We start from the raw sequence: 56,698 nt of genomic DNA, 5'->3' as shown, positions 1-56,698 counted from the left end.
CGGTTGCTGTCGCAGAGCCTCCTGTTGCCAGCATCGGGTCGAGAATCAGGCATACGGCAACCCGCGGCTCGATGGGCAGTTTGTTGTAATACTCCACCGGCTTGAGCGTCTTCTCGTCGCGGTACAGACCAATATGCCAGACCTCGGCGCTGGGCATCAACTCCCAAATGCCCTCCACCATTCCCAGTCCCGCCCGCAGGATGGGAACCAGTCCGATCTTTTCCCGAAGTTGTTGGGCGTTCATCTTCGCCAGCGGTGTTTCGATCTCGACCGGGGAGGTGGCAAGGTCGGCGGTGGCTTCATATGCGAGAAGTCCCGCGATCTCACGTACGAGTTCGCGGAACTTCTTTGGCTCCGTCTTCTTATCGCGCAGCCGGGCGAGTTTGTGTGCGACCAGCGGGTGTTTCGATTCGTAGACGTTGGACATGCGATGTCTCCTGAGGATGATTTACCTGATTATAGCGCGAAGTGATTTTCGACACGTGAATTCCGGGAGGGAATTTTGTAAACTGAATGGCGGAGAGGAGGAATGGGGCTGCATGGAACAAAGATCATTGCATTTGTCGAAATTCTGTTTGTATTCCCTGTCAGACAAGTGACAGGTATGCCTTGCGCCTGTCAGGCGGATCTTGAATCAAGAGTCTGATCGAACGTGGCTCTGTTTGACGAAAGAGAAAACCATGAATGCTCAAACCAAGCCGCACCCCGCGGTTTGTTCGCCAAGATTCTCGATCTAGTACTTACGGTTCTTTCGATCAAATAGATCGGATAAAAAGGCAGGTCGATCATGAAAAATAGATCCATTGTCGCTTATTTCGCAATTCTCATCATTCTCTGTGCGGGGTTTGTGATCGGCGCAAGGATGATGGGAGAGCAGGGCGTCTATCTGGCGGGCGGATACATGCTCACGCCAGCAATTACCGCGCTCGTCACGCGTCTGGCCTTCCATGCACCGCGCTTCAAGGACGCCCATCTGCGATTTGGCAGGTTCAGAGATTACGTCAAATTCTGGCTGTACTCGCTTGGCATCACCGCTTTTTCGTTCGCGCTGTTCACGCTATCAGGTTCCATCCGCTGGGTTTTTTCAGGAAAAGTTTTCCTCGACCTGCTTGCCCAGCAGTTCGCTGCAACGGGAGAGGATTTATCGACTGGACTTCCGCCCGGCTTCACGCCCCAAATGATGTTGTGGCTGTTTGTCATCGGCGGGTTGACCGTGTTCAACATCATGCCCGGCATCGTCTCTGGTTTCGGAGAGGAGTTCGGTCATCGAGGGTTCATGTTCCCGTTTCTATCCCCGGACAAGCCCTGGCTTGGATTACTCCTCGGCGGGCTGATCTGGTATCTGTGGCACCAGCCGCTGGCGTTGGTCTTTCCCGTCCCGGCCCCGATCCCCGTCTGGCAAACAATAACCAATCACCTTGCTGCGATCATCGGTGCGATCTGCACGCATACATATCTTTGTTATGTGTACGCCAGGAGCAAGAGCATCTTTGTTCCTTCCATTGCTCATATTGCAATGAATAACGCCACGCGTTCGCTGGCTTATTTTGTCGTCATAGAAAACCAGTTTACGGCAAACCTGATGCAATACATCGTGATGATATTCGTTATTGCACTTCTATACCAACAAAACGAATTGAAGGTCATCCTGGAATTCCTGTCTGAACCGAATGATCGGGCATGAAAAAAGAATTCACTCAAGGATGCAAGGAAATAGATAATGAAGGATGTGCAGAAGAAAAACACAAGCTGTCTTTCACGGATCCTCCGCACGCTATTATGGGTCATCCTCATCACCGCTCTTCTTCTCATGGGAGGTTGTACCTATCAACGTATCGCCCTTGCGCGGACCCGTGAACAATTCCCCGCGCCAGGTAAACTCGTGGACGTGAACGGTCATCTCATGCAAATTCATTGCGTCAGAAGCGGCTCGCCTACGGTAGTGATCGACGCGGGCAACGGCAGTTTCTCCGTCGAGTGGATGCCCATTCAAGATGAATTGAGTCGGTCGACGCGAGTCTGCGTCTACGACCGAGCAGGCTACGGGTGGAGCGAAGCGGCTCCAGGTCCGCGTGACGGGGCGCAGGCGGTGTCCGAATTGCATGATCTGCTTGAGGCGGCGGGAGAGGCGGGTCCGTATCTGCTGGTCGGTCATTCGTTGGGCGGAGTCCATGTGAGGCTGTTCGCGCTGACATATCCCGATGAGGTCGCGGGTTTGGTGCTGGTGGATACCGCCCATCCGTTGACCATCACAACAGAGTTCGAGATGCAGATGCAATCTTCGATTGGTTTTTATCAGGCGATGAACTTGATGACCAGCACAGGTCTGTTGCGGATTTTGGGACCTCTGGGCGGCGAAGACAGCATGCCTGCCACCGCGCGCAAACTGCCGATTGAGTTTCAAGAGACGTATTTGAACCTGCTTCTCGATCCGAATCAATACGTCACTGCCATCGCCGAGATGCAAGCGCTCCCGCAGACATTTCAGCAGACAAGCGAATTGATAGTTGGCGAGCATCCCTTCGGCAACCTGCCCTTGATCGTGCTGACCGCGGGACAGACCTCCGCGCCTGGCTCGACGCCATTCAACGAACAATATGTCCCCGTACCTGATTCGCAGATTGAATTTCAGTTGGAACTCGCGAGACAATCGTCGCGGGGCGAACAGCGAGTCGTCGCAGAGAGCAGTCACTCGGTCCACCTCGATGCGCCAGAGGAAATGCTCAGAGCAATCCGTGACATGCTCGAAGTCATCCGTTAATCCATCTCGCGGACTTGTATAAAGCAATACCGATATACACGCAAGTGAGAGTGGTTCAAGCCACAGAACCTGCTGGTGAAATTTCAAGATGGAATCAGGAGAATATGAATGATGCGAAAATTCTTCCACTACTTTTTGGGCATGATCGTTCGTCCCAAATTAACAATCGAAGAACTGGTGCAGGAAACTTCCATACGCTACGCAGTCACACTGGTTCTCTTCGGTCTGGCGCTCACGTTGTTCAACCTCTTGCTTTTCGCTATCTTTGGTTTCGACTGGCTCGGCACGCGGCGCGAACTTCCCAGTCCGACCTACATCGGTTTCTTCGGCAGGTTGAGCGTGGGGACGGACGATTACGTTACTCTCTTCAATTTCCTTATTAATCCACTGATGGCATTGGTCGGGTTGATCTTCATCCCTGGACTGGCGCAATTGCTCGCGAAGATTTGGAGAGGTTCGGGAACATTCGAGCAGATGTTGAATACGATCGTGTTTTCAACAGGTGTGCCCTCCATAGTAATTTCATCCGTGTTGAACGACATTCTGCTGGGTGGGGTTTTACCCAACCTGCTTACAGGTCATCCCTACGCCTTCACCGCCGCTCAGACAGGCGAGTTTGGCGCGTCGATCCAGACGTTATGGTGGATCTACATGATCGGGATCTATATTCTTGCAAAGGACGCGTGGACGATTGCTTTGGGCGCGCTGGCTATTCGGCGCATTCAAAAGATTCCAATCTGGACGGCGGCGCTGATCATGTTGTTCGGCTACGTCCTTTGGTTTTACGGCATGGCTGGTACGTTTGTGCGATGAAAAGGAAGTCATTATGAAATCCAAACTCCTCGCCTTCGTTGAAATCCTTCTGGTCTATGCTGTGATTCAAATCACGGGAATCCTTCGCCGTTCGACTGAAATCGTGGATTGGGAAATAAGAACTCTCGGCTGGTCTTATACGGGGATGTTCATCTTCGTCGGCATTCCCGCGCTCGTCATCTGGCTGACGCGGCGGGATTGGGCGGAGTACGGCGTCTCGCGCTCGGACTGGCGGACAAACCTCGACATCGGCATCAAAGCCTATCTCGTGCGCATTATCCCGTATGTGGTTGGCGTGGGCGGCGCGATGTGGTTGATGCTCGACAGGAATCAAATCAGCGGCGGCGCGTTCGTCGCGTTGATGGAAATCGTCGGGGTGGCTGTCATGCTCTGGGTGTTGAATCGGCAGAAGCCAGTCAAGTCGGGGCGGGGGAATGTGATCGTCACCATTCTGTTGCTACTCTTTCCAATTGGTGTTGCGCTTGCGATGAACAAGCTGAGCGCGATCGTCATTTCGACGGTTGTGTGGCAGTTCGTCTTTTCGGGGTTCGGGGAGGAATTCGTCTGGCGCGGCTACGTTCAATCGAGACTGAATCAGGCGTTCGGTCGTCCGATGCGCATGTTCGGAATCCAGTTTGGTTGGGGACTCATCATCGCCTCCCTCCTGTTCGGACTCCTGCACGCGTTCAACACATACGATCCTGCCTTCGGTTTCGCGTCGCTGTCATGGGGGTGGGCGCTCTCGTCGTCGGTGGCTGGCTTGTTCTTTGGATTGATCCGTGAAAAGACTGGCACGCTTCTAGCCCCAGGCATCGCGCACGGACTTCCCGACGCGGTCGGTGAAGCGCTGGTAAAAGTTTTCGGCTGGATGTGAGGAAAATGGATTGGGAAAAAGTGATTTTTGACCCGTGACTCTCGTTCTCGAAAGGCGTAAAGTAGGTATACGCAAGGAGTCCATCATGAAACTGAGCGGTTTGCACATCCTCTTGACCTATCAATGCCTGTACGAGTGCGATCATTGTTTTGTTTGGGGGAGTCCGCGTCAAAAAGGCGTATTGACCCTCGAACAGATCGAAGACGTTATGTATCAGGCAAAACAAGCGGGGGTCACGTCGATTTACTTCGAAGGCGGCGAGCCGTTCTTGTATTATGCCGTTCTCAAGAAGGCTGTCCACCTTGCAGCCGACATGGGTTTCGAGGTCGGCATCGTTTCGAACTCATTTTGGGCAACCTCGGTTCCAGACGCCGTCGAATATCTTCGCCCGTTTACGGGCAGGCTGAGCGATCTATCTGTCAGCAGCGACTTGTATCATTGTGAAGATATGCTGGGCGAAGGTTCGCAAAATGCCGTTGCAGCAGCAAAATGGCTTGGAATTCCAACCGGCGTGATCAGCGTCGCTCAACCCGAAGAAGAATCTCGAGAGTCGCACGGTCAACTTGCCGAGGAGGAAAGCGGCGTGATGTATCGCGGCCGCGCGGCGGTCAAACTTGCGGAAAAAGCGCCGGGACATGCATGGGAAGGATTCGATTCCTGCCCGCACGAAGATCTGCGCGAGCCGGGCCGCGTCCATCTTGACCCGTTTGGCAATATCCACATCTGTCAGGGGATCGTCATCGGCAACCTCTTCCAGAAACCGCTCAAGCAAATCTGTGAAGAATACGATCCGGATTCCCATCCCATCTGCGGACTCCTGCTCTCTGGGGGACCCTCTGCGCTGGTGACGGAATTCAATCTCGAGCACGCCTCGTCCTACGCCGACGCCTGTCACCTGTGCTATGAAGCGCGGACTACGCTGAGAGCCCGCTTCCCCGACCTGCTTGCGCCGGATCAAATGTATGGTGTTTTCGTATGAATGGCAATGACTTTATGAGTTGGGTTCTGCGTTCGCCGTTCCATAAATTGTTGAGCGGTGGAATGATGCTGATCACCGTGACAGGGCGAAAGACGGGAAGGATATTTACAACCCCGGTTGGGTTTTATGAAAAGGATGATCACCTCTGGGTGCTTACCACGCGAAACCGGACGTGGTGGAAGAACCTGCAAGACGGCGCAGAGGTCGAGTTATTTCTTAGGCATAATCAAGTTTTCGCTTATGCCGAGCCGGAATTGGGTCAGCGGTCTGTGGAGGTGCGCCTCGTTGAATATCTCGGTTATGTGCCGCGCGCTGCAAAGACTCTCGGTATCCGCATCCAGGACCGAACCCCAAATCCTGAAGATATTTCGAGAGTTGCAAGGGACAGGCTGTTTGTAAAATTCAAACTATCGAAATAAACGGGAGATCAGCGGGAATACCCCGAACAAACCGCAAACGAGAAACCCGGCGATGAGGATGGTCAGGCAGGTCGGGAATAACCAGCGAATCCATGTCCAGTAAGCGTAGGCATTCCAAGCTTTGATGACGGTAGGCTGCGCCTTGCGCAGCAAATCAGGCGCATCGCTATCGTGGGTAGGCACTGGTCCTTTTATCGGGGGCTTTCTCTCAAGTGATGGCTTTGCCTTCACCAGTAATTCCTGTGGAATTATTAAATTCACCCCGCAATAGGCGCATGCCATTCGGCTTTCGCCGGGGATGGATTCGTTCGGTCCGCCGCAGGTTGGGCAGGAAAATGATCGATCTATCATAAGTGCGGCAGCTAGAAAGAATTGAATACCGCCCAGAGCGTCCCGCCGACGATAAGCAGTATCACCACCATGATGAATCCTGTGATCAAACAACTGAAACCAAACGACCAGGCGGTGATCTTTTTTGCCGTGTCTGTATAACTTGCGATCATGGGGGCAACGCTTGCAGTATAAGCACTCACATCGTAAACCTGCGATGACGCCAATCCCTCCACAGTGCGGCGGGCGTCCGCTTCACTGACAGGCGAGAAACTCATATATTTCTGAACCGCTTCCTCTTTTCTGCCTTGTTGCGCCAGCTGGACGACTTGTGACCATTGCGCGCCATAACCGAGCATTGAGTTCATGTTCGTGCTGGTGAAAAGACTTCCAGATGACGGCTGGCTTCCCGATGAGACCGGCTTCCTCAAACTTTCCGGAATGATCACCGAACTCCCGCAATAAGGACATCTGGCGGTGCTTTCCCCGCCTGGCGGGTCGATGGGACCGCCGCAACTCGGGCATTTGATCAATTTTAAATTCATTGTGCTTTCAGGCATGGGACATCCTCCGGCTGGTAATTGTAGGATTATACGCCGATGCCCCTAAACGGGGAAAAGCCATTCGTACTATTGGTGAATTCTGCCCATTCATCGCGGTTGAGGTTAGAATCGGCTTCACCACTCAAGAGGAGTACACCCCATGACGGAACAATTCACTTTTAGCGGCGAGATCGTCTGGACACCTTCGCGGGATCACATCGAACGCGCCAACCTGACAAGGTTCATGCGCCTGCACGGCATTGCGGATTTCGATGAACTGATGAAACGCTCCACAAACGATGTGGACTGGTTCACCGATGCGGCCTTGAAATTTCTCGACATTCAATTCTACGAACCGTATTCGCAAGCCGTGGATTTGAGCGGCGGGATTCAATTCCCGAAGTGGTGCGTGGGCGGGAAACTGAATATTGTCCATAATTGTGTTGACAAATGGACGATGGACGGTGGACGGCAGACCGCTGTTGTCTTTGAGGGCGAAGAGGGGATTACAAAAGCGCTCACCTACGAAGAACTTAATAAAGAAGTGAATAAAGCCGTCAACGCCCTGCGATCGCTGGGGTTGGGGAAGGGCGACGCCATCGGTTTGTTCATGCCAATGACGCCGGAGATCGTGATCGCGCTGCTCGCGATTGCGAAGATAGGTGGAATTATCCTGCCGTTGTTCTCAGGCTACGGCGCGGGCGCCATCGTCTCGCGCATGACGGACGCCGATGCAAAAGCCCTCTTCGCGGCGGATGGTGCATTTCGGCGGGGCAGGGCAGTGGAGATGAAGTCCGTCGCAGACGAGGCGGCGGAGCAAATCCCAACCTTGAAACACATGATCGTTCTGAAAAGAACCGGGCAGAAAATTAATCTGAAGGAAGAAAGAGATCATTGGTGGCATGAGTTGGTGGATGGTCAAAGCGATGAGGCGCAGACCGAAAGGACCGACGCTGAAGACCCTTTGATGATTATCTATACATCAGGTACGACAGGCAAGCCGAAGGGAGCGCTCCATACTCATTGTGGATTTCCCGTCAAAGCTGCGCAGGATATGGCTTTTGGGACGGATGTGCATCGTGGAGATGTCATCTACTGGATGACAGATATGGGCTGGATGATGGGTCCGTGGCTGGTATTCGGAAGCCTGCTTCTGGGGGCGACGATGTTCCTGTACGACGGCGCGCCGGATTTCCCATCACCAGCGCGTTTGTGGCAACTGGCGGAAATGCACAAGATAAATCAGATGGGCGTCTCGCCGACGCTGATCCGTTCGTTGATTCCGCATGGTGACGAGCATTTTAAGAAACACGATTTGTCTTCGCTGAAATGCTTTGCCTCGACCGGCGAGCCGTGGAACCCCGACCCGTGGATGTGGTTGTTCGAGAAAGTGGGCGGCTCGAAGATTCCCATCATCAACTACTCCGGCGGGACAGAGATCAGCGGCGGCATCATTATGGGCAACCCGCTCCTGCCGCTCAAGCCATGCTCCTTTTCCGCGCCCTGCCCCGGCATGGACGCGGACGTGGTGGATGAAAACGGCAAATCTATCCGTAACGCTGTCGGAGAATTGGTAATCAAGTCACCGTGGATCGGAATGACAAGGGGTTTTTGGAAGGATAGGCAGAGGTATTTGGATACCTATTGGTCGCGTTGGGAAAATGTCTGGGTTCACGGGGATTTTGCGGCGATTGATGACGATGGGTTGTGGTACATCCTTGGACGCTCGGACGATACGATCAAGATCGCCGGAAAAAGATTGGGACCGGCCGAGGTGGAGTCGATTCTTGTCCGGCACAGTTCGATCACGGAGGCGGCGGCGATCGGTGTGCCGCATGAAGTCAAGGGAAGCGAACTGGTCCTTTTTGCAGTGACCGGTCCCGGCGTGGAGGGAAACGCGGTTCTTCGTCGTGAATTGCATGCGATGGTCGTTGCGGAAATGGGGAAACCACTCGCTCCGAAGGAAATCCTCTTTGTTTCGGACTTGCCGAAGACGCGCAATGCCAAGGTGATGCGGCGCATGATTCGCGCGGCGTACCTGGGTATGGACCCGGGAGATACTTCTTCGCTGGTCAATCCGTCTGCCGTCGATGAAATTAAGAACGCGAAATAAGACGAATGTCCTATTTGTGTTTCTCACGAATCGGTCCCAGACCCGACTTATATCCTATTGCCGGTGCTGGTTTTCGGCATGTATACTGATTCATAGAAAGGATTTATTGTCATGAACATTAAAATGAGTGCTTTGTTTATTGTTGCAATGGTTTCTCTTTCCGCATGCAATCTTGGGGCGAGTCAATCTGCAGAGGATGTGACGGGTACTGAAGCAACAGAGGCTCCTGCTCTCGAAACCCAGGTTGCCGAGCCAACCGTGGAAGCGACTGCGACCGTGGAACATAAGGACATCCCGGGAGAATTTCCCGAAACCCCAAGCGGCGTGGTCGGCGACCAGGATTCTTCGATCACTGCGGACGACAATCGCGCGCCGAGCGGCGACCGGTTCACGTTCACACGTTTCGAACGCCCATTCAATTCCGAGACCATGGATGAATACTATCCCTTTATCGACATCCAGGAAGGCGTCATATACATGGACGAAAATTGGATCTATGTAGCCATCGCTCTGAAAAGCGACGAAGCCAGCCGCGAATTGAAGGGCAGGTACGGCGTGGAGATCGACCTGGATCTGGACGGCGGCGGCGATTGGCTGATCCTTGCTTCCAACCCTGTTTCGACAGATTGGACCACGGATGGCGTGGAAGCATGGTTTGATGCGAATGACGATGTCGGCGGTGCCGTTGCCGCAGCTACGGATGAGAAACCTGAATTCGGCGATGGATATGAATCCTTCGAATTCGGTCCCGGTGTCGGCTCAGACCCGGACCTTGCCTGGGTGCGAATATCATCAGCGGACCCGAACATTGTCCACCTTGCCATGAAAACAGATATCTTGAACGGGAGTAAACGATTCCTTGCCGGGCTGTGGGCTGGGGAAGATGATTTGGACCCGTCCATGTTTGACCTGAGCGATCACTTCACACATGAGCAGGCTGGGGCTGCCCTGATCGAATTGAATGTTTTTTATCCAATCAAGGAGATTTCCGCCATCGATAACACATGCCGCATGGCGATCGGATTCCAGCCCACCGGCCGGGAACCGGGACTTTGCCCGCTGCCTGGCTCAGTGGCTGGCGAGGAGCAGATCGACGGAGGCTGTCCGCCAGAGAACATCGTATGTACGATACCGCTCACAGCGGCGTATTCCGAGCCCGTCTGTGTCTGTACCGGTCCTTGATGTGAGAAAACAAAACTGAAAATTTGATGAAAACAAGGTCGGCTTTTGCCGACCTTGTTTTTCCTTGCATTATAATAATTCGGTCTCGCAATTCGTGAGAAAAGGAGATTGAATGAAAAAGGTACGAAATCTGATCCTGGGATCGTTCCTCTCATTTGTGTTCGTCATCGCTTCGTGCGGCTCGCCGACACCGGAGGTGATCACTGTTGTTGTGACGGCGACGAACCCGCCTATTGAAGCGGCGACGGCAACCCCGGATCTGCCCCCTGCGCCGGTTGCGCTTGGCGGTCCACAAAATGGAGAGACGATCAAGTGGATCGACGGAAGTGTGTTGGTGTACATCCCTGCCGGGAACTTTACCATGGGGGATGGCGGATTCGATGCGCCCATGCACTCGGTAATGCTGGATGGATATTGGATTCAGCAAACCAAGGTCACGAACCGGATGTATGACCAATGCGTAAAGGCAGGCGTTTGCACTCCGCCGAACCAGGAGCTCGGAGGTCCTGTCTTTACCAATCCTGAATACGCCAGCCATCCGGTCGTCGGTGTGAGTTGGGACCAGAGTCAAGCCTATTGCTCATGGATTCAGGGAAACCTGCCCACCGAGGCGCAATGGGAAAAAGCGGCGCGCGGCGTGAATGGGAATACTTATCCCTGGGGAAATTCCGAACCGACCTGCGGCGTGTTGAACTTTGCCAATTGTTACGGACGCACGACAAATGTGGACACTTATGCCGATGGGAAGAGTCCGTTCGGCTTATATGATATGGCGGGGAACGTATTCGAATGGATCTTCGACCTTTATGACGCGAAATATTACAACCAATCGCCGGTCGAGAATCCAACCGGTCCGCAAGCCGGGACGTATCGTGTTGTGCGCGGCAGCTCCTTCGAAACCGATGATGAACAGATCGCAACCTCGATCCGGCGTTACAACGAACAGACCGACAGCGGCCGCGACATCGGTTTCCGTTGTGTGGTCCCCAATCCGCAACCGTTTGCGCCATATTGCCAGTTGACGGCTCACGTCCCTGCAAATCAAGTTGCCGCTGTAAATTCCTGCGCCTTGCCGGAGGGGGTTCAGGTCAATCAATTCTGCCAGCAGGGTGACGGGTTCGGCGTGGTGCAAATCTCGTTTGGTGCCACATGGGAGGAACGCGGCACACGCATTCAATGTACGGAGACATCGGAGGGCGGGCTTCGCACACTTACCTGCCGTGGTCCGCGCAGTATCGAATCAACAAACGAAATCGTGGTCTGTAACCCGGCTTGTACGAATCAGCCGGATGTTTCCAGTTTGAATGCTTTTTGTGATGCCGGATACACGCTCGATCCAGCCACTGGCGCTTGTTCCTACACCCCAATCCTCGCTCAACCTTCAGCCGGGGGATGTCCCATCGGGTATGTGACTGTCATGCGCGGCTCGCAGCAATCCTGCGCCGTCGGTCCAGGACCGGACGGTTCATGCCCCATCGGGTTGTACTTCGATGATCTGGCGGGAATGTGCGCGCCTCCGAACGGTGAGACAAATGCACCGTTTGGCATCGATAATGCGACTTTGGCATCCCAGACCTATGCCGGATGCGCCGCCGGATATTCCTATAACGAAAACTTCCAATGCTGCCAGCCGGGCGCCGGAGGCGTGACTCCCAGTTGCGCGCCGGGATTCATCTTCGACTCGAATTCAGCCGCATGTGTGCCCGTCAAGGAAGAATCGCTAGGCGGCACAGGTTGTATCACGGTGCGGGTGACCACAGTGAAATGCTCCGAATGGGTGGACAAAGTCTGCGCGCCCATTGCGACGGAAGCCCACTGTGTGGCGAATCTCAACTGCCGCTGGAACGAACCGCAAGACGCCTGTGAACTCCGAAGCATTCCGTTGAACAAATAATTTGAATTCGAGAAATTAGGTTCATGAAAACCGTCCTTTTGAAAGGGCGGTTTTTTCTTACGGCAAGGTATGAGTTGATGGATGGGTGACAGGCTCCGGCTTAGAACGAGGCGGGAAATTCCTCCTCTGGTGGGGTTGAAAAAATAGAAAAAATGTTCTATAATGGGAGCATTCGTATCCACTTTTCCCAGAGGAGATTGTCATGTCAAAAAGAAACGTTGTCCATGTTGAAATACCTGCCGCTAATCCGAATAAAGCCGCGGATTTCTACCGGGAATTATTCGGGTGGAAGATCATGCCGATGCCGGAGATGAATTATGTCATGTGGGAAGCGGAGGATGGCTCGGGGGGTGGTTTTCCCGAAGTGTCCGATGAAAATCCGGCCGGTCGCGTGACGGTTTACATCGACAGTGATGATGTCGATTCAGACCTCGAGAAGGTGAAAATGCTCGGCGGCAGGATCCTGCACGAAAAGACGGAGATTCCCGGCATGGGTTGGTATGGAGTCTTCCAAGACCCGGACGGAAATGTCCTTGCGGTATATCAGGGTACGAACCCGTAGGTGTACCATGACCGAAACGATCTTAACCCTGCATCCGGATGCCTCGAAAAAAGGTGTAAGGATCGAGAAGACGAAATACGAGGATATGCGGACTGCGATTCTCGAGACCTTGAAACGTGACGGCGCCATGACCTTTATGGAACTCGCCGCCCTGCTCGAAGACCGGATGCAGTCAAATTTCGGCGGGTCGGTGATGTGGTATTTCACCACAGTCAAATTGGACCTCGAAGCGCGCGGGGAGATCCGCCGTGTGCCAAAGACAAAGCCTCAAATGGTCGAACTCGGATCGGGTTGAGATGTATTCAAGATTTGGAAAGTTGACCGTCCAGCCTGGTAAACGAGACGCACTGGCGGAAATCCTTTTACGCGCCTCAGCCCTGACTTTGAGCTTGCGCGGTTGCCGGACCTATATCGTCCTCGAAGACCTCGCTGACGAAAATACAGTCGCGGTCTTCGAGATTTGGGACGATAAAGAAGCTCACGCCGACTCCCTGCGCAATGAGGACGTCCGCGCCTTGATTGCTGAGGCGTCACCTTTTATCGCAGGTGTGACGGGTGGTTCGGAAATGCGAGTCGTTGGCGGGTTTGGGATTGATACGGTACATCAATGATGAACTGAACCAGACGTGTTACGATTCCGTTTCCCTTAGCTTTATTGATTTGAATTACAAGGAGAGTAGCCATGAGTGGAGTAAGAGTTTTGGTCGGGACGCGCAAAGGCGCGTTCATTCTCACATCGGATGGAAAACGTAAAAAATGGAAGATCTCCGGTCCGCATTTTGCCGGATGGGAGATCTATCACATGAACGGCTCACCCGCAGACCCGAACCGGTTATATGCATCGCAATCTTCGGGTTGGTTTGGACAGATCGTCCAGCGCTCGAACGACGGCGGAGAAACCTGGGAGCCGGTTGGAAATAATTTTGCCTATGATGGAGTTCCAGGTACCCATTTGTGGTACGACGGGACGCAGCATCCCTGGGAATTCAAACGCGTCTGGCGGTTTGAGCCATCGCTTAGGGACCCCGACACTGTTTATGCCGGCGTGGAAGATGCGGCATTGTTCCGATCCTCTGATGGCGGCATGACCTGGCAGGAGTTGCCCGGTCTGCGCGAAACGAAGGGACATCTTTGGCAGCCCGGCGCGGGGGGCATGTGCCTGCACACGATCATCCTTGATCCGAATAATCAAAATCGAATATTCGTTGCAATCTCCGCCGCGGGGGCATTTCGATCCAATGATGGCGGCAAAACCTGGCAACCCATCAACAAGGGTTTGAAGTCCGGCGAGTTGCCCGATCCCGATGCCGAGGTCGGACATTGCGTTCATAACATCGCGATGCACCCTTCGAATTCGAACATCCTTTTTATGCAGAAGCATTGGGATGTTAATCGCAGCGACGACGGCGGCGATTCATGGCATGAAGTGAGCGGCAACCTGCCCAGCGATTTCGGTTTCCCGATCGCAGTCCATGCACATGAGCCGGATACCATCTATGTCGTTCCGATCAAGAGCGATTCGGAGCACTTCCCTCCCGACGGAAAACTCCGCGTCTATCGCAGCCGTTCCGGCGGGAACGAATGGGAAGCTTTGACGAAGGGTCTGCCCCAAAGCGATTGTTATGTCAACGTATTGAGAAGCGCATTGGCGGTGGATGCTCTCGATTCATGCGGCATCTATTTCGGCACAACCGGCGGACAGATTTACGCCTCTTCCGACTCTGGCGATAGTTGGACTGCCATCGCAAGGGATCTCCCCGCGGTTCTTTCCGTCGAAGTTCAAACCCTGAAATGATCCGAGTACAACTCCCATATCACTTGCAAAACCTGGCACGCACCGGCAGGGAGGTGGAGATTTCCATCGAGGCTGAACCAAGCATCGGGTCGATATTGGATGCGCTTGAGAATCGGTATCCCGTTCTGCGCGGGACGATTCGGGACCAGATCACCGGCGAACGCCGCCCCTTCATCCGCTTCTTTGCCTGCGGGAGGGATTGGTCTCTGGATGCCTATGATGTTATTCTCCCCGAATCGATTTTGGACGGAACGGAACCGTTTCGGATTGTCGGCGCAATGGCTGGCGGATAGCCATTCTGCAGTTTCTTGACGCAGTTAATCCGTGGTGGTATCCTTGCGCCCAATGTTCAGCCAGCATTACTGCGATACTAATACCAACCTTCATAATACTGTCACCGGATCGGTGATGGGATGTTGGCGGTTACCTGGTGAACAGCAACAAGTTCATACAAACTAAGTAATCCCAGCGCCCCGAGCCATTCGGGGCGTTTTTCTTGAGGAGAGAAATCATGTCCATTCCCAATACCACTCCCGTTTTCGCAGTCGACGAGAAGAATCTCATTCCCGTCAGCAGCCATCTCAAGCAGTTGACGGATATTCCGCCCTCGCGCATGTTCCTCATCAATAAATCGCTGAAGGTCTATAAAGATAAAAGTCCGGAGGCCAAGATCTTCGACGCCTCGCAGGGTGACGGAGGCGCGTCGTTACCCGGGACTCCCAGGCCGATTCTCGAACGCGCGCTTCAACTCCAGTTGGAGCATGGTACGGCTTACGATATGCCTTTCGGCACCGAAGCCTATCGCAAATCCGTGATCGAGCAATATTGGAAATTGGACTCTTCGTCAGGTTGGGGACCTGCCAACGTGCTTGGCACCGCGGGAGGACGTGACGCCCTCGTCAAAGCCTATCAAGCCATGCTCGCCCTCGGTCACGGACGTCAAGGCGACCTCATCATGGTTTCGCGCGTCCCGTGGATTTCCTACAACTGGGGACCGTACGGAGTCGGTGCCAATGTCCTCTGGGCGCCAGGCGACCCCGCGCAGGGCTGGGCATATTCAGAAGAAGCGATCCGTGAAAGCGTGAATTTCGCCGAAACCACGGGACGGAAAATCGCTGGTCTCGTCATCACCAACCCTGATAATCCTACAGGCTTGACCATCGCAGTCGAGAAGCAAGTCTCGCTCGCCAAAGCCGCTTTGGAAGCAGGAGTTGCATTCGTCCTCATCGATTGGATGTATCACTACGTGACCGACGAATCGCCCATGGATTTGAACTCCTTCCTCAAATATTTCACGCCTGAAGAACGCGAGCGCATTATGTTCCTCGATGGGATCACCAAATCGCTCGGCGGATCGAATATCCGCAACTGCCACTTGATTGCGGATGAATCCATAATCAAGTTCATTACGGCGCGTGCCTCGCATACGGTCATGCCTTCGTTCTTCTCACTGGCGGTCGCAATGGCTGCCTACGAAATGGGATTCGCCGAAGCCGCGAAATCCATCATCGAACCGACCAATGCCAGCCGCGTCATTTTGAAGAAGTTGCTGGCTGAGAGTGGTATGCAACACATCATCGGCAAAGGCTACTACGCCTTTATCAACGTGGGTGAGTTTATCAAAGCCAAAGGCTGGGCAGACACGGAACCCCTCGGTCAATACCTCGCCGAAAATCACGGCGTTGCCGTTGTCCCCGGCGCGTTCTTCTCACCCTTCGGCGCCGAATGGATTCGTTTCTCCTACGCCACCCCCGTCGACCGGACTGAAGGTGCGTTCAAGAGGTTGATGGAGGGGTTGGAGAGTTTGAAAAGATAGAACCCTTCAACTTCGCTCAAGGCAAGCGTGGAAAGTGGAAAGTGGACGAAAGAAGAAAGAGGAAAGAGGCGACGAGCGGAGGGTAGAATTATTCTTCCTGTCTCGTATATTGCAAATCGAACGCGCGTTTTGCGGCAAACCAATCGAAAAAACCTTGTGAGTCGCCCAACTCTCCAGATTCAAATTTGAGCAGAAATTCATCGGAAGTCATTCCGTATTTTTTCTCAAATCACTGGCAGGTCTTTTGGTAATCTGATAGGTCTTTACTCATGATCGTAATATTAACAGAAACTCAGACAATACTAGCCGCGAATGCCCATATACGATTGTTCTTATTCGTTTATTCGTGCAAATTCGTGGACGGACACCACAACCCGAAGCCGCTTTCGAGAGATTAATAGAATAACTTTTGATTTTTTCTTTATCAACGATGAACAAAGGGCATAGTTTTCGAATTGTCTTGACCTGCCACTTTCCACTTTCCATTCTCTTTCTTCCTTCCTCTTTCAAAGCCCTTCAATAACCTTTTTTATCAGGACTCACCCATGCCCCAAAAATTTGCCGACAAATACCTGCTCGCCCTCGAGCAAGCCACGAAGGAAAAACCCTTCAGCGGACTCAACGGCTTCGAACAAGAATGGAATCTCCTCGATGAAGACCTGCGTCCGTTGCTCACTGTGGGCGCGGGACCCAGCCAACATTCGTTTGTAGATTATCTCCGCGGCGAGTGCATACCGCCGTGGCAAAATCAGTTCAGTCAGCTTGAAGTCTTCCACTGGATGATCGAATGGGCGACGCGCCCGTATTACAGTCCGCGTGGAGCGATCTACGAAGCGCGCCTGCAAGAAGCCTCACTCATCAATGCGTTACATCGGGCGGGTATCAATTTCGGCGAACGACTCCATTATTGGCATGGCAACCTGCTCTTCCTCACCGACATAGGTCATCACTCCATTCCTGGGGAGTGGGGGATCGCCAAACGCCGCTATCTCGAAAAATGCGTGGATCTCTATGGCGATACGCTGGCGACCACCGGCATTCATACGAACATGTCCCTGCCCGATCCGCTCTTTGCATGGGATTTCATGCATCTCTCAACCACCGAGCGCGGCGATATGCATCTTGATGAATTCAAATCCGAATTTTACATAACCGCCACGCGGTTGCTGCGAGCCTTCGCCTCGCTTTTCGTGGCAACTTCCGCTTCGACGCCGATGCAGGCTGAGGTCCGCGGCGGACGCGCTGTGGTCGCCCTCACCGAGTTCGATTCGATTCGCAATCTCACCTTCCCTAATCCGCCCGCCATCGACCTCCCCGACCTCTATCGTTCGTACAACGATTATCTGCAAATCTCCTACGACCTTGTGCGCCGCGGCGTCCGCTTTGGGAACAACAACTGGACTCCCATCCGCGCCCGTAGTTTTGCTGAACCCGTCGAGCGGATCATCTCCACGACGAGCGACCAACTTGCCTCGCTCTACGCCCGCGGCTTGTTTGCCGCCGGTCAGCCGACTCCACCTGAGGAGATGGCTCTCCAAATCGAAAAACAAAACCTGATGGCGCGCATCAACCTGCCGATGGGCCGCGTCGAAATCCGCACCGATGAAGGCGGTCATTCGCTCGACCTGGATATCGCCAACCTGACATTCAAATATTTGCTTTTGCTGCGTATCTATTCCGATCCGACCTTTGCGCGTTCTTTCCGTTACGACCGCGAGGATGTTTCCCGCGCCCGTGCCAACGAAAAACTTGCCGCTCAATATGGTTTACGCGCCGAGATCGAGAACCCGCTCACTGGCAAACCCATGTCGGTGCGCGCCTTTCTCAAATGGGCTCTTAACGAAGTCAAGCCGCTCGCAAAAGCCTTGAACCTGGGGGATGATCTTTTGCCGTTGATTGAAATGGCTGAGGGCGGACGCAACGACTCCGAAAAAATCCGTGCGCGCCTGCAAATGGAGCTCGGTGAAAACGACGAGGTTCCGCTCACGATATTGAAGGAATTATTCTACGAACGCGAAGTGCAGGTGAAAGCCGATATCGAACGAATCGCTTCTGACCACCTCTCCCTCGGTAGCGATGCCTCCAAGATTGCTGAGTATATCAACCGGTCCCGTGATGTGATTCGCCAAATTCCCACTGCGCCCATCCGCTTCCGTCCGCGCGAGCAGGCGGTCATCGAAATTTCCTACCCCGATAAAACTTCCGAAATCCTTGATTTGGCCCAACAACTGATTCGCATCCCGTCTGTTACCGCCTCTCCCAACGAACGCCTCGACGAAGTCCATCGCGCCGCTTCCTTGATTGACGACTACCTCCGTGGCGCAGGTCTCGAAACCAATTTCTTTGACGGAAAGTATCCAGCGGTCTTCGCAAAATTCCCAGTTACTAATAACCATTTACCTAATCAACAATCCTCCAATCCTCCAATACTCTTAACAGGTCACTTTGACGTCGTCGAACCTGAACCAGACGACTCACAGTTCACCCCGCGTATCGAAGGCGATTATCTGCGGGGAAGGGGTGCCGCGGATATGAAGACCGTCGTTGCAACGTACCTGGTGTGGTTGAAGGATGCCTTGCGCGTAGCCAGATTGAAAAGTGATGCCGGATCGACACCAAATATTGCTTTACTACTAGTCGGCAATGAAGAGAACGGCGAAGCCGAAGCTTGGGGCACACCGCACGTCTTGAAGGAATTGGATTTAGCGCCATCCCTTTTCATTGCGGGTGAGAGAACGGGTGAAAAAGGAATCGAACTCTACGGAGAAATCTGCGTCGAAAATCGCGGCGTCATGCGTTTTGATGTCATCGCGCGCGGGGCGAAAGGACATACAGGAATAGCAGGTACTGGAGACTTGAGCGAAAAACTAATCGCCGCACGTTCTTACTTGAACGAAATCTTCGATAAACATCTCACACTCAAATCATCCGATGGGTGGCAATCGCAGGCAAAGTTCCCATTTATCAGTGTTGGCACGCCCGGTATTTACAACGTCACTGCCGGGGAGGGGATTCTTGGCGTAGAGATTCGCCCCATCCCCCAGGATGATGTCAATGGCCTGCGGTCTGCGGTCGAAGCCTATTGTGCCGAAATCGGTCTCGAAGCTCGGTTCTCCGTAATGGAAAACGGCGTCTCCTGCAACCCGAATAATCCGGCGTTGAAAGCGTTGATCGAAGCAGTCAAACAGGCTTCAGGTGGTGAAGAGCCGAGACTCGGGAAGAAGTTACCCGGCACCAGTGCACGATTCGCTCCCGGCGGGCAGGCAGTCGTATGGGGACAATCCGGCATCGGCCCACATGCAAAGGACGAGGCGCACTTCATTCCCAGCATCGAGCCGTATTACCGATCGTTGATTGAACTGGCGAAGTTGTGGAAGTAATTGCGGGGCCGGACACTTGCGCCCACCCCAGGTGCTGTGTTGGTAATCCGCCCTACTTCTTCTTTTGTAGAAAATCAAACGGCGGGCGTTGATTCAACTTAATTAGATTTGCCCCCATCTCATTTACATGCAGCGCCGTTAGCGAGCCCGTGTCGCAGCTCAAACGCTGAAAGTGGTCCAGCGGCATACCCAGAAAATGTGCCACCGTCAGTTTGATCGGATCGGCGTGAAAGACCACTGCCACCACATCCTGAGGCTTGTGATGTTTTTGGATGATGCGCTCGAGCGTCCCCACGTAACGCGTCTGCGCTTCGATGAACGACTCGCCCTCCGGGAATCGAAAACGTGACGGTGAGTTCTGTACGATCTTCCAGACCCTTGTCAACCGGAGCATCTTCAACGTCTTCCCCTGCCATTTACCGATGTCGGTATCCATCAGGGCAGGTTCCTTAATGATCGGCAATTTGTGGGATTCGGCGATAGGCTGAGCAGTTTCCATGGCACGTTCCAGCGGACTGGAATACACCGCTTTGAGAGGAACTACTTTCAACGCCTCGCCCAACGCCTGAGCCTGGTTCTGTCCCTTTTCATTGAGGTGAACGCCGGGAATTCGTCCGGCCATTTTCCCGGTCTTCACATATTCGTTTTCGCCGTGACGGATGAGCAACAGGAGAGGCATTATGTTCCTTTGTGAATTTCGATTCCCAGCCGCATCACGTCCAAAAACGGCGTGGACTCGTTGTAATACTCGCATAGCGAAATCCAGACCGGCTCGTGCGGCATGGATTCGGGATGGCGCTTCTTGACCTCTTTGAAGGCATCAAACAAACCTAGGCCATCTTCTTCTTTCAATGCTGCGGCGGAGAACGCGCTCGAACGGTTCACCCCTGCGCCACAAGCGACCAGCACACGATTGCCTTTTTGCTTATGCTCGCGGATGAAATCCACGCCCCGCCGGATATGTTCGTGAGAGATCGGAGCGACATCCTCGATAGGCAGATAAAGTGAAACGATACCCGGCTGTTCCACGTGTTCGGCAAGTTGCAACATCGCGCGGATGGAATTGAGGTCGAGATAACTCTTATTCATCGTATCGCGGTACGCGCCTATGAATAACCACGGACGGATCTCGTCCATGCTATTTGATCTTCCTCTTCATCTCCTGGATCTGCTCTTCGCTCATGGCAGGAATATTTTCCACCTTGGTGATGCCCAACGCCTTTCGTTGCGCCTCGCGCCACATCTCGAGTCGTGCAGTGACCTGTGATTCGTAACCTTCTTCTGAGGGGGAGTAAAAATAGGTGCCAAGCAAACGTTTTGGTAAATATTGTTGCGGCGTGAAATGACCCTCGAACTCGTGTGGATAAATATAATCCCTGCCGTGCCCCATCGCGGCGGCATCCCGGTTGCCATCCATCAAATGACGCGGCACTGAGATCTGTCCTTCGTCTTCGATCTTCTTCATCGCCTTGAAATATGCGCCCGCGGAGTTGGATTTTGGCGAGGTGGAAAGATAAAGCGTCGCTTCGACGATGGGATAGATCCCTTCGGGAAGCCCGATGTAATCGAAGGCTTGGGCAGCGGACGAGGCGACGACCAAACCCATCGGGTCTGCAAGGCCGATATCTTCACCAGCGAGGATGATGAGTCGACGCAGAATGAATTTCGGATCCTCTCCGGCGTAGATCATTTTTGCTAGCCAGTACAATGCCGCGTCGGGGTCCGAGCCGCGCACAGACTTGATAAAAGCTGAAATCGTGTCGTAGTGCGCGTCGCCATCCTTGTCATAGAGAACTGCACGGCGCTGGATCGATTCCTGTGCGACGTCAAGGGTAATGTGAATGAAGCCGTTTTTATCCGGTGCGGTTGATTCGACGGCCAGTTCGATGGCGTTCAAAGCATTACGGGCGTCGCCCGAGGCGACTTCGATGAGATGCGACCGGGCGTTATCGTCAATTGTGATGTTCCTGTTGCCATACCCGCGTTCTTTGTCGGAGAGGGCACGGTCGATCAAAATGCCCGTTTCATTTTGATTCAGATTCCGCAATTGGAATACGCGCGAACGCGAGATCAGCGCTTTGATCACCTCGAAATATGGATTCTCTGTCGTTGCGCCGATGAGCGTGACCACACCCGCCTCGACGTGAGGAAGAAGCGCATCCTGCTGTGCCTTGTTCCAGCGATGGACTTCATCCACGAACAGGAGTGTCCGCTCGTTGTGTAATCGCCGTCTTTCGAGCGCTTCATCGATAACGACACGCAGGTCGGCTTTCCCCGCCAGTATCGCGGATATGGTGACGAAATGGCTTTTGGTGGTGTTTGCGATGACTTGCGCCAGCGTGGTCTTGCCGGTGCCGGGTGGTCCCCACAAAATGATGGACGAAAAAAGCCTGTCCGCTTCGATGGCGCGGCGGAGTAATTTCCCTTCGCCGATGATGTGTTCCTGCCCGATGTACTCCTCGAGCGTTCGCGGACGCATCCGCGCCGCGAGGGGTGCTTCCTGCTTCATACGTTCCTGCATGGCGTGATCGAATAGGTCTGGCATTTTGGAAATTATAGCATTCTTGATTTTTACCGGGATTCAAAAGGACGCGCGGCACGTCTTTTTTGAGTAAGTCGATCGGCTTATTTGCGCGTCGATGCCTGCCGGTTCCCACGAAGCGATGACGGAAATAAAATCCGTGTGGGTGTCCGGGGGATGATCAACGCCAGTTGGAGTGAACAAGGCCCGAATACCTTTCGAAGGGATAACTCAATTTCAATGGCAGGAGTTGACCGCTTGCTCTTCATCCTGAAAGATTTCGATATAGATGTCGAAACCGCCCAGGCGGAAGACCTCCTCGACCGCGGCTGATAGGTTGACGACCTTGAGATAAGGCGATTTGTAAATCCCGGTGCTCATGCGTTTCCGAAGTTCATCGTCATCCACGTCTTTATGGAGCTCGCGAAGTTTATTGAACAGGTTATGGATGACGCGCAGACCGGCGCTGGAGATGCGGTTGACATTATTGAAGTTTAGAATGAAATGCCGTGAACCGTTTGCAACCTGATCGTCCAAAAAGGACTGAAAGGTTTGGAAATTCGATGAGTCGATGTCGCCGGCGATGTGAACGATGTTGACGGGGATTGATGCGACGCGAGTGGTGGATTTGATGTCCAGCATGGGGATTTTCCTTTATTCAGGCGTTGGGCGTTTCTTCGGTCTTTTGTTTGTGAGATTGATGCACGATATAGATACCCGCCAGGGCGATTCCGCCGCCGATCCATTGAATGAGAGCCGGGACCTCTCCCAGCAGGGGGATGGCGAGGACAGTGGTCAGAATGGGCTGCCCGACAAGGGTGGGCGCCACAATGGAAGCGGGCAGATAACCCAGGGCATAAGTGATGGAAAGATACCCTACAGTCTGGGAGACGATGGCTGTGGCGAGAAATATCAGCCAGGTCTGCGCGGAATATCCCGTGAACAGATTTCCCAAAAGAATATTGATGACGAAGATGAAAATAGTGGCACTGACGCATACCAGCCAGGTATAACGAAAGGGATCGATGTGAATGCGTCCGCGCTGGGTGGTGAGTTGATAGGAGGCATAGAAGATCGCGGCCGCGCTTGCCATCAAATCTCCGTAGCCAAGCGTGGGATGGGTTAGGAAATCGCTTCCCACCACCAATGCCGCGCCTGCCAGTGCGAAAAATAATCCGAGCCAGAATTTTGGGAGGAGTTTCTCGCGAAAGAAAAAATAAGCAAACAGCGCAACCCAAAGGGGGGCGGTGTTACCGAGCAGGGTTGCATTTGCCGCGGATGTATACTTGACCGATGTATTCCAGAGGGAAAAATCGAACGCGGTGAACATCCCGCCGAGGATTGGAAACATCAGGTAATTCCTCTGGATCTTTTCCGAATGCAGGTTTTGCCGGATGAAGAGCGGGGTCAGAATTGCGGTCGAAATAATGAGGCGATAGAATCCTGTGATCGTGCCGGGAGCATCAGCCCAGCGCACGAACATGGCAGATAAACTAAGTGATGTGATTCCGATCAAAAGTGCGGCGTAAGGAAGAAGGCGCTGACGGGGCATGGAGCAGTATTGTACCCCGAACTCATCGACGCGAGATGGCGATCCGCTCCAGGGTGGGTAATAGTTCAGAGAGTTTGCGCAGGCTGAAGTCGGGTTTGATGCGGCGGATGTCTTCATCCTTGAATTGGGCGCGGCGTGTGATCCAGATCGAGATCATTCCCGCTTGTTTCGCACCGACGATGTCCGCTTCGAGGCTGTCCCCGATCATCACAGCTTCAGCGGGGGTTGCATTCCATCGCGCAAGTGCGATCTCGAATGCGCGCAGATGAGGTTTGCGATAAAAGCATGCGGCCGAGGTCAGGACAAAATCGAAGTGATGCCGAATGCCGAAAGACTCTACCAGATCCTGAACATCCTTGTCATCGCCCGCGTTCGAGAAAATCCCCAATCGATAATTTTCAGCCTTCAACCGTTCAAGGGTTTCGATGGTGTCGGATTCCAATTCCCAATTTTTCTGGGTGATCAGATACAGCTCATCGAGCGCGGACCGGAGAACAGATTCCGGAATTTCATCATAACCAAACTCTTTGAGCAGTTCCCGCAGGACGAAGTGATAGGTGGTTTCCTGGAAATCCTTATCCCTCTGGTCATAATACTCGTGCAATCTGGTGCGGAAAACCTGCGCATCCAGTTTTATATTGTAATCAGAAAGTGTTCGGGCAAGCGCAGCATCCGCCCTGTCGTGGACGGGTTCCCAATCTCCCCGCGCATGCATGAGCGTGCCGCCGAGATCGAACAGCAGATAACGGATCGGAGTGTACACAGGAATGGAACGGGCAGTCATCTCACGTTTGTAACCCGACGACTGCCCGTTGAACATGGGAAAAAGGGTGGATTTCGTTACTGAACGTAAAACGTTCCGCTTTGGACAAGGATGTTATCCGCGTATAGTTCCACCAGGTATTCGCCCTCTCTCAGGATGAATGTCTGGGTGAATTCATACCCGAAGGTCTTGTACCAGGTGCTGCCGCCGCTGATATCGGTCTTATCCACAATTCGGAGGGACTGGTCTTCATAACCGTTGACATATACCTTCCACAGCATTTCCTTCGGCGCATTGCCGGAATAGGTGAATTCCACAGTGAAGGATTCTTCGCCGAACGGAATGATATTGTCCGCCGCCGGTTCGAACTCTGTGATGAAGCCCTGCTCGTCTTCTCCGGTGATCTGACCGAACACGAAAGGTTCCAGCCGGATCGAATCTCCCGCGGTTGGTAATTGTCCCGTGTACTCCAGGGCAACTGTTGATTCTTTCAGCCGTTTCATTTGTTCGAGCGCGAACTGGCGTACAGCGGCATGGTCGCCCCGTACCAAATCTGGTGAAGGAGCTTGAGTCCACGGTTTGATGTTGCCGTCCAGTGAATCGATCAGGTTTTGCAGGTCGAGCGCGCCGGCGTCCATGTAATACCACAGCGAAGCTGAAGGTTCAGCGTTTTGCGAACGCGCGACCTGGACCTGCCTGACCGCCTCGTCGATCAAAACGTCATATTGCGCCTGCGCGTTTTGAAAATCGCCATTGACGAGATAACTGATTGCCTGGTTCATCCTAACGCCGAGAACTTCGGGGCGCCCGCTGAGGACGCGTTCATTGGCTTCAAAGGCTTTATCATATTGCCCCGTGAGATAATACGTCCACCCCAGGTTCCAGTTGATACTTGTATCGTCCAAACCTTGTTCGCGGGCGGCTTCCATTTCGGACAGGGCGGTTTCCAGATCTCCCAGTGAATAATGGGAAAGACCGCGCTCATAATACGCCTTGGCGTAGTATGGGTTTTCCTGGATGGCGAGGGTGAATTTGTCGATGGCTTCGGCATCCCTTCCCTGGTACGCCAATCCCACACCATCGGCATATGCTTGAATGGCTTCCGGGTCCACTTCGGGACGGATGAACAACTCCAACAGTGACCAGCCCAGCCAAAGCATGCACAAACCGACAATGCCTGTTCCAACCACGATAAACAGCCAGCGCACCCTGCCCTTCAACGCCATTGAAAGACCGTATAATGAGAGCGAAACCGTCAAAAGGGTGATCTGCACAATGAGCGCGTCGGCAGTATTGTCGGTGAAATTTCCCAGTTCAGATTCGGCAAGATACGTTTCGGAAAGCCGTGTCGCTTCGACGAGATACGTATCCGCTTCGTATTTGCCCGAGTCGGGCCAACCAACATCGGGATCGAAGTATTCCGGCCCGAGCAATTTGCTGAGGGATATGATCCGATTTTGCAACTCCCTATATCGTTCCTCGGCTGCTGTGTCGCCGACCTGCTGGGCGGCGGTGATCTGCCAGCCTAATTCCTCCCATGTCTGGAATGCGCTTTGCCATTCGTAACTGAATTGGATGGCGCCATTCACCTCATGCTTGGTTGCCTCGATGGAATACTGCTGCGCGCGACGCCTTGCCTGGTCCGATATGTTCGAGGCGTAGTTCTGATAATAGGCGGTAATCGCAACCCAGATCGCGACGGAGGCGATCATGACCGTCACCATGTTTTCGAAGCGTTGTTCGTTGCGGGATTCGTTTTTCATATCATAAACCTCCCGATGATGATTCCTGCAAGCCCGGCCAGACCTGCAAGAGCACCGAGCGCTGCCCAAACGTATTTGATCTTCTTTTCGGTCGCTTGCGCGAGGGTCAGGAACCAGAACGAAAAGGCGAGCACGATCATATCCGCAGTGAGAAAGGAGGATTGCCTTCTCAGCCTGTCCGATTCGTCGAAATAGGGCTGGGCATCAAGGTCGGAATCCTGCGAATCTTGCGCATACGCTTCCTGCAATTCCTGTTCGATGTCATAGTGTCCGTCAGAATTGATGTACCGGGGGCTGAAGAACACCGAGCTGATCCCGCTTGCCAGCCCCCAGACCTCATCCTGGACATTTGCATTCCGGGCATCGGTCTCGGCATCTGCGTTCGGGTCGTACATCAGATAGCCGAGTTCGTTGTAACGAAAGTAATCTGTGAACGCCCGGTAATGTTCATACGCGTTCACATGGTTGATGATCTCGGCTTTTTGGGCTCGGATCGAAGCGTCCAACCCGGCGAAATCCGAATCGCCCGCGCTGGAAACTGCCACTGCCGCAAGGCACGCAGCGGTTGCGCCAAGGACGGTCACCAGCGCGGTGAGAACGGCAACCCACGATTTGAAGTTACTCTTTTTTTCCATACATTCTTCTCCTTTGGTCGGGATTTTACGCGGCGCTTTTGAGATAAATGCCGGTAGGATCCAGTTCCTCTCGAAGGATTTTCAACTCTTTCTTTGTAACCTCTTCAGTCGTTTTTAGTGATGACGCCACTTTAAGGTCCCAGCCTGTGTTGGCTTTCGCCTCATCCGCCGTTCGGCCTGTGTGCAAAGCCGTGAGCGTCATCTCCCCTGAATCATCCGGCTCCAAAATACCGATATCTGTGACAACCGCCAGCATCCCGCCCCCGCGAAGCCCTCGTTTTTCGCGCGCGTCTTTGCCGTCAATGAAACCCGCCGAGGTCATGAACTCCACTCTTTCGGGGAAACGGCGTTTCTGGTGCGGGGTCATGATGTAGCAGCGGTTTGCCCAGGCGGCGATCTCCTGCGAACCGCCGGAGCCGGGCAGGCGGACTTTTGGATGCGTATAATCCCCGATTGTAGTCGCATTTATGTTTCCGTATCTATCGATCTGCGCGCCGCCCATAAAGCCTACATCCACGTTGCCCCGTTGCAGGTAATTCGTAAATATGTCGTACATGCTCACCACCGAAAGGGATCCGCTGACGAGGGTCGGGTCGCCAATGGATAGCGGCAGGCGGGCGGGTTCCGCGCCGATCACGCCCGCTTCATAGATCATCACGAGGTTGGGCGCATGAGTCCGTTTGGCGAGATTGCAGGCCAGGTTGGGTTGACCGACGCCGACGAAAACCACGTCACCGTCCCGCAGGAGGCGCGATGCGTTGATGATCATCAATTCGGCGGAGGAATATTTAAGTTCGGGCATCTTTTCTCCTACAGACCTGACAGGATTTCAAATCCTGTCAGGTCTGACAAAATTATCTATGATTTGCGCCACCTCTTGCGGATGCTCGAGCGGCAGGAGGTGAGTTGCTTTTTCCATGGTGATTATCCGTACCCCAGGGTTTTCCTTTTTAACCAGTTTTTCTGCATCTTCCAAAAATGTATCCGTTTCTGCGCCGCGAATGATCAAGGTTGGCACTTCGAAGCGGGGGAGATTACGCCACAGATCGAAGTCGCGCAAGCCGGTCAGGTAGATGTGAACTTCCCACTCAGGCGAATAAACCAGTTCGTAACCACCGTCCGGTTTGGGCTTGGTAATGCCTTTGATGTAAGTTTTCAGGCTTTCGTCGTTCATGTAACGAAAAACATCCCGTTTGCGATATCTTTCGAAAACCAGGCCAAGGTCGTCGAACACGCGTCTCCGTTTTTTTGCGGCAGAGATCAATGGATGCGTTCGTTCGCCCAAGCCAATGGCGCGGACAAGATTCCACGCAGTCATGAATGGCGGAACGAACAATACCGGGTCGAGCAGGACGAGAGCTCGAAATTTTTCCGGTTCGCGCATTGCCGCCCTCAGGGTGACGACTCCGCCGATGGAATGACCAACGCCGATGACCCTGCCGCCCTGAGCGAAGCCCTGTGTGGACGAAGGGTAAACGGATAGGAATTTCAGCAAGTCGCCTGAGTAGGGACGCCAATCTTTCAATCCCTCCCGCGACGCTCCCTCCCACAGCGGACGGAGTTTCATCCCAAAGACGCGATAATTCTTTTGTAAATGTTCGAATAATGGATGATAACATTCGGGCGGGTAGCCGTTCGCGTGAAGGAAGTGAAGCGGCGCGCCATTCCCGCCGAGGTCGAAGTGATTCATCCGCTATTCCATGCTAGTACTTTCCGTAATTGATCCTGTCGCTGTATTGCGCCTTGACCTTTAAACGTTTATGGGTCTTTTCACCGAGTTTCTTCCAATACGCGTTACGATCTTTTACTCCGAAGACCCATTCATCGAGATACTTCTGTGTCAGTTCCTTCGACTCGCTGATCTTATCCCACGCAAGATAGAACTCGTTGTCGCGGTCGTAATACCCCTGCGAGTAGGAGGGATGGCTGGCGAACGGCACATGACAGACCGCGCTGACAACGATTCCCGGGATCATCGTCCGGTTCGGGTCGGAACGGATGACGGATTCGTCGACGATTTCTTCGGCGGTGAGGATGACTTTCTTTGAAGCGAAGGCGGCTTCCTTCTGCTCGCCGATGATTCCCCAGAGATGAGCGTTACCGTTTTTATCGGCGCGTTGAACGTGTACAATGGCGACATCCGGATTGAGAGCCGGGACGACGATCACATCTTTTCCGCCGTACGGGTCAGGGATGCGTTTGATGCGTGGGTTGACCTTCTCCAAATCCTCGGCTCCGGTCTGATTCATCGGCAAAAAGGGAAGTCCCGAGGCGCCCGCCTGTAAGCGGGTGATCATGCCAAAGTGGGAATATTCCTCCCATTCCAATTCGCCGCGTTCGATCGCTCCGCGCACGATGCGCAGGGAACCGACTCCGGGATTCCCCATGTAGGAAAAGATGACCTTTTTCGCGCATCCCGCCGCGACCATCTGGTCGTAGATCAAATCCGGGGTGGCGCGCGCGAGGGTGAGATTCTTCTTCCCCTGCCGGATGATCTCATGCCCGGCGGCGAAGGGGATCAAATGGGTGAACCCGGCGGCATAAACCACATCGCCGTCGGTGACGAAATCTGCGATCGCTTTTTTGATTGGAATCAATTTGCTCATATGAATGATCTTATTCTTCACTTTCCTGTTTACCTTTTCCGCCGCCTTTGCCTTTGGGTCTGCCAAAACCCCTAAACTTGCCCAAGGTGCCTTTGAACCAGGCAAACCGGTTTGCCGGGGGAGGTGGGGCTTTCTTTCTGCGGAAGTAATACCCGATTGCCAGCAGGACGACCGAGACGAAGAAGTAATCGAACTCGACCATGTCTGCCACGTCCGACACGACGAACAGCAGAAAGATCCCCATTCCCATCACTACGAAAAACGTGCCAACGCGCACCTCGATCGGGTCGTCGTTTTGCATGCTGATATTTTACCGCAAGGGCCAGGTGGACTTTAATATAAAATCTCCCTTTTCAGGGAGATATGATTCTTTTTGCAAGCTCGGTTAATGATTCTGCCCCGCAGGCGAACATTGTCACTTCGATCTGTCTCTTCGTCAGCTTCATCATTTCGACCGCTCTTTCCGATGAAACCGCTGAGGCTTTCAAGAACTGACCTGCCATGCCGCCGAGGGTTGCGCCGAGGGCGATGCACTTTGCGATGTCGAGTCCGTCTTTGAGACCGCCGCTGGCGAAGATGGTCATCTCAGGAACGACAGTCTTGACATTCAAGATTGAATCAGAAGTTGGAATTCCCCAGCCAACGAAAGTGGCAGCGAGTTGACGGGTGAACTCGTCTGGCGCGCGGTGCATTTCCACTTGCGACCACGATGTCCCGCCCGCGCCTGCGACATCTATCGCGGATACTCCGCAATCGGCGAGGAGTTTGGCGGTCTTCTCTGAAATACCCCAGCCAACTTCTTTGGCAATGACAGGGACTTCAAGTTTCTTGCAAACCTCTTCGATTTTTTTGGCAATACCAACCCAATTTGTATCGCCCGCGTCCTGCACGGCTTCTTGAAGCGGATTAAGATGCAGATAAAGCGCATCCGCTTGGATCATATCCACGGCTTTGCGGCATTCGTCGATGCCGTAGCCGTAATTGAATTGAACTGCCCCAAGATTGGCAAATAACAAAATGTCCGGGGCGGCGCGGCGTACCTGGAAAGTTCTTGCCTGCTCAGGATGTTCGATGGCGGCGCGCTGGCTGCCGACCCCCATCGCGATGTTCATTTCTTGCGCCGCTTCAGCGAGGCGCAGGTTGATGGTTTCGGCTTCGTCCGTGCCGCCGGTCATCGAACTCACAAGGATGGGAGAGCTCAGGGTCTTTCCGAACAGGTTCAGGCTTGTGTCGAGCCGGTCCAGGCCCACTTCGGGCAGGGCTTCATGGATGAAGCGATAATTCTCCAGTCCGGTCGTCAGCGCAGAGCGGACATCCTGCTCTAAGTTGATTTTAATGTGGTCGGCTTTCCGTTGGTCTATCGGCGCAACTTTTGTCATGAGGGGGTGTTCCTGTGATTGATTGACGGCTTGACAGTGCAAGCCATGAGATTACAATTTTCATCAAAATCCAACTGGAGGATGTCATGTCAGACACATACAATGAATTGAAAACGATCATCAAGGACCTGCTTAACGTGGACGAGGGAAAGATCACGATGGAAGCGCGCTTCCGCGAGGAACTCGAAGCGGATTCGCTCGATCTTGTCGAGTTGATCATGGCGTTCGAAGACAAGTTCGGCGCGGAGATCTCCGACGAAGACGCCCAGAAGATCACGACGGTCGGCGAAGCGGTCAAATACATCGACGCGAATCGCAAGTAATTGATTTTTGGGATTATAACCGTAGAGCCGCCCATGCCGGGCGGCTCTTTATGATTCTTGATGGGAATTGATTGATAAAAATTGCCGGGGTTACCGCGCCCCAACAAAATCATTGCAGGAGGGTGGGAATTTCTTCCGGGTGCTTCGCAACTTTCACGCCAGCCTTTTCAAGCGCTTTGATCTTGTCTGCGGCGGTTCCGGCTCCGCCCTCGATGATGGCTCCGGCGTGGCCCATGCGTTTTCCGGGAGGGGCGGTCTGACCGGCGATGAACGATGCGACGGGTTTTGTCATCTTGGTGCGGATGAACTCCGCGGCTTTCTCTTCCTCGTTCCCGCCGATCTCGCCGATCATGATGACCTTCTCGGTCTTGGGATCGTGCTCGAACATTTCGAGAACATCGGTAAAGTTCGTGCCGTTGACCGGGTCGCCTCCGATTCCGACGCAGGTGGTTGCGCCCATCCCGAGATTTTTCATCGCGTACAGTACTTCGTAGGTCAACGTGCCGGAGCGCGACACGACGCCGACGTTGCCGGGAATGGCAATATCGCCGGGGATGATTCCCACTTTGGCTTCACCGGGGGTGAGCAGGCCGGGGCAGTTCGGTCCGACAAGGCGGACGTTCTTCTGGTCGAGATAATTACGTACGCGCATCATGTCGTGAATCACAACACCTTCGGTGATGCAGACGATGAGCGGGATTCCCGCGTCCGCGGCTTCGAACATCGCATCCGGGGCGAAGCGTGCCGGGACGAATATGATGGACGTATTTGCATCCGTGGCTTCCTTCGCAGATTTAACCGAATCGAAAACGGGGATCTTTCCATCCAGAACCCATTCACCGCCTTTGCCGGGAGTCACGCCGCCTACAACGATATTCGAGTAGGCTGCCATTTGTGTGGTGTGGAATAAACCTTCGTTCCCGGTAATTCCCTGCACGAGAAGGCGGGTGTTTTTATCTACAAGAATGCTCATTTAATGTTCTCCAATGTCATTGCGAATGGCGCCTTGCGCCATGAAACAATCTGCCGGTTAAAAATGAGATTGCTTCGTCGCTTCGCTACTCGGAATGACATTTAATTCCTCGCCGCCGCAACTGCCTTCTTTGCCGCATCCGCCAGAGTTTCGGCGGTGATCATGTTCGCCTTTTCCAGGAGGCGCCGCCCTTCTTCCGCGTTCGTCCCGACGAGCCGTACGACCATCGGCACCTTCGGTTTGACTTCGTCCATCGCAGCCAAAATTCCGCGCGCCACTTCGTCACAGCGGGTGATGCCGCCGAAGATATTGAAGAGGACCGCCTTAACATTCGGGTCGGTGAGGATGATGCGCATGGCGGCGGCGACTTTCTCAGACCCGGCTCCGCCTCCCACATCGAGGAAGTTGGCGGGTTCGCCCCCGAAGAGTTTGATCACGTCCATGCTGGTCATCGCCAGACCCGCCCCGTTGACCATGCAGCCGATATCCCCGTCCAGTTTGATGAACGAGAGCCCATACTTTCGCGCCTCGATCTCGGCCGGGGCGTCTTCATCCGTGTCACGCATTTCGGCGAGTTCCGGCTGGCGGAAGAGCGCGTTATCGTCGATCATCATTTTGCCGTCGAGTGCGATCATCTTCTTATCTTTGGTGATGACCAGCGGATTGATCTCCGCAAGTGACGCATCGGTGCTTTGATACACCTGCCACAATCCCATAGCGATCTTGGTGAAATCCTTCCAGTAATCGCGCGGCAGATCGATCGAGACCGCCACATCGCGCGCCTGGTATTCGCGCAATCCCAAAAGCGGATCGATATTCACCTTGATGATCTTCTCCGGCGTTTTGACAGCGACTTCTTCGATATCGATACCGCCGGCCGCCGAAGCGATCAGGACCGGCTTCTTTGCCGCGCGGTCGTCGGTGATCGCAAAATAAATTTCCTGGTCGATTGCCGAGGCTTCATCCACGAGTACTTTTCGGACGGGAAGCCCTTTGATATCCATGCCGAGGATCTGGGTCGCCAGTTGCTCCGCTTCTGCAGAATCCTTGGCGAGTTTGACACCACCGGCTTTGCCCCGCCCGCCCACCAGCACCTGGGATTTAATAACAACGCGACCACCGAGCTCTTCTGCGATCTGTTTCGCTTCCTGAGCGGTAGCCGCAACGCGTCCCTTGGGAATTGGGATGCCGAACTTTGAAAAAATGTTCTTGGATTGGTATTCGTGAAGTTTCATTATTCTCCCTCGAGGGGATTTTTTTGCCGTAAAGCACGGGCATTATACACCAGAAAAAAATGGACAAAATAAAAAGACCTGACAGGTTTCTGAAACCTGTCAGGTCTGTATGCTTACGGGAGAGTGAATCTCATGATTCGGTTGAAGGCTCCGTCCGTCACCCAAACCTTTCCCTCCGGATCGATGGCGATACCGGAAGCAAGCCCGAAGCCGGTATACGTATTTCCGTAATCGCCCCACACGCGGACGATCGTCCCCCTCGGATCGAATTCCATCACGCGATAACCTTCTGGATCGGTGATGAAAACGTGCAGGTCGTCATTGACGGCGATGAAGGGTTTATTGTCGAGCGATTGCCCGAACCAGCCGAAGACATCCCATTGTTGATCGGGGACGAACGAAAGCGAGTCCGTGGAATCAACCCTCTTGAAGGTCTGGATGCGCTGGTTCCACGTATCGGCGACATAAACTGTTCCGTTCCGGTCGATGGCAATGCTGGTCGGTTCGTCGAATTGCCCGGGGTCGAAACCCGCCGAGCCGAATTCAGTGATGTAGTTGCCATCCTTGTCGAAGATGACGATACGCTTGTTGCCTGTATCAGTGACGTAGACCCTTCCTTCGGAATCCACTGCCAGTCCCCGCGGACCGTAAAACAGGGTCGCCTCGTTTCCCTGACCGAAGCTGCCCCAGGCTTTCAGGAACCTTCCCTCCGCCGTGAATTTTTCGATGCGGTGATTCCAAGTGTCGGCGACATACACCGAACCGTCTGGTCCGACTGCAATGCCCCAGGGTTCGTTGAAGGTCCCATCACCGACGGGAACGCTTACCCCGTCTGCATAGGTGCCCCATTGATGCAATATTTTTCCCTGCTGGTCGATGTGCAGGATGCGGTGATTGCGTGAGTCAGCGACGTAAAAAGTTCCATTTGGGGCGAACGCAAGCGCGCGGGGCGCATTAAGGACGATGGGTTCCGCCTGGGTTCCGTCGAATATCAGGTCTGAAGAAATAACAGTGTACTTCCCTTCCGTGGGATCTTCGACTGCCGTATCACCGCTCGGCGCCACCCCGTAATTCCAGATCTGCTGCGCCACATCCTTGCGGATGTATAGCCGCATTTGATCCGCCGGCTGCCAGGTGGCGAGAGTCAGATCAGAACGGCCTTTGGCTTGCGCATACAGGGTGTAATCCCGGTTCATCCAGATCTGAAGTATCCCAGCGCGAATTTGTGGATTGGTAAAGCCTTCGCAGAATCGGGAATAGTCCTTGAATCGGTTAAGTTTAAGGATGCTGAATATGCCGGTGCAGGCATAGCCTTCGGGAAAGTCTTCGTAATAATAAACACCAAGATTTTGCTCCTCTTTTCGAACATAGTATTTCTTTGCGCCGTCGGTGATCTCCCAACGCAAGCCGGTGCGTTTTTTCGTTACGGCTGCGTTTTCCGAGAGAGGAGCGCCTATTAAATTGAACTGCTCGCGCACTTCAACAGGGATTTGACCGGCATTCAATTCGTCTGAAAAATTCGGATCTATGCCGAGGAGGTAGATTCCGCGGTCGCTGACCAGGCCGAAGTAATCCTGCATGGGCCACCACATACGGATGTAATCCACGCGGAAGTAGCCGGGTCCAATGGCGGGATCGATCTTGTCGAAATTCTTTTCATCGACGACGATCACCACCGATTCCCGAAGCGAACGCGTGGGCTGATCGAAGGAACGCTGGTTTGTAAAATCGCGCAGATACCAGACGAAGGGCCATGAAACGCCAGTATCCGGTGCGGAGGCGTCGTAGGCGATGGGCATGCTCAGATCGCCGGTGGTACGCAGGGAGATCTCCTCCGCCTGTTGCATGATTTCCTTGATCCCGGTCGCGCCGTGGGCGTAAACGAGAAACTCAGTCGCCTGGTCGTAGGTGATATAGGCTGCCCGGAACGAAGCGCGGACAGTAAACACGGCAAGGAAGCCGAACAAAACAAGGGTGAAAATGTGACGAACTTCCCGCATTGCCCACTCACGCATGAAATAGACGGCGGCGGCCGCGCTGAGGATCAAGACCAGCAGCGGCAGCAGGAATAGATTGGTTGCCTGCAATTGTTCCAGCGAAGTTCCCTGGAAGGGGCGCATCGGGGAATTCCAGGCGTAGATCACGTTGGCTCCGGAAATAATGAAAACCGCCACGGCAGCCAACCCTGAGAGGAATTTTTTCTGCTTCAAGGATTCCCAGTCCGTGATTTCGATCAACCGGCCGAGCGCCCAGCCGGTGATGAGGATCATGGGCCAGGTCATATGAAAGGTAAGCCAGGGCATTCTCTCGCCCGCGATCGAAAAAGAGGCGATGCTCATGATACTCCACCAGATCAGGAGGCTGAACATATTGACGAAGTTCATTTCGCGGGTGTAGGTTTCCTGCTCCACCGGTGACGGGGACTTGTTCGCTTCCCAGTTCCCGTCGAGTGTGCCGTCGATCATGTCTTCCTCCCATGCCTTGGGCAGGGTAACTCTTCGCCGGATGCCGAGAATGATGGCGAGGATCAACCCAAGCGCCGGGAGGAATTCGTAAACGGGAATCTGCACCAACACGTAATAATACGGCGGCTGGCTTCCGCGCTCCACACCGTGTTGGACGAGCCAATACCCAAGCGAGCCGATTGCCCCGGTAAAGAAACCGTTGGGGTTGGTGAAGAATGTAGTGTATAGGATCGTGAAAGGAATCCAGAAGATCAGTGTAGCCTTCCACCATTTCGAGCGATTCCAGATCAAGCCTGCGGCAATGGCCAGGGCAAAAGAAAGCAACAGGCAGGCAGCGATGATCAGGATGGATCGCCAATTGCCGGCAAGCGCGTTGATTTCCGGTGCGGTGGTGGGGATCACAATGCCCGTCAGGTCGATCAGGAATGGGGATAATTGCGGCAGGACGATGGTGCCGAACACCATCAAGAGTTCGAAGGATCGATTGTTTCGCAAACGCTCCCATGTATAACCGCGGATCAGAAAAAACGCCGTGACAATGAAAGAAATCACTGCGATTGCGGCGAAGAGAAAGGTCAGGGTAATGTCGACAGGCTCGGACGGAGTGGGAGGCGCGGCTTCGGGGTTGGCGGGCAGCGCGGTTTCGGTTCCGGTGATCGTTTCGGTTCCCCGCGTGTACAGGCCGTAGCCGACCGCCCATCCGGTGAGAAGGATCGTTATGCTAAGAGCGATGATAAAAGCCCGGTAGTCTCCTTTCGCGCCCTTCCACGGGGTGCGGGAGACCTGGACGATAAAGTAGATGGCGAGGTAAAGCAGTGCCTGGGCTGTGTAGATAAAGGAGGTTTCCTTTGCCGTGAAGTGAATCAGCAGGGCGAGTGTGACAAAGTAGAGATATTTTCTGCCGCCAACCTCGAGATGGCGAAGAATGGCGTATAGCATGAGGATGCCGGAGAAGCCGACGAAGGATTCGTTGCGCACATAACGCCCGTAATACAGCATGTAGGGCGATATGGCGAGCAGGAGACCTGCGATTAGCACACCCCATTTACCGAGATACCTGCGCCAGTACCAGACCATCCACACGGTGGCGATGTTGAACAGCACAGCCGGGATGCGGGCGGTGAAATCGCTTGCGCCGAACAGGAAATAAGACAGGGCGATCAGATGGAATTGCAGGGGACCGTGCATCATGGGCGAGTGTTCGTAGCCCTGCCCGCGGTATAAAAGCCAGGAGAAATAGGTATGCAGGCTTTCGTCGTGACTCATCACGCGTGAGCCGAGATCATAAAAACGGGTGGCGATGGCAAGCAGGATCACCAGCCCGAAGATCAGGATCTCGTTCGTGACGGCGGGGAGCGCAGGGTGAATGGGACGGTCGAGCCAGTTGCGTTTCGATTCCATTTAGAAGCACCTTGTTTGGCGTGGGATTTGTGAGATGATAATCTTTGAATGATATTCCCGAATGTTTAATCCGGCGTGAGAGGAAATTATAACAGGGCGCGATAGTGCTGCTTGACTTTTCCTTTATTACTTGGTAACATCGGCGGGCTTCAAATTACGATGCGGGGTGGAGCAGTGGCAGCTCGTCGGGCTCAATCCGCAGGAGCGATTAACAAATGAATACGAAACACAAAGGAAATATTGCAGAGCAGGCTGCAATCCTTGAAGCATTAAAACGTGGCTGGGGTGTTCTTCACCCGGTAGGTGATAGCATGCCTTACGACCTTGTTTTTGATATTTCAGGGACCTTGGTGAAAGTGCAGGTCAAATGCGCCTGGTTTGACGAATCGTCTGAGAATTATGTCATCGATAATCGTCGAACAAAAACGAATCGCCGTCAAATGGTCCGGGACGATTATGATGAAGACGATTTCGATTTTGCGCTTGCCTACTTGCCAGACTGCAGTTTGTTTTATATATTTCCAGTGGACGTATTCATCAGCTACGGCAGTGAAATCCACATGGTCGAAGCTGACAAGCGCCAACGCAAACCAAGATCTTTCGAGTATCGAGACGCTTGGGAGTTAATCCTGCAATGGGCTGCGAATGAGGAAACTTGTTCGTGAACTCCTGTCAAATTCGGGGAAGCCTCCCAAGGTGGTAATCCCGAGCCAAGTTCCGTCTTTGGCGGAAAAGGTGTAGAGACTTAATGGCAGGCACCCTATCAGGTCGTGCTGAGGGTGAAGAGAAAGTCCAGACCACAAACTGTTTGTTCAGGCGGCGAAAGCCGAAGTGGTATGCATAACCCGAAGGTCGCAGGTTCAAGTCCTGCCCCCGCTACTACAAAGACCATGCGAAAGCATGGTCTTTGTGTTTTTATGACGACGCGCAGGATGATGTAATGGAAAATCCAGATCGAGGCGTGTTTTGCGGGTATTTTCCGTCCTTTGGCATATAATAAAACACAAGGTCGAGCAACAAGGAGGCCGCCATGCCGCAAACTCTGTATGAACATCCGGTTGAGATCTTGCAGCGGTTGATTCGCTTTAACACCACGAATCCGCCGGGGAATGAAGCGGCGTGCATCGGCTACATCCGGGAGTTGCTTGATGAGGCGGGAATTGAATCCACATTGATCGCCAAAGACCCGAACCGTCCCAACCTCATCGCCCGGTTGCCGGGTGAAGGCAGGGCACCGCCGTTGTTGATATACGGGCACGTCGATGTTGTGACGACGGAAAAACAGCCCTGGCAGCAGCCGCCCTTCGATGGAAAACTTATCGACGGTTATGTTTGGGGTCGCGGCGCCTTGGATATGAAGGGCGGGGTCGCCATGATGCTGGCGGCATTTTTGCGCGCAAGCGCCGAGGGCTTGCGTCCGCCCGGGGACGTTGTGCTTGCCATCGTCAGCGATGAAGAGGCGGGCGGCAATTTCGGCGCAAAATTTTTGGTCGAGGAGCATCCCGGGTTATTCAAGGACATCCGGTACGCGCTCGGCGAATTCGGCGGCTTTTCGATGACCATCGGTGGGAAGCGTTTCTATCCGGTCATGATCTCTGAAAAACAAATATGCTGGATGAAAGCCACCGTGCATGGCGCGGGCGGGCATGGATCGCTCCCTGTGAGGGGCGGTGCGATGGCGAAGTTATCCAGACTCCTCAAGGCTTTGGACGAAAAAAATCTGCCGGTGCATGTGACTCCTCCCGCGCGGATGATGGTCGAAGCAATGGCTGCGGCTCTGGGCGGACCTCAAGGCTTGGTCCTCGGCCGTTTGGCAAACCCTGCGCTGACGGATTTCATTTTGAGGATTCTCGGCGAACGCGGGCGGACGTTCAAGCCCCTGTTTCGCAATACGGTAAGCCCGACGATTTTGCACGGCAGTGACAAGGTCAACGTCATTCCCGGCGAAGTATCGGTCGAATTGGACGGGCGTCTTCTTCCGGGATTCAAACCGGAGGATATGATGGACGAACTCAGGCCGATCCTCGAGAAGGACGTCCAACTCGAAGTGCTTCGTTATGATGCGGGACCCGCCGAACCGGATATGTCGCTCTTCAACAAACTGGCTGGTGTGCTGCGCGAAGCCGACCCGCAGGGGGTGCCGGTTCCTTTATTGTTGAGCGGTGTGACCGACGGTCGCTTCTTATCGAAACTGGGGATTCAAACCTACGGCTTCCTGCCCATGACCCTGCCCGAGGATTTCAACTTCTCGCAGATCATTCATGCCGCAGACGAGCGCGTCCCCGCCGCGGCGATCGAATTCGGCGCGCGGGCGATATACAGGACATTGAGTCGATTCGGGTAGGCATTGGGTTGATCGTAAAAGAATCGCTATAATGATTGTTGGTTTGTTCTGGTCGTTCTCATAAAACAAAGGAGGAACCCATGGCGAAGGCGTTTTCAGTTGCATCCTGGAATGTGGAGCATTTCAAGGAGGACCGTTCGCGGGTCGAGCGCGTTGTGACCTTCCTAAAGAAACAAAAGCCGGATATTTTTGCCCTTTACGAAGTGGAAGGTTCGGTCGTCTTCAAGGAATTGGTCCAGACCATGAAGGATTACACCTTCCACATTACGGAAGGTCCGCAGGTGCAGGAGATTCTCCTTGGCGTCCGGCAGGGATTGACGGCGTTCTTCACGCAAAAGATCGAATTCAAATCCGGAGCGACCGCCATGAGACCGGGAGCCTTACTGACCGTTACGGTGGCTGGCAAGCATTACCCGCTTCTCTTCCTGCACACAGCCAGTGGAAACGATCCGCGCGGGCTCGGCTTGCGCGACGACATGATGCTGCGCGCGGTCGATTTCCGCAAACCTTTGGATGGCGCCGCGAAGAAAGCCGGGGGTGAATCTGCCAATTACATTTTCCTCGGCGATCTCAACACGATGGGAATGGAATATAAATTCGTCAAAGGCCGGGATATTTCGCCGGATGATGAGTTGACCAAACTATCGAAGCAGGCAAAAAAACGCGGGATGCGTCTGCTGACAAAAACCGCTCCCGCCACATGGTCGAACGGGAGCAAATCCAGCATCCCGAATTCCAACCTCGATCATGTCGTCGCGGCGGACCATCTTGTGTTCACCCAATTCAATGGAAGCGACGTATCTGTGCGAGGCTGGGCGGAAAAGAAAACGACACAGGAACAGGACGAATGGATCAAACAGTTTTCAGATCATTCACTCCTATATTTTGAAGTTCATAAGGTGTAAATCGGAGTCGGCTTGAAGAAGAGCATATCAAGATTATTGATTGTTGCCGCGTTGAGCGCCTGTCAGACCGTTTCGCCTCCGCCGCCGGTCACTGGCGGGCTGGATAATGAATTCGTGCTTGCGCCGGGGCAGACGGCAGAAATTAATGGGACTGACCTATCCATCACATTAATAAGCGTGCCGGGAGATGGGCGTTGTCCATTGGATATTGAATGTACTGAAAGCGGACCTGTGACAATAACGATGGAGGTCCGGGTGGGATCCGGCGTCTCACAAGAATTCGTCCTGCAAGCTTTTACGGATACGAACGGGCGAGTCCCGGAGGGTCCCTTCGAGGGAATGCAAGACCGGGTGGAGCACGATGGGTATTTGATCCGCGTGAGAGGCGTTCTCCCGTTCCCGCAGACATCGGCATCCGGGATGGAAGAAGGGGAATACCGCGTGTCATTTTTAGTAACGAAATAAACACCGGGCATCGATATGGACGATCATTATGCTGGAAATGTCCGCGAGCACGTTCTTGACCGCGATTCTTTTGTAAGGGCTGTGTTCACAGGCCGGCAAAAGGGGACGGATCTGCAATGGGTCAAGGTCATGATCCGCCCTGTGGAGATCAAGGGGATGTATCATTTGCAGTTTTCGTATTTCGATGACAAGAAAGATGTATCGAAAAATTTCACCCTCGATGAATCCGCTGCAAAGCTGGATGAAGTTCTGGCTCTGCCGTTTCGAAACATCCTGGTCGAGAACACCTCAGGCGCTCTGCAGGTCAATTTTTCGAAAAAAGGCAAGGCGCTCGTTAGCGAGCACAAAACCAAAGAACCCGCTTCGGCGCCGGACCTCTCTCATAACCGCGAGAAGAATCGGATTCTGACCCCTGAGAACTCAAAACAATTCCTTGAAGCGGTTGGCATCCTGTCCCGCGACGGCAGGATCAAGGCGGATATGCAGAGAAAGTACACACAGATCAACGAATTCCTTCGGCTCGTGGAGGAGACGAACGCTCTTCAAGGATTCGATGGAAAACCGCTTCACGTCGTGGATTTCGGCTGTGGCAGCGCCCATTTGACCTTTGCCCTCCATTATTACCTTCGCCGCATCTTGAACTTTGACGCTTATGTCGTCGGTGTGGACCTCAAAGCGGATCTGATCGCACGACATCGCGAAACTGCTAATAAATTCGGCTGGGATTCATTGTCATTTGAAACAGGCCGCATCGAAGAATATCAAACGCAGACAGCTCCCGACATCGTCGTCGCTCTGCATGCCTGTGACACCGCCACGGATGACGCCATTGCAAAAGGAATCCGTTGGGGGAGCAGGGTCATCATCTGCGCGCCGTGCTGCCAGCATGAACTGCAGGTGCAAATGGCTCATGCCTCCCTGCCGGAATCGATGGCGTCGGTGCTGGGTCACGGAATTCTTTTCGAGCGGATGGGCGACATCCTCACAGATACGTTCCGCGCCGCCATCCTGCGCATCATGGGGTATCGAACGGACGTGACCCAATTCGTTCCCATCGAGCATACTGCAAAGAATTTGATGATCCGTTCCGTCAGGACATCCGCGCCGGGAAAGAATGCACGCTGGTCGGAGGAATACAGGAAGTTAAAGGATTTCTGGCAGGTCACGCCTTATCTGGAAAGGACGCTGGGGGATGAATTTGAAAAGTATCTTTAGGGTCTTAATAAAAACTGAAAGGAGAAAAAATGTTGAAACGAGTCCTGGGAAAGAGCAAGGTGGAGGTTAGCGCTTTGGGCATGGGGTGCTGGGCGATCGGCGGTCCGTGGACGTGGGATCAGCCGGGGGAGGAACCCTACCCGGCTGGATGGGGCAGCACAGACGATGAGGAGTCGATCCGGGCGGTGCATGCCGCCATCGACCTGGGCGTTAACTTATACGACACCGCCGCCAACTATGGAGCGGGACACAGCGAAGTGGTGTTGGGACGCGCGCTCAAAGGAAAACGCGATAAGGTCGTGATCGCGACCAAGTTCGGTCACATCGTCAACGAAGAAAAGAAAACCGTATACGGCGATTCGGCTCAGATCATGAAGAACGTGCGAAGCGACGTGGAGAACAGCCTGCGCCGGTTGCAAACCGACTACATCGACATCTACCAATTGCATGACGGCGGCTACGACCCAAAATTGGCGGTGGAGCTGAGGGGCATTCTGGAGGAACTGGTTTCTTCCGGCAGGATTCGCTGGTATGGCTGGAGCACGGATCTCGTCGACAACGCCCGGGTGTTCGCAGTCGGTGAGCATTGCACGTCGATCCAGTTCCGTTTGAACGCCATCTACGATAATACGGATATGCGGAAATTATGCGCCGACTTCGACCTGGCTGGCATCAACAAGGATCCGCTCAATCGCGGGGTATTGACGGGAAAGTTCAATACCGGCTCCAAATTCCCGGATAACGATATCCGTTCGCGCGCCGATTTTTCCAGCCCCGAATTCGCAAAACGATTGCAGCTCGTGGATGAACTTCGAGACATCCTTACATCGAACGGGCGGACGATGGCGCAGGGAGCGCTGGCTTATATTTGGGCATTGGACGACCGTATGGTTCCGATCCCCGGATTCAAATCGGTGAAACAGGTGGAGGATAATGCCAGGGCGATGGAGTTCGGTCCGCTCACGGAGGCGCAGGTTAAAGAAGTTCGATCGATCGTCGGGAAGTACCAAATAAAATAATGGGTGTATCGCATAAGCGCTCCCGCTGCTGAAGACCAAGGCGGGAGCGCCGTCTTGGGCGGGGTGGACGTTGCAGCTATTACAAGAAGCCTGATTGAAAGGGAGGGCTTCATGGATGATGACGGGATCATCATCGGCTGGGGCGCGGGTGGAAGCTGCTGTGGAATCAGGAATTTATTCCCGCACCGAGGCATATCTGCAATAAACGGCAGGTGTCGAAGAGGAACCAATTGAACCGGGTATATTTCATCAGGCACGGGGAAGGGATGGACAATGCGGCGCGGCAGTTTTCCTACAGGAAGGTCGACCGTCCGTTGACGGAACGCGGGCGCATGCAGGCGCGAGAGACGGGCGAATATCTGGCGCGCAGACGGGTCGATGGCATCTATTGTTCGGGAATGAAAAGAGCGCATGAGACCGCGCAGATCATCGCGGCGGCGTTGACCCTGGAGCCGATCGTGCTGGACGAATTCCGCGAGGTGGATGTGGGCGAACTGGATGGAGGGGACTACAGCGCGGAAGCGTGGGCGGTCTATCACCGGGTTGTGAATGAATGGTTTGCCGGAAACGCGCAGGCGGCGGTACCAGGCGGTGAGAATTATGTCACGGCTCGCGAGCGGACAAGACGCGGTTTCATTAAGATGCTGGAAGGCAAAGCGGATCGGACCCTGGTCCTGGTGGGACATGCCGGGATCTTCACCGCCACATTGCGTGAACTGTGCCCCGATCTGGACGCGTCCTGGCTGCAAAATGCCGAGTATTACAACTGCGCCATCACCGAACTGGAGATCGAAGATGCAAATGGGAACTTGCGGGGCAGACTCATCGATTGGGCGAATTACAGCCATCTGAGTGAAGAGGCGCTTACACGCGTGCCCGGCATCCCGCCAAATCAAAAATAGCGCATAATGGAGTTCGCCATGACAGACTTCGATGTAATTGTGATCGGTTCAGGCGCGGGAGGGTTGACTGCCGCCGTTGCATTGGCACGCGCTGGCAAGAAAGTTCTCGTTCTCGAACAGCACGACCGACCTGGCGGGTGGACACATTCGTTCACGTTGAACGGGTATCGGTTCAGCCCTGGGGTGCATTACATCGGCGATTTGCAGGAGGGCGGGGGCTTGCGTCGGATTTACGATGGGCTGGATGTGTCGCAAGATATGGCGTTTATCGAACTCAACCCCGATGGGTACGATCACATCGTCGTTGGTGATAAACAGGTGGATTTCCCCAAAGGAAAAGAAAATTTAATCGAGCGGTTGAAGAGTCGTTTTCCGCAGGAGGCGCAGGGGATTGACGGTTACTTCGACGACCTGACGAACATGATCGAGGGGCTTCGCAACATCGGCAGGATGGATAAACCGTTGGCGGCGGCGAAGGGGATGGGCAACGTCGTCAAGTGGATGCGTGCGACGGGCGCGGACTTGATCAACGCGCACGTCAGCGACCCCGTGCTGCGCGGCGTGCTGGCGGGTCAATCGGGCGACCACGGACTGCCGCCGTCGCGGGTGAGCGCGTTCATGCACGCGGGCATCACCCATCACTATCTCAATGGCGGATACTACCCGATGGGCGGCGCGTTCACGATTCCGCGCGCGTTCGTTCGGGGGCTGAAACGCTCGGGCGGGCAGATCAGGCTCAAGTCACGCGTGAAGCGGATAATAATGGAGGGGAGAAAAGCCATCGGCGTCGAATTGGAATCGGGGGAGGAGATCCGCGCGGGCGTGGTCATCTCCAATGCGGATCCTGAAGTGACGTTCGGCAAGTTGATCGGGAGGGAGAACCTCTCGGCTCGGCTCAAACGGAAAGTGGATTCTGTCCGATATTCGACGTCGTGCCTCAGCCTGTTCTTCGCAACGGACATGGATTTGCATGGCGCGGGACTCGACTCGGGCAACATGTGGTACTACGACCACGCGGACGTGGACAAGATTTACACGGACGGACTCACGGATGCTTTGCTGAGAGAGGAGATGCCGCCTGGAATGTTTTTGACTGCCACGACGTTGAAAGACCCATCCAAGATGCACTCTGGACATCATACCTGCGAGTCGTTCGCGTTCGTGGGCTATGAGGCGTTCGAGAAGTGGGCGCACACCCGCTATGGCGCGCGTCCCGCCGACTACGACGCGATGAAAGAGGATCTGGCGTGGCGCATGGTGCGCGGGTTGGAGAAGCGCATCCCTGGGTTGAGCAAGCGGATCGTGTATTACAGTCTCGGCACGCCGCTGACGAATGAACATTATCTCAACGCGACGCGCGGCAATTTATACGGGATCGAGAAGTCGCCATCGCAGGTGGGTCCGCTCGGCTTCACGGCGCGGACGGAGTTCGAGGGTCTGTTCCTGTGCGGGCAAAGCACAATGAGTCACGGCGTGGCAGGGGTCACGGCTTCGGGAGTCGACGCGGCGAAGGCGGTGTTGAATGCGCGTGCGAGGGATTTGTTGACGGGGAGGGGAAGCGGTCCGCTGTTCTTGCAGGCGGAGGACACGTCCGAGTGGCCTGAGGTTTTGAAGAGGAAGATGGAACGAGGCGAAGTGGCGAGGGAAGAGGAGGAGATGGAGGTGTGAGGAAGTTGGAGCGGTATAATTAACCTATGGAAATCGGTGATATTCACTTTTACAGGGAGCGCTGGAAAGCCGTCGAGGAGTTCGAACGGCAGGAGTTGCGCGCCATGACATTGGAAGATCACTGGCGAAAACTGAATGCCATTGTCCGTTTTGCCATTGAAGCGGGGATCGAACGGGAGGAAGATGATGGCGAAATGGAAGTGATTTTGCGTTGGGCAAAAATTAAGGCGCACTATGAAAATGGATAAAAGCCTGGAGCCATTCCGCGCCTCCCTTGAAGCGCTTCAACGGCTTCTGCATAAATTCGACGATCGGGGTGTAATTATCGGCGGGATCGCTGTTGGCTTTTTGGGCAAGCCGCGCTTATGGTGGAAAGAAGCGATATTAGATCCTTCGCTAATCTTTCCGTCCGCCTGCCAACCCCCGAAGATTTGATAATTATGAAAGCAATTGCTTATCGTCCCAAGGATTTGGAGGATATTCGGACGATTGCGGATAAATATCCAAACTTGGATATGGAGCGCATCGAAAAATGGGTGAGGGATTTTGGGGATGCCCTGGAATCACCCGACCTTTGGGATTTGATCAAATCTCTTTTGAAATAAGCGAGCAGTTCTTGCGGGCGGAGGTCACATCCGCGCGCCGTCGTATTTGAAGTGAAAAATGAAGCGTGGAGAGGGGGCGAGGGAAGAGGAGGTGATGGATATCAAATAAATTGGGGATGAAAAATTATGTGTGATAAACTTAGTTTATAAGACGGGTATTAAGACAAAGGAAAAATTAATGGAAATACTAAAACAAATACAGACTGACTTAATTAGTGAAAAAACGCCTTTGTCAACCATTCTTCGTAAAGCGTTGATTCTTGCATCGCAACTTAAGAGTGAAAAACTAAAGGAATGGATCAATGGGGAGTTAAATGGATATAAATCACCTGATAATTTGCCCGATTATCGAGTAATTCAAACTTCATGTGTAGGGCTTTGGACGAATGGTTACTGGCGAGTAAATAATCATCAAGTTCCGACATGGCAAATTGACGATAAAAAATTAAAGGAATATATTACAGTTTACAGAGTATATAATGGATTAAAAACTGTTGAGGAATATTCCTTGAATCCTGATCTAAATTTTTTTATACCCCCAGAAATAACAGCGATGGTAAATGATATCGTTGGGGACCAAGGATATGTCTATGCTCAAATTCGATACACTATTCGTTCCCAGCATTTTCAACAGATATTAGATACTGTAAAAAACAGACTGCTCGAATTCGTTTTAACCCTTGATGAGAAGTGGGACTTTCAGGTGGAGATGCCCTCTAACTCTCAGCTTGGTGATCTTCTTTCGGTCGTTATTTACAATGTTCAAGATGGAGGCGCTATGTCTGTATTCGATCAGCGAGGTCAAAAAGTGAATTATCAATACAACGCCGTAGGGGATATAAACATAAACTCTTCGCAAAATATTGATGATTTCATAAAGCAACTTGAGAAACTTCAAGCAGAACTAAAAACAGCGAGAGATGCTAAAGCAATTGAACAAGAAAAAGCTGTAGAAGCAGAATATCATCTATTGCAAGCGACAAAAGAAACAAAAAAAGAAAAACCCAATCCCAAGGCGGTCATCGATCATCTAAACGAGGCTAAGGCATTTATTGAAGGGGTAACATCTGCCGCTGGACTTGTTACAGCCTTGACGCAGGCCGCCGAATTGGTAGGCAAGCTCTTCAAATGAGTATACACAAATAGCGCTATCAAGGCGATCAGGAGACTTTGCCAATGACAGACTTCAACCAACGAAACCAACAAGTCAATCAACAAACAAACATTGGTCGTGACCAAGTAATCCAGAACATTGTTTTGGTCGGTCAATTCTTGGATTTTGCGCAAGTTGAAGGGTTGATACCTAAGCCAAGAATCCCAACCGACTTCTCTAGTATCAGTGATGCATTCGAAAAGACTTTTGCACAGCGACTGGAGGGAGATTTGGTTCGCGGGATTGTATTTGCAAGTGAAATCCTAAAAGCAGGATTTAAAGAATGGAATCCCAGATCACCGTTTTCAGCGTTAAACCGTCGCAAAATAATCGATCAGATTCCCAAAGTCGTTGTTAGTGGTCTTGTGAAACTCGATTATTGGGATTCTTTTGCAGAATCGGAATCGGAAATCCTTTATTTGTATTCGCTACAATTGCTTTGGGTAAAACATTTCAAAACAGAAAAAAAAGAGAGCCTTTTTGGTTTATCCGCTGATTATGAAATAGTACAGGGGGTTACAAGGAATTACAGTCTTACTTACACTGATCCCGAGATTGATTTTTCCAGGCCGGAAGAATTCCGAGTCTTCTTGGTTGGTCTTGTAATTGACTTAATTCGATTATATTCGCTAGCATCAGACGATAAATTGTTCTGGGAAGGATTTGTAAATCTCGTCACGTCAAAATCTGCAAGATAAACGAAATGGTTCTTTGATACAGACGCGCGGGTTACTAACGGATATTCAAAGGATGAACAGAAAGGAGACACATTAGTGAATACTCTCACCCCTATACCCTCTCCCCACGTGCGAGGGGGATGGACATGAAATAAGATAGGCTCATGTCCAATGAGGGATGGAGGAGAAATGGTGCGCTCAGGAATCGAATGGACAGAATCCACTTGGAATCCGCTTACTGGTTGTACGAAAATCAGCCCTGGCTGTAAACATTGCTACGCCGAGCGGATGGCGAAGCGTCTGCAAGCGATGGGACAGCCGAATTACGTCAACGGATTCAAGTTGTCCATGCACGAGCAGGCGCTTGAAAAGCCGTTGGAATGGAAAACCCCGCAGGTCATCTTTGTCAATTCCATGAGTGACTTGTTCCACAAGGATGTGCCTTTGGACTTTATTCAGCGCGTCTTCGATGTGATGAAACGCGCCCACTGGCATCAGTTCCAGGTGTTGACCAAACGCTCCGAACGGCTGGCGGAACTCAGTCCGCTTTTGGAATGGGCGGATAATATTTGGATGGGCGTCAGCGTGGAGAACAAGGATTACGTCTATCGAATTGACGATTTGCGAAAGACGGGCGCGAAGATCAAGTTTTTGTCCGTTGAGCCGCTGTTGGGTCCGCTGCCGAAACTGAATCTCAAAGGAATCAACTGGGTCATCGTGGGCGGCGAGTCGGGTCCTGGCGCGCGTCCGCTGGAGAGGGAGTGGGTGGTGGGAGTCCGCGATCAGTGCAAGAAAGCGAAAGTCCCTTTCTTCTTCAAGCAATGGGGCGGATTCCAAAAGAAGAAAGCAGGCAGAATGCTCGATGGCAGAACATATGATGAGATGCCGCGCGATATGAGTTTCGCGAAGGCATGATAAGAGGCGGCGTAACAGCCGTCTTTTTGTTAGGCGAGCGAAATGAATGTCTCCGTCCCGCCTACCAATTCTCAACAATCAATCGCTTGAATTCCGATACCTTGATGACAGTGGTCACACCCGCTTTGTGGGCTTCTTCAAAGTCTTTGTCCCCCGTGATCAAGTAATCCGCTTTGACGGATAACGCGCACGCCAGAAATATCGCATCCTTCTGGTCGCGTGGGAAATCCACTTCGAGCGTCGCTTCTTCAACTTTGACGCGTCGTTCGAAAATGCTTCGCCATTTTTGAACGGTCTCTTCGGAGAGTTTGAACTTTCCCCGTTTGATGACAGACATGTACTCGTTGACGATTTCTGTGGAGGCTATCCAGGTGAAATCGGGATTACCAAGAACGAATAAGATCACTTCTTCAGGAACACGGTCTTTCAGCACAGCCGAAATGACCACGCTCGTGTCGAAGATGACCTTCATTCGCCTCTCCGATAGGCTTCGATCTCCGCCAGAATCTCTTCTTCGGTGAGGGCTTGCACCTGTGGCAGGGACTGAGTTTCTTTGAACAATGCTTTGAATTCTTCCACTGCCGCTTTTCGATCTTCATCTGGCACAGAGACAACGATCTCCACGACCTGACCAGAACGAAAAGGCAGATTGGATAAAATCACCTGTTTGGGGTCTTTGATTTTGATTTTTGTTCGATAGGCTTCCATAAAGTTACTCCTGATTACGCAGATATTATAAATCACTTCACGAACACGGGAGAAGGGAACGCGTCCAGGAATCGAGTGGTGGGATTCCGCGATCAGTGCAGGAAGGCGAATGTCCCATTATTTTTCAAGCAATGGGGCGGATTCCAAAAGAAGAAAGCAGGCAGAATGCTCGATGGCAGAACGTATGATGAGATGCCGCGCGATATGAGTTTTGCGAAGGCATAGAGAAAATAGGCGGCATAACAGCCGCCTTTTTGTTTGGGGCTCAGTCGCGGAATCGCGGATCAAAACGGACGGGGAAGAACCTCACCCTGATTGGCTTGAGTAATCGGCGTGTCCGTTTGTCCCTCTCCTAAAAGGAGAGGGTATGGGTTTGTCTCATTTCCTGGTTGATGGGGGTGTTGGAATATTATGATCAGAGTTCATTTTGAGGAGTTACCGCGTGTTTTCCAGGCGGGAAGAGCGCCTTGTCAGTAATTGGCGGATTCGTCGATTTTTCAGGTCAAATTTTTATTTCAGAAGAAGCTGGCTTTCTCCCAACAGGGAGGCGGCACCGGTCTTGATATCGTACCTTGCCATCGGTGCGGGGGTTTCAAATCCACAAAGGAGAGCGCCGAATGAAAACCGTAATCGCAAGATCGCCCCTGATTTCTTTCTTTGTAATGGCTTTCCTGTTTTCGTGGATCGCCGTCCTGCCGCTCATCCTTAACCCCCAATTCCCCGTCGAGCCATTCCAGGTACTGGGAGCGCTGGCCGGACCGACGCTTTCAGCGGTAATCGTCATTGCCGTGGTGGATGGACGAAGTGGACTGCGTGAGTTCTTCAAACGTTATATCCAATGGCGGGCGGGATGGGTCTGGTGGTTGATCGTCCTATTCGGTGCCCTCCTCGCACTTAATACCGTCGCTTCGATCATCCTTGGCGCCTCCGTTTGGTCCGAATTTCTTGGCAACATCGGCCTTGTTCTCGTCACTTATCTGGTGAATTTGGTCGCAGGGATCATTCTCGGTCCGCTTTGGGAGGAGCCAGGCTGGCGCGGGTTTGCGCTTCCGCGTTTACAAAGACAGTACGGTCCGCTGATCGGCACCATCATCCTTGGCGTATTGTGGGCTTTGTGGCATCTTCCGGGGTTTCTGGGCGGCTGGATGACAGGCGGACTCCTGCCCTTGATCGTTTCCGGTATCGCTTTTTCGATCCTTGCAACGTGGATTTACAACAATACCCGCGGCAGCATATTGTTGATGATCCTGTTCCATTCATCGAGCAATGCGTCCATCTCGGTCGGCGCAAGGGTCTTGCCAACGGATCTATCTCCAACCATGCAGGCATTCGTCTTCAGCGGTTGGATCCCGGCGCTGACATTCGCGGCGATTGCATTGATAGTGGTCATTGCCACACGCGGACAACTATCCTACAACCGGGAATGAACATCGAGGTGGTGTAACAATCACTTTTTATTGGAAGAGAAGAGCCCGTACCTTACTGAGTACAGTAAAATTAACCAGAATACCAGATTCGCCAAATAGAACCATCCCGCCCAAGGAAGGAGCAGACCACCATGAGCAGCCCAAAAGGCATCAACTGGATCTTTCGAGTCTACAAGTTATTCACATTGAGCGAGAACTATGTGTGGGATACGGGAATCGCGTTCGACAAGAACTACGAGTTTCGCGACACGAAAAAAGAGAATAAGATCAGGATGACCATCGATACTTCGGGGAGGATCACCGTCAACAGGGGCTACGCCTGGGACGGATGCACCCCGAAATTCTCCTTCTTCGACTTTTTCGTGGTCGGCACGCCGGATGGGATTCTCTCGGACCGGACCGGGAAGCCCAAAGCCTATCACGCCTCGCTCGTGCATGACGCGCTCTACCAATTCCTGCCCGATCTTCCTCCCGAAGAACCGGTCTACACCCGCAAAATGGCGGACGATATCTTCTTTAATATTCTGGAGGATGCCAGGTTCGCCCCGCGCAGACTCTATTGGCTGGCTGTCCGTCTGTTCGGCGGGATCTTCATGAACACGCGCAAATATATTACGCGTAAAACGGAAGGCGCGGTCACTGTGATGCAGGAGCCCGGGTCAAAGGCGCCGGAAGAAAATCAATAGGGTTATCGATCAATGGTTTGTATTGCAGCGTTATGAAGCCGTTTACCTTCATCAGTTATTCCCGTCACTGCATCGGGTTCGTGGACGACCTTGCCCACCAGTTGGAACGGCGCGGGTTCAAAACCTGGCTGGATTATCGCAGTCTGATTCCGGGGCGTCCGTGGCTCGACCAGATCCACAAAGGCCTGGATGAGTCGGAACTGCTTCTACTGGTCGTTTCGCCCGAATCAATCGCCTCGAAAAGCGTCGAGATCGAGTGGCGTTATTATCTCGAACGCGGGAAGCGCATCATCCTTTTGATCTTCCAGGCGGTCGACCTCCCTCCCGAATTGGAACCGCTCGAGTGGGTGGACTTTCGCGGCGGTTATCGCTCTGCATTGAAGCGATTATTTCAACGGATCGATTCACCGTCCGCGCCGCCTCGACCCGCGCCGCAAACCGGTTTCAAAGCCCCGGCAGTGATCTGGCTGGCGGCGGTCCTGAGCGTCTTTACTGCGATCTATTCGATATTTGCGGTCTGGACCATTTTGATCCCCTGGGTGCTGGTCCCTTTGCCCGTTCAAATTTTCAAACGCAACTTCAATATCGGCCGGGTCCAAACCGCGTTGTGGACTCTGTCTTTAGCGCTGTTCTTCAGCATCGCACTGGGTCTTGAATTCGGTTTCGTCGATCCGAACCCTGAATACGACCCGAATGCGCCGTTGCTTTACAATCTGGGTTTGATATTTCTTTATCTGCACTTCTTCATTATTCCGTTTGTGTCCGTCCTTTTGCTTCTGATCCTGCGCCTGCCCGCCATGCAGCGTTGGGGCAAACCCGAAGCAACCCTGCCGAAGTTTGCGAACATTCTTCACCCAAATATTTCCAATCCGGAGCCGGTCCGCTTCTTCATTGACCACGCCCCCGAAGACGGAAGAATTGCCGAGGAGATCGCCGCTGAATTAAGGAGATACGGTCACAGCGCGGCGGAGGGAATCGAATCGGCGCAGGAAGTGCTCGTGCTTGCCTCACGCTTCAAGTCCGACACAGAGGCGGATCCCGAAAAACAGGTGGTGTATCCCATCGTTGTCCAAAGGACGAGGATCTCGGAGAAACTTTCGCGCATGCAGTGGATCGATTTCCGCAAGGGGGTCCGCAACCTGGATGCCCTCGCGCAATTACTGCCCCAGCCCGCGCGGATGCTTGCGGCGATCGGCGTCCGCCCCACGAGCGGGAACGAAGGCGCCATGCCGAATATCGTCCTCGCCCTGGTGGATTTTCTCATCATTGCGGCGATCCTGCACTTCGGTTCGTTCCTGTCCTATCTCCTCGAGATGACGAACGCGAGGTTGTGGGTGTATTTTAAAAGCGAGTCTTTCGAAATAACCGGCCTTCTGGTTGTCCATGTCCTGTCCCTGGCGCTCACCGTCTGGCTGATCTATGCCATGGTCAACTCGCTCTCGGAACGCCGCGGCTGGTTTGCATCGGGTCCGCGCCTGGCTCTTGGGTTCATCGTTTTGTTCGCTCTCAGTTACGGGGATGGCTGGCTGGGGGATATGATGGGAACCCTTCTTGCGGGTTACGGCATCGATACGTCGGTGATCATCTTTGCGGGAATCCCCTTCCTGTACCTTCTCCTCGGTTATGTCATCATGGGAGGCGCCGCTTTGATCTTCCGCAAAGACCTGCGGTGCTGGTTCCCGGCAAAGTCAGGAAACCGATGATCCAAACCGTCATTGTTGTATTGCCATAAATGTGATTAAATCAAGCCGGTCTGTTTCGAATCTTATCGGTATATAAAGGATGTGCGCGATGGCTATGAATAAAGAGAACGCTGGCGAAGTTTGGCGCGACTGGTTCATGAACGATGCCGTCACCGTGGAGAAGCAGCTGTATCGCCTGTTTCACTTCCTGCCGCATGACCCTCGATGCAAGTTATGCCATGCTCCCTTCAAAGGGTTCGGCGGCGCGGTGGTCAGCGCGCTGTACAATCGAAAACAATCCCACCTGAACCCGAATTTCTGCAACATTTGCGAGGACTTTGCCAGGAAATTCCCCTCCGGCGCAGAGGTTGAGATGTCCATGCTGTTCGCGGATGTACGCGGGTCCACAGCCCTTTCGGAGCAGATGACCCCGATGGAGTTTCAAAAACTTATCAATCGTTTTTTCGTCGGGGCTTCCGGGGTGATCTCCGATGAGTTCGGCTTGCTCGAAAAGCTCGCGGGCGACGCCGTTGCGGCGTTCTGGGGCGCGGGTTTTGCCGGCAGGGATTATGTGGCAAGGACCATCCGTGCGGCGAATGGCATCTCGCGTCTCATGCAACAGGAGGGCATCCCCGTCGGCATCGGCGTTCATGCCGGGGTGGCGTATTTCGGCGCAATGGGATCCGCGGAGGGGCTGGTCAATATTTCGGCGATCGGTGAAGAGGTGAATACTGCCGCGCGGCTTGCTTCAAAAGCGGCGGCGGGGGAGATCATCGTCAGTGAAAAAGCGCTAGAACGGGCGGGAATTGATGGAAGTCAATTCGAGGATCGTAAGTTGGAATTGAAGGGGATCAGCGAACCGATGTCGGTGAGAGTGATGCGGGTTTAGCCCTTACCACCTGCATCCCTGCGCCGTATCGATCCCAGCCGGTTTCCCCACGCGTTTATACATCGTCACATTCGTGAACGGCTCGCCAAGGATCCCGTCATGGATCGCCCATGAACGTTTGCGGATGCTCTCGGCGGCTTCGAGTTTACGGAACGGTGTCGAGCCGTCCAGTTGATTGAACAGGTCGCCTCCGGGTTGAAACCCGGCATGGATGCTCTCCATCAGGCGTTTCCCCATCTGATAAGTAAAACCGTATCGCTCGAAGATGACCGCGTTGTGATAATACAGCGGCTCGACGAAGTACATCTCATGACCGAGCGAAGCGACGAACCCCTCGAAAGCAAGGATGGCTTCGCCCAAGAGTCTCAGCCCGCGTCGCACCTGACCCGGCGCCAGACCCGCCTCACAAGCCTTTGACTCCGCCTCGACGTTTCGCCTCAATATCCCGAACTTCGTCGGTGTGCCGTCCGGCATTTTGTCCACATCGAAGCGCGGAGAGTCCGGGTCGTTGAGGATATAAAGCAAAACGTGGATCTGTCCGTTCATCGTGTCGGTCAGATGCGCGTACAGGATCGGGTCAGGAAAATCGATTTTGTGATACAGCCGCATTTCCACATCTGTGGAACCGGATGCAAAACGGAATTGCAGCAGGTTGTATCCCGCCGCCGAGGTCAGCGGGGGCAGGTTGAATTTATCCAGCAGGGACTGCGGAATGTATTTGGCGTATATCGCGCGCTTTTCAGGGTCGGGTAGTAAATTGATTCCACCGATGGTCGAAGGGGGCACTGTAGTCTCCATCTGTCATTGCGAGGGCGGCGAACTTCCACCCGATGCGATCTCTAGCGAATAAGAAGACCGCTTCGGGCTATTGCCCTCGCTAAGACTTTATCTCACACGCATTGCTCGTTCTTTCTCTCTTGCTTCGTCGCGCTTTGCGATCGTCGCGCGTTTGTCGTAGGCTTTCTTGCCTTTGGCAAGCGCGATCTCGACCTTGGCGCGTCCCTCTTTCAGGTAAACCTTTGTCGGGACGATGGTCATGCCTTTGATGCGGACGTTGTTCCATAATTCGCGGATCTGTTTCTTGTGCAATAAGAGCCTGCGTTTGCGGCGCGGCTCATGGTTGAAGTGTTTCCCGGCTTGTTCGTACGGCGCGATGTGCGCTTCGAGCAGCCAGGCTTCTTTGCCGTTTTCAACATCCACGTAGGATTCCTGGATGCTGATCTGCCCGGCGCGGATCGATTTGATCTCCGAGCCTTGCAGGGCGATGCCCGCTTCGAACTTTTCGAGCAGGGTATATTCAAAACCGGCTTTGCGGTTGGATGCAACGATCTTGATGTTCTCGGTCACGGGATGATTGTAGCATGGATGATTATGGATGGCGGTTGATGGCGGCGGGTCTCGATATGGTTTCGTGCTACTCGACCATCGCCGCCATACCGAGATGATTCATCCCCATTTGAGCAGGTAGAATCCCGCCACGATCCTCGCTGCGCCGAAGGCAATGAGCGCCGGGGCAAGCCCGATGACATCCGCTGTGAGTGGACCGACCAACGTGCTGGAGAGGACGGCGAGGTTGAACATGATGGTGTACCATGCCAGGTGCGCGGGACGGTCGTGGGCGGGGATGTTCTCGAGCATGTAATTGGCGTAGGAACCGTTGACCAGCGCAAAAAGAAAACCGTTCACGAAGGAAAGGCCGTAGAATTGCAGCACATTGTGCGAGAGCGCCAGCATGATCGGGTAGGTCGCCATGCTTGCCACGCCGAAACCGGTGACGCGCTTGTTTCCGAAGCGGTGTACGATCCGCCCAAGCTGGGTGGACGCGATCAACACGGTCAGGTAGTAGAGTGCGGTGCCGATGCCGATGTGTTCATCGTTGAGGTTCAGGCTGCGGACGTAGTAGAGGGAATATAAAGGGGCGGAGAGGTAATGCGCAAAGTGGAAGAAAAATAAAGCCAGCAGGACTTTCTTGAAATTCGATTTCCAGATGTCTGCCCGGAGCGCCGCTTCGATGCCGCGGGGAGGGGCGGGGCTCGGGTCGCTGACCGGGATCGGGTCCGTTTGAGGCGCGCGGGTTTCCTCCTGCAACGGTGTGACGTGAAAGATGTGGTAGCTGCTCATTGCCGCGCCGAAGGCTCCGATGGCGAAGACGATCTGATATCCCGCGGGGAAGTTTGTGTTCTTGAGAATGTAGCCTGCAATGAGCGACGTCAACATATAGGCGATAGCAAAGGTGACGTTGCGCGTCCCGGCGACCCGCGCGCGGAATCGCTCCGGCACGGCTTCGGCGAAAAGCGCATTGAAACCGACCCCGAGCGGCGTGAGCGGAATCGCCATCAATAAGGTCAGGAGCACCAGCGCC

At 53.5% G+C, this 56,698-nt stretch carries 60 protein-coding genes (2 of these 60 cut by a window edge); 36 read left to right on the top strand and 24 right to left on the bottom strand.

What is annotated here, in order from left to right; translation table 11 throughout:
- A protein-coding gene (gene upp, locus HS100_19885) for a uracil phosphoribosyltransferase (GenBank protein MBE7436187.1) crosses the window boundary here: on the bottom strand, positions 1–427 show its 5' portion. Its footprint begins 200 nt before the window's first position; the window shows 427 of its 627 coding nt (coding positions 1–427); it begins with the start codon at positions 425–427; the stop codon falls past the left edge of the window.
- Positions 428–787: 360 nt separating this feature from the next.
- Here upp and HS100_19880 point away from each other — a divergent pair, with 360 nt between their 5' ends.
- From HS100_19880 to HS100_19855, 6 genes are all read left to right on the top strand, one after another.
- A complete protein-coding gene (locus tag HS100_19880; GenBank protein ID MBE7436186.1) occupies positions 788–1,684 on the top strand; it encodes a CPBP family intramembrane metalloprotease in 897 nt (298 codons plus the stop codon).
- A 36-nt stretch (positions 1,685–1,720) separates the two neighbouring features.
- Positions 1,721–2,761 (top strand): alpha/beta hydrolase, encoded by a 1,041-nt coding sequence (locus HS100_19875; GenBank protein ID MBE7436185.1) that lies wholly within the window; start codon positions 1,721–1,723, stop codon positions 2,759–2,761.
- 108 nt (positions 2,762–2,869) lie between these two features.
- On the top strand, positions 2,870–3,574 hold the full coding sequence (locus HS100_19870) for a hypothetical protein (protein ID MBE7436184.1): 705 nt from the start codon (positions 2,870–2,872) through the stop codon (positions 3,572–3,574).
- A gap of 13 nt (positions 3,575–3,587) precedes the next feature.
- On the top strand, positions 3,588–4,448 hold the full coding sequence (locus tag HS100_19865; GenBank protein MBE7436183.1) for a CPBP family intramembrane metalloprotease: 861 nt from the start codon (positions 3,588–3,590) through the stop codon (positions 4,446–4,448).
- A gap of 85 nt (positions 4,449–4,533) precedes the next feature.
- A complete protein-coding gene (locus tag HS100_19860) occupies positions 4,534–5,427 on the top strand; it encodes a radical SAM protein (GenBank protein MBE7436182.1) in 894 nt (297 codons plus the stop codon).
- Positions 5,428–5,441: 14 nt separating this feature from the next.
- The gene (locus HS100_19855) at positions 5,442–5,846 is read left to right on the top strand and encodes a nitroreductase family deazaflavin-dependent oxidoreductase (protein MBE7436181.1); all 405 of its coding nucleotides are present in this window, start codon (positions 5,442–5,444) and stop codon (positions 5,844–5,846) included.
- Here HS100_19855 and HS100_19850 read toward each other — a convergent pair.
- Both HS100_19850 and HS100_19845 read right to left on the bottom strand, forming a co-directional pair.
- A complete protein-coding gene (locus tag HS100_19850) occupies positions 5,835–6,197 on the bottom strand; it encodes a hypothetical protein (GenBank protein MBE7436180.1) in 363 nt (120 codons plus the stop codon). The genes HS100_19855 and HS100_19850 overlap by 12 nt on opposite strands.
- Before the next feature lie 11 nt (positions 6,198–6,208).
- Positions 6,209–6,736, bottom strand: a complete 528-nt coding sequence (locus HS100_19845; GenBank protein ID MBE7436179.1) for a hypothetical protein — start codon at positions 6,734–6,736, stop codon at positions 6,209–6,211.
- Positions 6,737–6,962: 226 nt separating this feature from the next.
- Here HS100_19845 and HS100_19840 point away from each other — a divergent pair, with 226 nt between their 5' ends.
- The 10 genes from HS100_19840 to HS100_19795 all read left to right on the top strand — a co-directional run bounded on the left by HS100_19840 (position 6,963) and on the right by HS100_19795 (position 19,460).
- Positions 6,963–8,831, top strand: a complete 1,869-nt coding sequence (locus tag HS100_19840; protein ID MBE7436178.1) for an AMP-binding protein — start codon at positions 6,963–6,965, stop codon at positions 8,829–8,831.
- Between the two features lie 111 nt (positions 8,832–8,942).
- Positions 8,943–10,013, top strand: a complete 1,071-nt coding sequence (locus HS100_19835; GenBank protein ID MBE7436177.1) for a hypothetical protein — start codon at positions 8,943–8,945, stop codon at positions 10,011–10,013.
- Between the two features lie 112 nt (positions 10,014–10,125).
- Complete coding sequence (locus HS100_19830) at positions 10,126–11,907, top strand: SUMF1/EgtB/PvdO family nonheme iron enzyme (GenBank protein ID MBE7436176.1); 1,782 nt, start codon at positions 10,126–10,128, stop codon at positions 11,905–11,907.
- Positions 11,908–12,109: 202 nt separating this feature from the next.
- Positions 12,110–12,469, top strand: coding sequence for a VOC family protein (locus tag HS100_19825; GenBank protein MBE7436175.1), 360 nt, complete (start codon positions 12,110–12,112; stop codon positions 12,467–12,469).
- A 7-nt stretch (positions 12,470–12,476) separates the two neighbouring features.
- On the top strand, positions 12,477–12,764 hold the full coding sequence (locus tag HS100_19820; GenBank protein ID MBE7436174.1) for a hypothetical protein: 288 nt from the start codon (positions 12,477–12,479) through the stop codon (positions 12,762–12,764).
- 1 nt (position 12,765) lies between these two features.
- Positions 12,766–13,080: an antibiotic biosynthesis monooxygenase gene (locus HS100_19815; GenBank protein MBE7436173.1), complete on the top strand. Its 315-nt coding sequence runs from the start codon at positions 12,766–12,768 to the stop codon at positions 13,078–13,080.
- 71 nt (positions 13,081–13,151) lie between these two features.
- Complete coding sequence (locus HS100_19810; protein ID MBE7436172.1) at positions 13,152–14,264, top strand: exo-alpha-sialidase; 1,113 nt, start codon at positions 13,152–13,154, stop codon at positions 14,262–14,264.
- Entirely contained in the window at positions 14,261–14,557 is a 297-nt protein-coding gene (locus HS100_19805) for a MoaD/ThiS family protein (protein ID MBE7436171.1), read from the top strand. Before HS100_19810 ends, HS100_19805 begins: the two co-directional genes overlap by 4 nt.
- Before the next feature lie 218 nt (positions 14,558–14,775).
- The gene (locus HS100_19800) at positions 14,776–16,080 is read left to right on the top strand and encodes an aminotransferase class I/II-fold pyridoxal phosphate-dependent enzyme (GenBank protein MBE7436170.1); all 1,305 of its coding nucleotides are present in this window, start codon (positions 14,776–14,778) and stop codon (positions 16,078–16,080) included.
- 545 nt (positions 16,081–16,625) lie between these two features.
- The gene (locus tag HS100_19795; GenBank protein ID MBE7436169.1) at positions 16,626–19,460 is read left to right on the top strand and encodes a M20/M25/M40 family metallo-hydrolase; all 2,835 of its coding nucleotides are present in this window, start codon (positions 16,626–16,628) and stop codon (positions 19,458–19,460) included.
- Between the two features lie 52 nt (positions 19,461–19,512).
- Here HS100_19795 and HS100_19790 read toward each other — a convergent pair whose 3' ends face one another.
- The 13 genes from HS100_19790 to HS100_19730 form a co-directional block, all read right to left on the bottom strand.
- Positions 19,513–20,139 (bottom strand): histidine phosphatase family protein, encoded by a 627-nt coding sequence (locus HS100_19790; GenBank protein ID MBE7436168.1) that lies wholly within the window; start codon positions 20,137–20,139, stop codon positions 19,513–19,515.
- Positions 20,139–20,597, bottom strand: coding sequence for a dual specificity protein phosphatase family protein (locus tag HS100_19785; GenBank protein ID MBE7436167.1), 459 nt, complete (start codon positions 20,595–20,597; stop codon positions 20,139–20,141). Before HS100_19785 ends, HS100_19790 begins: the two co-directional genes overlap by 1 nt.
- A gap of 1 nt (position 20,598) precedes the next feature.
- Positions 20,599–22,005, bottom strand: coding sequence for an AAA family ATPase (locus tag HS100_19780; protein ID MBE7436166.1), 1,407 nt, complete (start codon positions 22,003–22,005; stop codon positions 20,599–20,601).
- Between the two features lie 213 nt (positions 22,006–22,218).
- On the bottom strand, positions 22,219–22,623 hold the full coding sequence (locus HS100_19775) for an STAS domain-containing protein (protein MBE7436165.1): 405 nt from the start codon (positions 22,621–22,623) through the stop codon (positions 22,219–22,221).
- Between the two features lie 16 nt (positions 22,624–22,639).
- Positions 22,640–23,533: a DMT family transporter gene (locus HS100_19770; protein MBE7436164.1), complete on the bottom strand. Its 894-nt coding sequence runs from the start codon at positions 23,531–23,533 to the stop codon at positions 22,640–22,642.
- A 22-nt stretch (positions 23,534–23,555) separates the two neighbouring features.
- On the bottom strand, positions 23,556–24,353 hold the full coding sequence (locus tag HS100_19765; protein MBE7436163.1) for an HAD family hydrolase: 798 nt from the start codon (positions 24,351–24,353) through the stop codon (positions 23,556–23,558).
- Between the two features lie 20 nt (positions 24,354–24,373).
- On the bottom strand, positions 24,374–26,059 hold the full coding sequence (locus HS100_19760) for a tetratricopeptide repeat protein (GenBank protein MBE7436162.1): 1,686 nt from the start codon (positions 26,057–26,059) through the stop codon (positions 24,374–24,376).
- On the bottom strand, positions 26,056–26,694 hold the full coding sequence (locus HS100_19755; GenBank protein MBE7436161.1) for a hypothetical protein: 639 nt from the start codon (positions 26,692–26,694) through the stop codon (positions 26,056–26,058). Before HS100_19755 ends, HS100_19760 begins: the two co-directional genes overlap by 4 nt.
- Positions 26,695–26,719: 25 nt before the next feature.
- Positions 26,720–27,496: a CoA-transferase subunit beta gene (locus tag HS100_19750; protein ID MBE7436160.1), complete on the bottom strand. Its 777-nt coding sequence runs from the start codon at positions 27,494–27,496 to the stop codon at positions 26,720–26,722.
- Positions 27,497–27,523: 27 nt separating this feature from the next.
- The gene (locus tag HS100_19745; protein MBE7436159.1) at positions 27,524–28,384 is read right to left on the bottom strand and encodes an alpha/beta hydrolase; all 861 of its coding nucleotides are present in this window, start codon (positions 28,382–28,384) and stop codon (positions 27,524–27,526) included.
- A gap of 13 nt (positions 28,385–28,397) precedes the next feature.
- Complete coding sequence (locus HS100_19740; GenBank protein MBE7436158.1) at positions 28,398–29,300, bottom strand: CoA transferase subunit A; 903 nt, start codon at positions 29,298–29,300, stop codon at positions 28,398–28,400.
- Positions 29,301–29,310: 10 nt separating this feature from the next.
- Entirely contained in the window at positions 29,311–29,601 is a 291-nt protein-coding gene (locus tag HS100_19735; protein ID MBE7436157.1) for a hypothetical protein, read from the bottom strand.
- A gap of 52 nt (positions 29,602–29,653) precedes the next feature.
- A complete protein-coding gene (locus tag HS100_19730; GenBank protein ID MBE7436156.1) occupies positions 29,654–30,679 on the bottom strand; it encodes a type 2 isopentenyl-diphosphate Delta-isomerase in 1,026 nt (341 codons plus the stop codon).
- A gap of 86 nt (positions 30,680–30,765) precedes the next feature.
- Between HS100_19730 and acpP the strand changes: the two genes are divergently transcribed.
- Positions 30,766–31,002 (top strand): acyl carrier protein, encoded by a 237-nt coding sequence (acpP, locus tag HS100_19725; protein ID MBE7436155.1) that lies wholly within the window; start codon positions 30,766–30,768, stop codon positions 31,000–31,002.
- Positions 31,003–31,111: 109 nt separating this feature from the next.
- Here acpP and sucD read toward each other — a convergent pair whose 3' ends face one another.
- From sucD to HS100_19710, 3 genes are all read right to left on the bottom strand, one after another.
- The gene (gene sucD / locus HS100_19720) at positions 31,112–31,975 is read right to left on the bottom strand and encodes a succinate--CoA ligase subunit alpha (GenBank protein MBE7436154.1); all 864 of its coding nucleotides are present in this window, start codon (positions 31,973–31,975) and stop codon (positions 31,112–31,114) included.
- 101 nt (positions 31,976–32,076) lie between these two features.
- Positions 32,077–33,210, bottom strand: coding sequence for an ADP-forming succinate--CoA ligase subunit beta (sucC, locus tag HS100_19715; GenBank protein MBE7436153.1), 1,134 nt, complete (start codon positions 33,208–33,210; stop codon positions 32,077–32,079).
- A gap of 113 nt (positions 33,211–33,323) precedes the next feature.
- Positions 33,324–37,076 (bottom strand): TIGR03663 family protein, encoded by a 3,753-nt coding sequence (locus HS100_19710; GenBank protein MBE7436152.1) that lies wholly within the window; start codon positions 37,074–37,076, stop codon positions 33,324–33,326.
- A 215-nt stretch (positions 37,077–37,291) separates the two neighbouring features.
- Here HS100_19710 and HS100_19705 point away from each other — a divergent pair, with 215 nt between their 5' ends.
- The 14 genes from HS100_19705 (at position 37,292) to HS100_19640 (ending at position 48,944) form a co-directional block, all read left to right on the top strand.
- Positions 37,292–37,741: an endonuclease gene (locus HS100_19705; GenBank protein MBE7436151.1), complete on the top strand. Its 450-nt coding sequence runs from the start codon at positions 37,292–37,294 to the stop codon at positions 37,739–37,741.
- 365 nt (positions 37,742–38,106) lie between these two features.
- Positions 38,107–39,420, top strand: coding sequence for a M20/M25/M40 family metallo-hydrolase (locus HS100_19700; GenBank protein MBE7436150.1), 1,314 nt, complete (start codon positions 38,107–38,109; stop codon positions 39,418–39,420).
- Between the two features lie 80 nt (positions 39,421–39,500).
- Complete coding sequence (locus tag HS100_19695; protein MBE7436149.1) at positions 39,501–40,325, top strand: endonuclease/exonuclease/phosphatase family protein; 825 nt, start codon at positions 39,501–39,503, stop codon at positions 40,323–40,325.
- 12 nt (positions 40,326–40,337) lie between these two features.
- Positions 40,338–40,790 carry a lipoprotein gene (locus HS100_19690; protein ID MBE7436148.1) on the top strand — a complete coding sequence of 151 codons (453 nt, stop codon included), beginning with the start codon at positions 40,338–40,340 and terminating at the stop codon, positions 40,788–40,790.
- 15 nt (positions 40,791–40,805) lie between these two features.
- Entirely contained in the window at positions 40,806–42,005 is a 1,200-nt protein-coding gene (locus HS100_19685; protein ID MBE7436147.1) for an SAM-dependent methyltransferase, read from the top strand.
- 29 nt (positions 42,006–42,034) lie between these two features.
- Positions 42,035–43,024, top strand: a complete 990-nt coding sequence (locus HS100_19680; GenBank protein MBE7436146.1) for an aldo/keto reductase — start codon at positions 42,035–42,037, stop codon at positions 43,022–43,024.
- 230 nt (positions 43,025–43,254) lie between these two features.
- On the top strand, positions 43,255–43,926 hold the full coding sequence (locus tag HS100_19675; protein ID MBE7436145.1) for a histidine phosphatase family protein: 672 nt from the start codon (positions 43,255–43,257) through the stop codon (positions 43,924–43,926).
- 18 nt (positions 43,927–43,944) lie between these two features.
- A complete protein-coding gene (locus tag HS100_19670) occupies positions 43,945–45,594 on the top strand; it encodes an NAD(P)/FAD-dependent oxidoreductase (GenBank protein MBE7436144.1) in 1,650 nt (549 codons plus the stop codon).
- Positions 45,595–45,620: 26 nt separating this feature from the next.
- On the top strand, positions 45,621–45,842 hold the full coding sequence (locus HS100_19665) for a hypothetical protein (GenBank protein MBE7436143.1): 222 nt from the start codon (positions 45,621–45,623) through the stop codon (positions 45,840–45,842).
- Positions 45,835–46,029, top strand: a complete 195-nt coding sequence (locus HS100_19660; GenBank protein MBE7436142.1) for a hypothetical protein — start codon at positions 45,835–45,837, stop codon at positions 46,027–46,029. Before HS100_19665 ends, HS100_19660 begins: the two co-directional genes overlap by 8 nt.
- Positions 46,030–46,034: 5 nt before the next feature.
- Positions 46,035–46,199: a hypothetical protein gene (locus HS100_19655; GenBank protein MBE7436141.1), complete on the top strand. Its 165-nt coding sequence runs from the start codon at positions 46,035–46,037 to the stop codon at positions 46,197–46,199.
- Between the two features lie 178 nt (positions 46,200–46,377).
- On the top strand, positions 46,378–47,331 hold the full coding sequence (locus HS100_19650) for a hypothetical protein (GenBank protein MBE7436140.1): 954 nt from the start codon (positions 46,378–46,380) through the stop codon (positions 47,329–47,331).
- Between the two features lie 44 nt (positions 47,332–47,375).
- Positions 47,376–48,050, top strand: a complete 675-nt coding sequence (locus tag HS100_19645; GenBank protein MBE7436139.1) for a hypothetical protein — start codon at positions 47,376–47,378, stop codon at positions 48,048–48,050.
- A gap of 168 nt (positions 48,051–48,218) precedes the next feature.
- Positions 48,219–48,944 carry a phage Gp37/Gp68 family protein gene (locus tag HS100_19640; GenBank protein ID MBE7436138.1) on the top strand — a complete coding sequence of 242 codons (726 nt, stop codon included), beginning with the start codon at positions 48,219–48,221 and terminating at the stop codon, positions 48,942–48,944.
- A gap of 61 nt (positions 48,945–49,005) precedes the next feature.
- Here the strand turns inward: HS100_19640 and HS100_19635 are convergent, their stop codons facing one another.
- Together HS100_19635 and HS100_19630 are read right to left on the bottom strand one after the other, a co-directional pair.
- A complete protein-coding gene (locus tag HS100_19635; GenBank protein MBE7436137.1) occupies positions 49,006–49,416 on the bottom strand; it encodes a putative toxin-antitoxin system toxin component, PIN family in 411 nt (136 codons plus the stop codon).
- Positions 49,413–49,652: a hypothetical protein gene (locus tag HS100_19630; protein ID MBE7436136.1), complete on the bottom strand. Its 240-nt coding sequence runs from the start codon at positions 49,650–49,652 to the stop codon at positions 49,413–49,415. The genes HS100_19635 and HS100_19630 overlap by 4 nt, the downstream gene beginning before the upstream one ends.
- Here HS100_19630 and HS100_19625 point away from each other — a divergent pair.
- From HS100_19625 to HS100_19605, 5 genes are all read left to right on the top strand, one after another.
- Positions 49,608–49,877: a DUF5131 family protein gene (locus tag HS100_19625; protein ID MBE7436135.1), complete on the top strand. Its 270-nt coding sequence runs from the start codon at positions 49,608–49,610 to the stop codon at positions 49,875–49,877. The two genes, HS100_19630 and HS100_19625, sit on opposite strands and share 45 nt — an antisense overlap.
- A 392-nt stretch (positions 49,878–50,269) precedes the next feature.
- Positions 50,270–51,079: a CPBP family intramembrane metalloprotease gene (locus HS100_19620; protein ID MBE7436134.1), complete on the top strand. Its 810-nt coding sequence runs from the start codon at positions 50,270–50,272 to the stop codon at positions 51,077–51,079.
- A gap of 131 nt (positions 51,080–51,210) precedes the next feature.
- Positions 51,211–51,765 carry a hypothetical protein gene (locus HS100_19615; GenBank protein MBE7436133.1) on the top strand — a complete coding sequence of 185 codons (555 nt, stop codon included), beginning with the start codon at positions 51,211–51,213 and terminating at the stop codon, positions 51,763–51,765.
- A 32-nt stretch (positions 51,766–51,797) separates the two neighbouring features.
- Complete coding sequence (locus tag HS100_19610; GenBank protein MBE7436132.1) at positions 51,798–53,468, top strand: toll/interleukin-1 receptor domain-containing protein; 1,671 nt, start codon at positions 51,798–51,800, stop codon at positions 53,466–53,468.
- An 88-nt stretch (positions 53,469–53,556) separates the two neighbouring features.
- A complete protein-coding gene (locus HS100_19605) occupies positions 53,557–54,336 on the top strand; it encodes an adenylate/guanylate cyclase domain-containing protein (protein MBE7436131.1) in 780 nt (259 codons plus the stop codon).
- Between the two features lie 3 nt (positions 54,337–54,339).
- Here the strand turns inward: HS100_19605 and HS100_19600 are convergent, their stop codons facing one another.
- The 3 genes from HS100_19600 to HS100_19590 all read right to left on the bottom strand — a co-directional run.
- The gene (locus HS100_19600) at positions 54,340–55,122 is read right to left on the bottom strand and encodes a hypothetical protein (protein ID MBE7436130.1); all 783 of its coding nucleotides are present in this window, start codon (positions 55,120–55,122) and stop codon (positions 54,340–54,342) included.
- A gap of 99 nt (positions 55,123–55,221) precedes the next feature.
- The gene (gene smpB, locus HS100_19595) at positions 55,222–55,683 is read right to left on the bottom strand and encodes an SsrA-binding protein SmpB (protein ID MBE7436129.1); all 462 of its coding nucleotides are present in this window, start codon (positions 55,681–55,683) and stop codon (positions 55,222–55,224) included.
- A gap of 99 nt (positions 55,684–55,782) precedes the next feature.
- On the bottom strand, positions 55,783–56,698 hold the 3' portion of the coding sequence (locus tag HS100_19590) for an MFS transporter (protein MBE7436128.1). Its footprint extends 338 nt past the window's final position; the window shows 916 of its 1,254 coding nt (coding positions 339–1,254); the start codon falls outside the window, past its right edge; the stop codon is at positions 55,783–55,785.

Source organism: Anaerolineales bacterium (assembly GCA_015075725.1).
Taxonomy (GTDB): Bacteria; Chloroflexota; Anaerolineae; order Anaerolineales; family Villigracilaceae; genus Villigracilis.
The sequence above is the reverse complement of the archived record's forward strand: the minus strand, read 5'-3'. Positions and strand labels throughout refer to the sequence as shown.

What these genes read in the sequence shown, in the direction of transcription:
- HS100_19880 (MBE7436186.1), top strand. Translation starts at nt 788, where the DNA reads ATGAAAAATAGATCCATTGTCGCTTATTTCGCAATTCTCATCATTCTC.
- HS100_19875 (MBE7436185.1), top strand. Translation starts at nt 1,721, where the DNA reads ATGAAGGATGTGCAGAAGAAAAACACAAGCTGTCTTTCACGGATCCTC.
- HS100_19870 (MBE7436184.1), top strand. Translation starts at nt 2,870, where the DNA reads ATGATGCGAAAATTCTTCCACTACTTTTTGGGCATGATCGTTCGTCCC.
- HS100_19865 (MBE7436183.1), top strand. Translation starts at nt 3,588, where the DNA reads ATGAAATCCAAACTCCTCGCCTTCGTTGAAATCCTTCTGGTCTATGCT.
- HS100_19860 (MBE7436182.1), top strand. Translation starts at nt 4,534, where the DNA reads ATGAAACTGAGCGGTTTGCACATCCTCTTGACCTATCAATGCCTGTAC.
- HS100_19855 (MBE7436181.1), top strand. Translation starts at nt 5,442, where the DNA reads ATGAGTTGGGTTCTGCGTTCGCCGTTCCATAAATTGTTGAGCGGTGGA.
- HS100_19850 (MBE7436180.1), bottom strand. Translation starts at nt 6,197, where the DNA reads ATGATAGATCGATCATTTTCCTGCCCAACCTGCGGCGGACCGAACGAA.
- HS100_19845 (MBE7436179.1), bottom strand. Translation starts at nt 6,736, where the DNA reads ATGCCTGAAAGCACAATGAATTTAAAATTGATCAAATGCCCGAGTTGC.
- HS100_19840 (MBE7436178.1), top strand. Translation starts at nt 6,963, where the DNA reads ATGCGCCTGCACGGCATTGCGGATTTCGATGAACTGATGAAACGCTCC.
- HS100_19835 (MBE7436177.1), top strand. Translation starts at nt 8,943, where the DNA reads ATGAACATTAAAATGAGTGCTTTGTTTATTGTTGCAATGGTTTCTCTT.
- HS100_19830 (MBE7436176.1), top strand. Translation starts at nt 10,126, where the DNA reads ATGAAAAAGGTACGAAATCTGATCCTGGGATCGTTCCTCTCATTTGTG.
- HS100_19825 (MBE7436175.1), top strand. Translation starts at nt 12,110, where the DNA reads ATGTCAAAAAGAAACGTTGTCCATGTTGAAATACCTGCCGCTAATCCG.
- HS100_19820 (MBE7436174.1), top strand. Translation starts at nt 12,477, where the DNA reads ATGACCGAAACGATCTTAACCCTGCATCCGGATGCCTCGAAAAAAGGT.
- HS100_19815 (MBE7436173.1), top strand. Translation starts at nt 12,766, where the DNA reads ATGTATTCAAGATTTGGAAAGTTGACCGTCCAGCCTGGTAAACGAGAC.
- HS100_19810 (MBE7436172.1), top strand. Translation starts at nt 13,152, where the DNA reads ATGAGTGGAGTAAGAGTTTTGGTCGGGACGCGCAAAGGCGCGTTCATT.
- HS100_19805 (MBE7436171.1), top strand. Translation starts at nt 14,261, where the DNA reads ATGATCCGAGTACAACTCCCATATCACTTGCAAAACCTGGCACGCACC.
- HS100_19800 (MBE7436170.1), top strand. Translation starts at nt 14,776, where the DNA reads ATGTCCATTCCCAATACCACTCCCGTTTTCGCAGTCGACGAGAAGAAT.
- HS100_19795 (MBE7436169.1), top strand. Translation starts at nt 16,626, where the DNA reads ATGCCCCAAAAATTTGCCGACAAATACCTGCTCGCCCTCGAGCAAGCC.
- HS100_19790 (MBE7436168.1), bottom strand. Translation starts at nt 20,139, where the DNA reads ATGCCTCTCCTGTTGCTCATCCGTCACGGCGAAAACGAATATGTGAAG.
- HS100_19785 (MBE7436167.1), bottom strand. Translation starts at nt 20,597, where the DNA reads ATGGACGAGATCCGTCCGTGGTTATTCATAGGCGCGTACCGCGATACG.
- HS100_19780 (MBE7436166.1), bottom strand. Translation starts at nt 22,005, where the DNA reads ATGCCAGACCTATTCGATCACGCCATGCAGGAACGTATGAAGCAGGAA.
- HS100_19775 (MBE7436165.1), bottom strand. Translation starts at nt 22,623, where the DNA reads ATGCTGGACATCAAATCCACCACTCGCGTCGCATCAATCCCCGTCAAC.
- HS100_19770 (MBE7436164.1), bottom strand. Translation starts at nt 23,533, where the DNA reads ATGCCCCGTCAGCGCCTTCTTCCTTACGCCGCACTTTTGATCGGAATC.
- HS100_19765 (MBE7436163.1), bottom strand. Translation starts at nt 24,353, where the DNA reads ATGTTCAACGGGCAGTCGTCGGGTTACAAACGTGAGATGACTGCCCGT.
- HS100_19760 (MBE7436162.1), bottom strand. Translation starts at nt 26,059, where the DNA reads ATGAAAAACGAATCCCGCAACGAACAACGCTTCGAAAACATGGTGACG.
- HS100_19755 (MBE7436161.1), bottom strand. Translation starts at nt 26,694, where the DNA reads ATGGAAAAAAAGAGTAACTTCAAATCGTGGGTTGCCGTTCTCACCGCG.
- HS100_19750 (MBE7436160.1), bottom strand. Translation starts at nt 27,496, where the DNA reads ATGCCCGAACTTAAATATTCCTCCGCCGAATTGATGATCATCAACGCA.
- HS100_19745 (MBE7436159.1), bottom strand. Translation starts at nt 28,384, where the DNA reads ATGAATCACTTCGACCTCGGCGGGAATGGCGCGCCGCTTCACTTCCTT.
- HS100_19740 (MBE7436158.1), bottom strand. Translation starts at nt 29,300, where the DNA reads ATGAGCAAATTGATTCCAATCAAAAAAGCGATCGCAGATTTCGTCACC.
- HS100_19735 (MBE7436157.1), bottom strand. Translation starts at nt 29,601, where the DNA reads ATGCAAAACGACGACCCGATCGAGGTGCGCGTTGGCACGTTTTTCGTA.
- HS100_19730 (MBE7436156.1), bottom strand. Translation starts at nt 30,679, where the DNA reads ATGACAAAAGTTGCGCCGATAGACCAACGGAAAGCCGACCACATTAAA.
- acpP (MBE7436155.1), top strand. Translation starts at nt 30,766, where the DNA reads ATGTCAGACACATACAATGAATTGAAAACGATCATCAAGGACCTGCTT.
- sucD (MBE7436154.1), bottom strand. Translation starts at nt 31,975, where the DNA reads ATGAGCATTCTTGTAGATAAAAACACCCGCCTTCTCGTGCAGGGAATT.
- sucC (MBE7436153.1), bottom strand. Translation starts at nt 33,210, where the DNA reads ATGAAACTTCACGAATACCAATCCAAGAACATTTTTTCAAAGTTCGGC.
- HS100_19710 (MBE7436152.1), bottom strand. Translation starts at nt 37,076, where the DNA reads ATGGAATCGAAACGCAACTGGCTCGACCGTCCCATTCACCCTGCGCTC.
- HS100_19705 (MBE7436151.1), top strand. Translation starts at nt 37,292, where the DNA reads ATGAATACGAAACACAAAGGAAATATTGCAGAGCAGGCTGCAATCCTT.
- HS100_19700 (MBE7436150.1), top strand. Translation starts at nt 38,107, where the DNA reads ATGCCGCAAACTCTGTATGAACATCCGGTTGAGATCTTGCAGCGGTTG.
- HS100_19695 (MBE7436149.1), top strand. Translation starts at nt 39,501, where the DNA reads ATGGCGAAGGCGTTTTCAGTTGCATCCTGGAATGTGGAGCATTTCAAG.
- HS100_19685 (MBE7436147.1), top strand. Translation starts at nt 40,806, where the DNA reads ATGGACGATCATTATGCTGGAAATGTCCGCGAGCACGTTCTTGACCGC.
- HS100_19680 (MBE7436146.1), top strand. Translation starts at nt 42,035, where the DNA reads ATGTTGAAACGAGTCCTGGGAAAGAGCAAGGTGGAGGTTAGCGCTTTG.
- HS100_19670 (MBE7436144.1), top strand. Translation starts at nt 43,945, where the DNA reads ATGACAGACTTCGATGTAATTGTGATCGGTTCAGGCGCGGGAGGGTTG.
- HS100_19665 (MBE7436143.1), top strand. Translation starts at nt 45,621, where the DNA reads ATGGAAATCGGTGATATTCACTTTTACAGGGAGCGCTGGAAAGCCGTC.
- HS100_19660 (MBE7436142.1), top strand. Translation starts at nt 45,835, where the DNA reads ATGGATAAAAGCCTGGAGCCATTCCGCGCCTCCCTTGAAGCGCTTCAA.
- HS100_19655 (MBE7436141.1), top strand. Translation starts at nt 46,035, where the DNA reads ATGAAAGCAATTGCTTATCGTCCCAAGGATTTGGAGGATATTCGGACG.
- HS100_19650 (MBE7436140.1), top strand. Translation starts at nt 46,378, where the DNA reads ATGGAAATACTAAAACAAATACAGACTGACTTAATTAGTGAAAAAACG.
- HS100_19645 (MBE7436139.1), top strand. Translation starts at nt 47,376, where the DNA reads ATGACAGACTTCAACCAACGAAACCAACAAGTCAATCAACAAACAAAC.
- HS100_19640 (MBE7436138.1), top strand. Translation starts at nt 48,219, where the DNA reads ATGGTGCGCTCAGGAATCGAATGGACAGAATCCACTTGGAATCCGCTT.
- HS100_19635 (MBE7436137.1), bottom strand. Translation starts at nt 49,416, where the DNA reads ATGAAGGTCATCTTCGACACGAGCGTGGTCATTTCGGCTGTGCTGAAA.
- HS100_19630 (MBE7436136.1), bottom strand. Translation starts at nt 49,652, where the DNA reads ATGGAAGCCTATCGAACAAAAATCAAAATCAAAGACCCCAAACAGGTG.
- HS100_19620 (MBE7436134.1), top strand. Translation starts at nt 50,270, where the DNA reads ATGAAAACCGTAATCGCAAGATCGCCCCTGATTTCTTTCTTTGTAATG.
- HS100_19615 (MBE7436133.1), top strand. Translation starts at nt 51,211, where the DNA reads ATGAGCAGCCCAAAAGGCATCAACTGGATCTTTCGAGTCTACAAGTTA.
- HS100_19610 (MBE7436132.1), top strand. Translation starts at nt 51,798, where the DNA reads ATGAAGCCGTTTACCTTCATCAGTTATTCCCGTCACTGCATCGGGTTC.
- HS100_19605 (MBE7436131.1), top strand. Translation starts at nt 53,557, where the DNA reads ATGGCTATGAATAAAGAGAACGCTGGCGAAGTTTGGCGCGACTGGTTC.